At 58.6% G+C, this 57,114-nt stretch carries 49 protein-coding genes, 4 tRNA genes and 1 pseudogene (1 of these 54 cut by a window edge); 33 read left to right on the forward strand and 21 right to left on the reverse strand.

What is annotated here, in order from left to right; genetic code table 11:
* Positions 1-103: 103 nt before the first annotated feature.
* Complete coding sequence (locus E3W21_RS08725) at positions 104-1,768, reverse strand: electron transfer flavoprotein-ubiquinone oxidoreductase (RefSeq protein ID WP_134419105.1); 1,665 nt, start codon at positions 1,766-1,768, stop codon at positions 104-106.
* 549 nt (positions 1,769-2,317) lie between these two features.
* Here E3W21_RS08725 and E3W21_RS08730 point away from each other — a divergent pair.
* The 10 genes from E3W21_RS08730 (at position 2,318) to E3W21_RS08775 (ending at position 11,807) form a co-directional block, all read left to right on the forward strand.
* Positions 2,318-3,067: an electron transfer flavoprotein subunit beta/FixA family protein gene (locus E3W21_RS08730; RefSeq protein ID WP_056745417.1), complete on the forward strand. Its 750-nt coding sequence runs from the start codon at positions 2,318-2,320 to the stop codon at positions 3,065-3,067.
* Positions 3,068-3,069: 2 nt separating this feature from the next.
* On the forward strand, positions 3,070-3,999 hold the full coding sequence (locus E3W21_RS08735; protein WP_123364825.1) for an electron transfer flavoprotein subunit alpha/FixB family protein: 930 nt from the start codon (positions 3,070-3,072) through the stop codon (positions 3,997-3,999).
* 81 nt (positions 4,000-4,080) lie between these two features.
* Positions 4,081-4,917: an ABC transporter substrate-binding protein gene (locus E3W21_RS08740; protein WP_129437392.1), complete on the forward strand. Its 837-nt coding sequence runs from the start codon at positions 4,081-4,083 to the stop codon at positions 4,915-4,917.
* A gap of 9 nt (positions 4,918-4,926) precedes the next feature.
* Positions 4,927-5,283: a DUF4398 domain-containing protein gene (locus E3W21_RS08745; RefSeq protein ID WP_134419106.1), complete on the forward strand. Its 357-nt coding sequence runs from the start codon at positions 4,927-4,929 to the stop codon at positions 5,281-5,283.
* Positions 5,280-6,092 (forward strand): OmpA family protein, encoded by an 813-nt coding sequence (locus tag E3W21_RS08750; protein ID WP_123364827.1) that lies wholly within the window; start codon positions 5,280-5,282, stop codon positions 6,090-6,092. Before E3W21_RS08745 ends, E3W21_RS08750 begins: the two co-directional genes overlap by 4 nt.
* Before the next feature lie 275 nt (positions 6,093-6,367).
* Entirely contained in the window at positions 6,368-7,807 is a 1,440-nt protein-coding gene (locus E3W21_RS08755) for a PLP-dependent aminotransferase family protein (protein WP_008146981.1), read from the forward strand.
* Positions 7,808-7,895: 88 nt separating this feature from the next.
* Positions 7,896-8,363 carry a translation initiation factor 2 gene (locus E3W21_RS08760; protein WP_134419204.1) on the forward strand — a complete coding sequence of 156 codons (468 nt, stop codon included), beginning with the start codon at positions 7,896-7,898 and terminating at the stop codon, positions 8,361-8,363.
* Positions 8,364-8,526: 163 nt separating this feature from the next.
* On the forward strand, positions 8,527-8,781 hold the full coding sequence (locus E3W21_RS08765; protein WP_129437386.1) for a YkgJ family cysteine cluster protein: 255 nt from the start codon (positions 8,527-8,529) through the stop codon (positions 8,779-8,781).
* Between the two features lie 41 nt (positions 8,782-8,822).
* Positions 8,823-9,428: an START domain-containing protein gene (locus tag E3W21_RS08770; protein ID WP_129437384.1), complete on the forward strand. Its 606-nt coding sequence runs from the start codon at positions 8,823-8,825 to the stop codon at positions 9,426-9,428.
* Between the two features lie 285 nt (positions 9,429-9,713).
* Complete coding sequence (locus tag E3W21_RS08775) at positions 9,714-11,807, forward strand: LTA synthase family protein (protein ID WP_134419107.1); 2,094 nt, start codon at positions 9,714-9,716, stop codon at positions 11,805-11,807.
* 62 nt (positions 11,808-11,869) lie between these two features.
* On the opposite strand, the gene E3W21_RS08780 is transcribed toward E3W21_RS08775, so the two are convergent.
* Entirely contained in the window at positions 11,870-12,028 is a 159-nt protein-coding gene (locus E3W21_RS08780) for a DUF3309 family protein (RefSeq protein ID WP_172901242.1), read from the reverse strand.
* 280 nt (positions 12,029-12,308) lie between these two features.
* Between E3W21_RS08780 and E3W21_RS08785 the strand changes: the two genes are divergently transcribed.
* The 3 genes from E3W21_RS08785 (at position 12,309) to csrA (ending at position 13,861) form a co-directional block, all read left to right on the forward strand.
* Complete coding sequence (locus E3W21_RS08785) at positions 12,309-13,124, forward strand: SDR family oxidoreductase (RefSeq protein ID WP_134419108.1); 816 nt, start codon at positions 12,309-12,311, stop codon at positions 13,122-13,124.
* A gap of 65 nt (positions 13,125-13,189) precedes the next feature.
* On the forward strand, positions 13,190-13,522 hold the full coding sequence (locus E3W21_RS08790; RefSeq protein WP_134419109.1) for a YnfA family protein: 333 nt from the start codon (positions 13,190-13,192) through the stop codon (positions 13,520-13,522).
* A gap of 153 nt (positions 13,523-13,675) precedes the next feature.
* Positions 13,676-13,861, forward strand: a complete 186-nt coding sequence (csrA, locus tag E3W21_RS08795; protein WP_129437377.1) for a carbon storage regulator CsrA — start codon at positions 13,676-13,678, stop codon at positions 13,859-13,861.
* A gap of 4 nt (positions 13,862-13,865) precedes the next feature.
* On the opposite strand, the gene E3W21_RS08800 is transcribed toward csrA, so the two are convergent.
* From E3W21_RS08800 to mnmC, 5 genes are all read right to left on the reverse strand, one after another.
* Positions 13,866-14,093, reverse strand: a complete 228-nt coding sequence (locus E3W21_RS08800; RefSeq protein WP_003199186.1) for a YheU family protein — start codon at positions 14,091-14,093, stop codon at positions 13,866-13,868.
* A 159-nt stretch (positions 14,094-14,252) separates the two neighbouring features.
* Positions 14,253-15,443, reverse strand: coding sequence for an osmoprotectant NAGGN system M42 family peptidase (locus tag E3W21_RS08810; RefSeq protein ID WP_129437376.1), 1,191 nt, complete (start codon positions 15,441-15,443; stop codon positions 14,253-14,255).
* Positions 15,444-15,619: 176 nt separating this feature from the next.
* Positions 15,620-17,368, reverse strand: a complete 1,749-nt coding sequence (gene ngg / locus E3W21_RS08815; protein ID WP_134419111.1) for an N-acetylglutaminylglutamine synthetase — start codon at positions 17,366-17,368, stop codon at positions 15,620-15,622.
* A 3-nt stretch (positions 17,369-17,371) separates the two neighbouring features.
* On the reverse strand, positions 17,372-19,144 hold the full coding sequence (locus E3W21_RS08820) for an N-acetylglutaminylglutamine amidotransferase (protein ID WP_134419112.1): 1,773 nt from the start codon (positions 19,142-19,144) through the stop codon (positions 17,372-17,374).
* 124 nt (positions 19,145-19,268) lie between these two features.
* Entirely contained in the window at positions 19,269-21,251 is a 1,983-nt protein-coding gene (mnmC, locus tag E3W21_RS08825) for a bifunctional tRNA (5-methylaminomethyl-2-thiouridine)(34)-methyltransferase MnmD/FAD-dependent 5-carboxymethylaminomethyl-2-thiouridine(34) oxidoreductase MnmC (RefSeq protein ID WP_134419113.1), read from the reverse strand.
* A gap of 253 nt (positions 21,252-21,504) precedes the next feature.
* Here mnmC and pap point away from each other — a divergent pair, with 253 nt between their 5' ends.
* Both pap and E3W21_RS08835 read left to right on the forward strand, forming a co-directional pair.
* Positions 21,505-23,028, forward strand: a complete 1,524-nt coding sequence (gene pap / locus E3W21_RS08830) for a polyphosphate:AMP phosphotransferase (protein WP_134419114.1) — start codon at positions 21,505-21,507, stop codon at positions 23,026-23,028.
* Between the two features lie 101 nt (positions 23,029-23,129).
* The gene (locus tag E3W21_RS08835) at positions 23,130-24,314 is read left to right on the forward strand and encodes a thiolase family protein (RefSeq protein WP_129437371.1); all 1,185 of its coding nucleotides are present in this window, start codon (positions 23,130-23,132) and stop codon (positions 24,312-24,314) included.
* 122 nt (positions 24,315-24,436) lie between these two features.
* On the opposite strand, the gene E3W21_RS08840 is transcribed toward E3W21_RS08835, so the two are convergent.
* The gene (locus tag E3W21_RS08840) at positions 24,437-24,631 is read right to left on the reverse strand and encodes a DUF6316 family protein (protein ID WP_033055288.1); all 195 of its coding nucleotides are present in this window, start codon (positions 24,629-24,631) and stop codon (positions 24,437-24,439) included.
* Between the two features lie 211 nt (positions 24,632-24,842).
* Here E3W21_RS08840 and E3W21_RS08845 point away from each other — a divergent pair, with 211 nt between their 5' ends.
* Complete coding sequence (locus tag E3W21_RS08845; protein ID WP_129437370.1) at positions 24,843-25,802, forward strand: DMT family transporter; 960 nt, start codon at positions 24,843-24,845, stop codon at positions 25,800-25,802.
* Positions 25,803-25,922: 120 nt separating this feature from the next.
* Here the strand turns inward: E3W21_RS08845 and E3W21_RS08850 are convergent, their stop codons facing one another.
* The gene (locus E3W21_RS08850; protein ID WP_129445056.1) at positions 25,923-27,317 is read right to left on the reverse strand and encodes a class II fumarate hydratase; all 1,395 of its coding nucleotides are present in this window, start codon (positions 27,315-27,317) and stop codon (positions 25,923-25,925) included.
* A 192-nt stretch (positions 27,318-27,509) separates the two neighbouring features.
* Here E3W21_RS08850 and E3W21_RS08855 point away from each other — a divergent pair, with 192 nt between their 5' ends.
* The 5 genes from E3W21_RS08855 to E3W21_RS08875 all read left to right on the forward strand — a co-directional run bounded on the left by E3W21_RS08855 (position 27,510) and on the right by E3W21_RS08875 (position 31,842).
* Positions 27,510-28,034 carry a DUF2059 domain-containing protein gene (locus E3W21_RS08855; RefSeq protein WP_134419115.1) on the forward strand — a complete coding sequence of 175 codons (525 nt, stop codon included), beginning with the start codon at positions 27,510-27,512 and terminating at the stop codon, positions 28,032-28,034.
* Between the two features lie 12 nt (positions 28,035-28,046).
* Positions 28,047-28,346 (forward strand): BolA family transcriptional regulator, encoded by a 300-nt coding sequence (locus E3W21_RS08860; protein WP_008151216.1) that lies wholly within the window; start codon positions 28,047-28,049, stop codon positions 28,344-28,346.
* Positions 28,347-28,448: 102 nt separating this feature from the next.
* Positions 28,449-29,390, forward strand: coding sequence for a rhodanese-related sulfurtransferase (locus E3W21_RS08865; RefSeq protein ID WP_129437369.1), 942 nt, complete (start codon positions 28,449-28,451; stop codon positions 29,388-29,390).
* 3 nt (positions 29,391-29,393) lie between these two features.
* The gene (locus tag E3W21_RS08870) at positions 29,394-30,032 is read left to right on the forward strand and encodes a DsbA family protein (RefSeq protein WP_134419116.1); all 639 of its coding nucleotides are present in this window, start codon (positions 29,394-29,396) and stop codon (positions 30,030-30,032) included.
* Positions 30,025-31,842: an ABC transporter ATP-binding protein gene (locus tag E3W21_RS08875; protein WP_134419117.1), complete on the forward strand. Its 1,818-nt coding sequence runs from the start codon at positions 30,025-30,027 to the stop codon at positions 31,840-31,842. The genes E3W21_RS08870 and E3W21_RS08875 overlap by 8 nt, the downstream gene beginning before the upstream one ends.
* Before the next feature lies 1 nt (position 31,843).
* On the opposite strand, the gene E3W21_RS08880 is transcribed toward E3W21_RS08875, so the two are convergent.
* Positions 31,844-35,983, reverse strand: a complete 4,140-nt coding sequence (locus tag E3W21_RS08880; RefSeq protein ID WP_134419118.1) for a hypothetical protein — start codon at positions 35,981-35,983, stop codon at positions 31,844-31,846.
* 217 nt (positions 35,984-36,200) lie between these two features.
* On the opposite strand from E3W21_RS08880, the gene E3W21_RS08885 reads away from it, so the two are divergent.
* Both E3W21_RS08885 and E3W21_RS08890 read left to right on the forward strand, forming a co-directional pair.
* Positions 36,201-38,660 (forward strand): EAL domain-containing protein, encoded by a 2,460-nt coding sequence (locus E3W21_RS08885; protein ID WP_129437365.1) that lies wholly within the window; start codon positions 36,201-36,203, stop codon positions 38,658-38,660.
* Positions 38,661-38,738: 78 nt separating this feature from the next.
* Positions 38,739-39,500 carry a TenA family transcriptional regulator gene (locus tag E3W21_RS08890; RefSeq protein WP_371927051.1) on the forward strand — a complete coding sequence of 254 codons (762 nt, stop codon included), beginning with the start codon at positions 38,739-38,741 and terminating at the stop codon, positions 39,498-39,500.
* 85 nt (positions 39,501-39,585) lie between these two features.
* On the opposite strand, the gene sugE is transcribed toward E3W21_RS08890, so the two are convergent.
* From sugE to rdgC, 3 genes are all read right to left on the reverse strand, one after another.
* Positions 39,586-39,900, reverse strand: coding sequence for a quaternary ammonium compound efflux SMR transporter SugE (gene sugE / locus E3W21_RS08895; protein WP_008151200.1), 315 nt, complete (start codon positions 39,898-39,900; stop codon positions 39,586-39,588).
* A gap of 119 nt (positions 39,901-40,019) precedes the next feature.
* Positions 40,020-40,985 carry a bile acid:sodium symporter family protein gene (locus E3W21_RS08900; RefSeq protein ID WP_129437363.1) on the reverse strand — a complete coding sequence of 322 codons (966 nt, stop codon included), beginning with the start codon at positions 40,983-40,985 and terminating at the stop codon, positions 40,020-40,022.
* Positions 40,986-41,136: 151 nt separating this feature from the next.
* A complete protein-coding gene (rdgC, locus tag E3W21_RS08905) occupies positions 41,137-42,057 on the reverse strand; it encodes a recombination-associated protein RdgC (RefSeq protein WP_046049133.1) in 921 nt (306 codons plus the stop codon).
* A gap of 160 nt (positions 42,058-42,217) precedes the next feature.
* Between rdgC and E3W21_RS08910 the strand changes: the two genes are divergently transcribed.
* From E3W21_RS08910 to E3W21_RS08925, 4 genes are all read left to right on the forward strand, one after another.
* Positions 42,218-42,293, forward strand: a tRNA-Val gene (locus tag E3W21_RS08910).
* A 19-nt stretch (positions 42,294-42,312) separates the two neighbouring features.
* Positions 42,313-42,389 (forward strand) — tRNA-Asp (locus E3W21_RS08915).
* 200 nt (positions 42,390-42,589) lie between these two features.
* A tRNA-Val gene (locus E3W21_RS08920) sits at positions 42,590-42,665 on the forward strand.
* 19 nt (positions 42,666-42,684) lie between these two features.
* Positions 42,685-42,761, forward strand: a tRNA-Asp gene (locus E3W21_RS08925).
* A gap of 146 nt (positions 42,762-42,907) precedes the next feature.
* Here E3W21_RS08925 and E3W21_RS08930 read toward each other — a convergent pair.
* Together E3W21_RS08930 and E3W21_RS08935 are read right to left on the reverse strand one after the other, a co-directional pair.
* Positions 42,908-44,038, reverse strand: a complete 1,131-nt coding sequence (locus E3W21_RS08930) for a catalase family protein (protein ID WP_134419120.1) — start codon at positions 44,036-44,038, stop codon at positions 42,908-42,910.
* Positions 44,035-45,843: a di-heme-cytochrome C peroxidase gene (locus E3W21_RS08935; RefSeq protein WP_134419121.1), complete on the reverse strand. Its 1,809-nt coding sequence runs from the start codon at positions 45,841-45,843 to the stop codon at positions 44,035-44,037. The genes E3W21_RS08930 and E3W21_RS08935 overlap by 4 nt, the downstream gene beginning before the upstream one ends.
* Positions 45,844-46,112: 269 nt before the next feature.
* On the opposite strand from E3W21_RS08935, the gene E3W21_RS08940 reads away from it, so the two are divergent.
* The 5 genes from E3W21_RS08940 to E3W21_RS08960 all read left to right on the forward strand — a co-directional run bounded on the left by E3W21_RS08940 (position 46,113) and on the right by E3W21_RS08960 (position 48,822).
* A complete protein-coding gene (locus E3W21_RS08940) occupies positions 46,113-46,829 on the forward strand; it encodes an FKBP-type peptidyl-prolyl cis-trans isomerase (protein ID WP_129437360.1) in 717 nt (238 codons plus the stop codon).
* Between the two features lie 294 nt (positions 46,830-47,123).
* Positions 47,124-47,579, forward strand: coding sequence for a YkvA family protein (locus E3W21_RS08945; RefSeq protein ID WP_129437359.1), 456 nt, complete (start codon positions 47,124-47,126; stop codon positions 47,577-47,579).
* A gap of 113 nt (positions 47,580-47,692) precedes the next feature.
* Positions 47,693-48,034, forward strand: a complete 342-nt coding sequence (locus E3W21_RS08950; RefSeq protein WP_129437358.1) for a helix-turn-helix transcriptional regulator — start codon at positions 47,693-47,695, stop codon at positions 48,032-48,034.
* On the forward strand, positions 48,031-48,402 hold the full coding sequence (locus E3W21_RS08955; protein WP_003223109.1) for a hypothetical protein: 372 nt from the start codon (positions 48,031-48,033) through the stop codon (positions 48,400-48,402). Before E3W21_RS08950 ends, E3W21_RS08955 begins: the two co-directional genes overlap by 4 nt.
* A complete protein-coding gene (locus E3W21_RS08960) occupies positions 48,403-48,822 on the forward strand; it encodes a sel1 repeat family protein (protein ID WP_129437357.1) in 420 nt (139 codons plus the stop codon).
* A gap of 34 nt (positions 48,823-48,856) precedes the next feature.
* On the opposite strand, the pseudogene E3W21_RS08965 reads toward E3W21_RS08960, so the two are convergent.
* Positions 48,857-50,646, reverse strand: a pseudogene (locus E3W21_RS08965) (bifunctional diguanylate cyclase/phosphodiesterase).
* A gap of 148 nt (positions 50,647-50,794) precedes the next feature.
* Positions 50,795-52,876 carry a carboxy terminal-processing peptidase gene (locus tag E3W21_RS08970; RefSeq protein WP_165353228.1) on the reverse strand — a complete coding sequence of 694 codons (2,082 nt, stop codon included), beginning with the start codon at positions 52,874-52,876 and terminating at the stop codon, positions 50,795-50,797.
* A gap of 140 nt (positions 52,877-53,016) precedes the next feature.
* On the opposite strand from E3W21_RS08970, the gene E3W21_RS08975 reads away from it, so the two are divergent.
* A complete protein-coding gene (locus E3W21_RS08975) occupies positions 53,017-53,979 on the forward strand; it encodes a zinc-binding dehydrogenase (RefSeq protein ID WP_134419122.1) in 963 nt (320 codons plus the stop codon).
* A gap of 135 nt (positions 53,980-54,114) precedes the next feature.
* On the opposite strand, the gene E3W21_RS08980 is transcribed toward E3W21_RS08975, so the two are convergent.
* The 4 genes in view from E3W21_RS08980 to E3W21_RS08995 are tightly spaced (at most 34 nt apart) and all read right to left on the reverse strand, a layout consistent with a single transcriptional unit that may run on beyond the window.
* Positions 54,115-54,768, reverse strand: coding sequence for an HAD family phosphatase (locus E3W21_RS08980; protein ID WP_046056551.1), 654 nt, complete (start codon positions 54,766-54,768; stop codon positions 54,115-54,117).
* A 34-nt stretch (positions 54,769-54,802) separates the two neighbouring features.
* Positions 54,803-55,792: an ABC transporter ATP-binding protein gene (locus E3W21_RS08985; protein WP_134419123.1), complete on the reverse strand. Its 990-nt coding sequence runs from the start codon at positions 55,790-55,792 to the stop codon at positions 54,803-54,805.
* Positions 55,789-56,589 (reverse strand): ABC transporter permease, encoded by an 801-nt coding sequence (locus E3W21_RS08990; protein ID WP_134419124.1) that lies wholly within the window; start codon positions 56,587-56,589, stop codon positions 55,789-55,791. The genes E3W21_RS08985 and E3W21_RS08990 overlap by 4 nt, the downstream gene beginning before the upstream one ends.
* Positions 56,576-57,114, reverse strand: the 3' portion of a protein-coding gene (locus tag E3W21_RS08995) for an ABC transporter permease subunit (protein WP_166793815.1). 298 nt of this gene lie beyond the right edge of the window; 539 of the gene's 837 nt are visible here — the last part of the coding sequence; its start codon lies beyond the right edge, outside the window; the stop codon is at positions 56,576-56,578. Before E3W21_RS08995 ends, E3W21_RS08990 begins: the two co-directional genes overlap by 14 nt.

Genomic DNA, 57,114 nt, shown 5'->3' on the forward strand with positions numbered 1-57,114 from the left:
GCCGCCCGGACCAAGCTCGCTCCCACATTGGTTTGTGGTGTGGCTTGAATCGCAGGCAACAAAAAGGCCCCCGTTCGGGAGCCTTGATGTTCAGCCATTCGACTTACATGTTCGGGTAAGTCGGGCCACCAGAGCCTTCCGGCGCCACCCAGGTAATGTTCTGTGCAGGGTCCTTGATGTCGCAGGTCTTGCAGTGAACGCAGTTCTGGGCGTTGATCTGGAAGCGCTTCTCACCGTCTTCCATGGTCACCACTTCGTACACGCCGGCCGGGCAGTAACGCTGGGCAGGCTCATCGTAGAGCGGCAGGTTCTTGGCGATCGGGATGCTCGGGTCGGTCAGCTTCAGGTGGCACGGCTGCTCTTCTTCATGGTTGGTACCCGAGATGAACACCGAGCTGAGTTTGTCGAAGCTGATCTTGCCGTCCGGTTTCGGGTAGTCGATCTTCTTGCAGTCGGCCGCAAGCTTGAGGCAAGCGTAATCCGGCTTGGTGTCGTGCAAGGTGAACGGCAGTTTGCCGCCGAAGATGTTCTGGTCGAGCCAGTTGAAACCGCCGCCGACGATGGCGCCGAACTTGTGGATCGCCGGGCCGAAGTTGCGGCTGGCGAACAGTTCGTCGTAGAGCCAGCTCTTCTTGAACGCGTCGACGTAAGTGGTCAGCTCTTCGGTGCCGTCTTTTTCAGCGAACAGCGCTTCGGCCACGGATTCAGCGGCGAGCATGCCGGACTTCATCGCGGTGTGGCTGCCTTTGATCTTGGCGAAGTTCAGGGTGCCGAGGTCGCAACCGATCAGCGCGCCGCCCTTGAAGACCATTTTCGGCAGTGAGTTCAGGCCGCCTTTGCTGATGGCGCGAGCGCCGTAGCTGATGCGCTTGCCGCCTTCCAGGTACTGCTTGAGCACCGGGTGATGCTTGAGGCGCTGGAACTCGTCGAACGGCGACAGGTAAGTGTTGCTGTAAGACAGGTCGACGATCAGACCGACTACGACCTGGTTGTTTTCCAGGTGATAGAGGAACGAGCCACCGGTGTTCTCGGTGCCCATGATGTCCAGCGGCCAACCGGCGGTGTGGACCACCAGGCCTGGTTGATGCTTGGCCGGGTCGATTTCCCAGATTTCTTTCAGGCCGATGCCGTAGTGCTGTGCGTCGGTATCGCTGTCGAGGTTGAAGCGCTTGATCAGTTGCTTGCCGATGTGGCCGCGGCAACCTTCGGCGAAGAGCGTGTACTTGCCACGCAGTTCCATGCCCGGGGTGTACAGGCCTTCTTTCGGATGGCCTTCGCGGTCAACGCCCAGATCGCCGGTGATAATCCCGCGGACCACGCCGTTCTCGTCGAACAGCGCTTCCTGAGCGGCGAAGCCTGGGTAGATTTCCACGCCCAGGTTCTCGGCCTGCTGAGCCAGCCAGCGGCACAGGTTGCCCAGGGAAATGATGTAGTTGCCTTCGTTGTGCATGGTCTTGGGCACAAAGAGGTCAGGAATCTTCTGCGCACTGTCGGCGTTCTTGAGAACGAAGATGTCATCGCGAGTGACCGGCGTGTTCAGCGGCGCGCCGAGTTCTTTCCAGTCCGGGAACAATTCGTTCAGGGCGCGTGGTTCGAACACGGCGCCGGACAGGATGTGAGCACCGACTTCGGAGCCTTTTTCGACCACGCAGACGCTGATTTCCTTACCGGCTTCAGCGGCCTTCTGCTTCAAGCGGCAGGCGGCGGAAAGACCAGCGGGGCCGGCACCGACGATGACCACGTCGAATTCCATGTATTCGCGTTCCACAGGTTATCTCCTACTCAAGGCTCAACAGTTTTTTTTCTAATTGGAGGTTTGGTGTCGCATCCATGAATCCCTGCGCAATGCAGGAAGAGGACAATCGATGAGCCACCTTTCTCTCTAAGGTGGCGCATTATATCTACACCACTCCTAGCGTCCAATACAAACGTTTGTTTGAATCGGCTCAAAGCCAGAGAAATCAAAGTCACGCGGCTTATGACTGGCCATTTTGCCGTATTGACCGGAATAGGTGTTCCGGTCAATATACGGTCGGTTTTGCGCTCGCCGTAGGCTGACTGTTGGTATCAAGAGCACCTCTAAAGACAGGGCGATGGCAGTACAAGGTGATGCGCAGCGCAGGTTCTGGCGCGCAGTTTACACGCCGCGATAATGAATGACTCGTCAGTCACCACTGACGAACGGTCATCTTCATCGTGAGCGCTTGTCACTTGACACCTTTACCAGCGTTTTTAGAGGTGCCCTTGCGCCGATGAGCATCAAACCGCCAGGTTCGCCTAGGCGACTTTCTTTTCACCGGAGAGTAACGAGGAATCCATGAAGGTTCTTGTAGCTGTCAAACGCGTTGTGGATTACAACGTCAAGGTTCGCGTCAAGGCGGACAATTCCGGCGTCGACCTCGCCAACGTCAAGATGTCGATGAACCCGTTCTGCGAAATCGCAGTGGAAGAAGCCGTACGCCTGAAAGAGAAAGGTGTTGCGACTGAAATCGTCGTCGTCTCCATCGGCCCGTCCACCGCTCAAGAGCAACTGCGCACCGCGCTGGCTCTGGGTGCCGACCGCGCCATCCTCGTCGAATCCGCTGAAGACCTGACTTCGCTGGCCGTTGCCAAGCTGCTCAAGGCTGTTGTCGACAAGGAACAGCCTCAGCTGGTGATCCTTGGCAAACAAGCCATCGACAGCGACAACAACCAGACGGGCCAGATGCTCGCGGCATTGAGCGGCTACGGTCAGGGCACGTTCGCGTCCAAAGTCGAAATCAGCGGCGACACGGTTGCCGTGACTCGCGAAGTCGACGGCGGCGCGCAGACGGTTTCCCTGAAACTGCCGGCCATCGTCACCACCGACCTGCGTTTGAACGAGCCGCGCTACGCGTCCCTGCCAAACATCATGAAAGCCAAGAAGAAGCCTCTCGAAGTGCTGACTCCGGACGCTTTGGGCGTTTCCACCGCCTCCACCAACAAGACCGTGAAAGTCGAAGCGCCAGCTGCACGCAGCGCGGGTATCAAGGTCAAGTCGGTGGCTGAACTGGTCGAGAAACTGAAAAACGAAGCGAAGGTAATCTAATCATGACTATCTTGGTAATCGCAGAACACGACAACAAAGTGCTGGCCCCGGCCACGCTGAACACCGTGGCTGCCGCCGTTAAAATCGGTGGTGACATCCACGTTCTGGTTGCAGGTCAGGGCGCTGGCGCCGTGGCTGAAGCCGCTGCGAAAATCGCTGGCGTGGCTAAAGTGCTGGTGGCCGATAACGCCGCCTACACTCACCAACTGCCGGAAAACGTTGCTCCTCTGGTTGCCGAGTTGGGCAAGGGCTACAGCCACATCCTGGCTGCTGCCACGTCCAACGGCAAAAACATCCTGCCGCGCGTTGCCGCTCAGTTGGACGTTGACCAGATATCCGAGATCATCTCGGTCGAAAGCGCTGATACTTTCAAGCGCCCGATCTACGCCGGTAACGCCATTGCAACCGTTCAATCGAACGCTGCGGTCAAAGTGATCACCGTGCGTGCTACCGGTTTCGATCCGGTGGCGGCTGAAGGTGGTTCGGCGGCTGTTGAAGCCGTTGCAGCTGCTCACGATGCGGGTATTTCCAGCTTCGTCGGCGAAGAACTGGCCAAGTCCGATCGTCCGGAACTGACCGCTGCCAAGATCGTCGTTTCCGGCGGCCGCGGCATGCAGAACGGCGACAACTTCAAACACCTGTACGCCCTGGCTGACAAGCTGGGCGCTGCCGTCGGTGCTTCCCGCGCCGCGGTCGACGCCGGTTTCGTACCCAACGACATGCAGGTCGGTCAGACCGGCAAGATCGTTGCTCCACAGCTGTACATCGCCGTCGGTATCTCCGGCGCGATCCAGCACTTGGCCGGCATGAAAGACTCCAAAGTGATCGTCGCGATCAACAAGGACGAAGAAGCGCCGATCTTCCAGGTGGCCGATTACGGCCTGGTGGCAGACCTGTTCGAAGCCATCCCTGAGTTCGAGAAGCTGGTCTAATCCAGCGGCCTGACTTATAAAGAGCCCGACCTTTTGGTCGGGCTTTTTTTTTGTTCCGGATTTGAGTGGGAGAGTGTCGCCATGGATCTGCGCCGCGTTTACGGCTGGTCTTTGCTAATGGGGCTGACGGTGTTGCCGGCGCTGTCCGTCGCCGCGGGCAAGTGCGAACGCCTGGTGGTGACCGGCAGCCCGGACGCGCCACCGTACCTGTGGCAAGACCCGCAAAACCCCAAGCACCTGATCGGTGCCAGTGCTGACCTGTTGCAGCAAGTGGCGGGGGAGCTGGGGATCAAGGTCGAACTGCTTTACGCCGGCAAACGCTCTCAGGCTCTGGACGAAGTGCGCAGTGGGCGCATGGACATGCTGGCGGATGCGTCATTGACGGTCAGTGAGCTGGACACTCTGGATTACATTCATCCTCCGTTACTGGAAAACGATTACCTGGTCTGGACCCGCAAAGACTCGACGCTGGTCTACAACGAAGCGCAGGACCTTCACGGTCATCCCGGCGCATTGTCGGAAAAGTCTCGTATGACCCCGGCATTTGGCGTATTCGCCGAGCAGCAATTGACCCTCGCCCGTACGCCTAACCTGACCCAGGCCTTTCAGAAATTGCTGCTGGGAGAGGTGGAATTTGTCCTTGCCGGACGCTACTCGGGCATGGCGGCTGCGCAGACACTTAACCTGGCCAACGACCTGATCGCCCGTCCACAACCGATCGACAAACCCGGCCTGTTCCTCGCGGTTTCCCACAACTCCGCCTGCAACGATCCGTGGTTGCGCGGACAGCTGGCCAAAAAGATGACAGAATTGCCCGCGTCCGGACTGACGGAAGCCGTGCTGCAACGCAATATCGAGCGCTGGAAGGCGCAGCTCTCACAACCGCAGCAACAACCTGTCAGTACCCCAAAACAGTAGGGATTTTTAGTGAGTATTCGACCTCTTTTCGCTGCCCTGGCCGTTCTGGCTCTGGCGGGTTGTGCAGCCGATCCGGCGCCGAATGAACAAATGCGCCTGACCGAACAGGCACTCGAACAGGCCAAGGCCGTGGGCGCCACCGCCGCCGACGTGCCGGAAATGAAACTGGCCGAAGACAAGTTCAACCGCGCCAAGGGCAGCATGAACGACCAATCCTTCAAGAACGCGCGCATGCGGGCCGAGCAGGCCGAGCTGGACGCACGTCTGGCCGAAGCCCAGGTTCTGACCCTCAAGAGCGAGGAGCAGTTGAACGTGCTCAATACCCGCATCACTCGCCTGCGCAAGCAACTGGGAGATGCCCAATGAGCCTCAAGACCAAAGCCCTGGGCGGTTTGATCCTGGCAGGCTGCGCCAGCCTCTATGGTTGTGCCGGTCAGCACAGCGAGGCCGCGTTGCAGCAGGCCAGTACTGACTTCCAGAAGGTCAAGGAAGATTCCAACGTGCTGCGAATCGCGCCCAAGGACGTGATTCGCGCCGGTGAGTCGCTGGCCCGTGCCGATCGTCTGTCCAGCTATTGGGGCAGTGGATCGGACGTGCTGCATTACGCTTACCTGAGTGAGCGCTACAGCGAAATCGCGCGCGAACACACCAATCAGGTGCTCAACGAAGAACGTGCGGCGAAGCTCGAACTGGAGCGTCAGCGCCTGCAACTGGCCCTGCGCGAATCCAAACTGCTCAGCGTGCAGCAGCAGGGCAAGTGGCTCGAAGAACAGATTGTCGCGCTGGCGACCACCCAGACCGACCGTGGCCTGGTGATGACCTTGGGCGACGTGTTGTTCGACACGGGCGAAGCGGAGTTGAAAAACTCGGCGAACCGCGTGGTGTTGAAGATCGTGCAGTTCCTGCAGCTCAACCCCAAGCGCGTGGTGCGCATCGAAGGCTACGCCGACAGTACCGGCGGCAAGCAGGAAAACCTCAAGCTGTCCCGTGACCGTGCGCAATCGGTGGCGGACGTGCTGATGGATTTGGGCATCGACGATAAACGTATTCAGGTTGAAGGCTACGGTGATGAGTATCCGGTCGACGTGAACGCCTCCGAGCGGGGACGTGCACAGAACCGTCGGGTAGAAATTGTGTTCTCTGACGAAAAAGGCCAGCTCGGCGCTGCCCGGTAGGAGCTGGCGGAGCCTGCGATCTTTTGATCTTGCTCTTGATATTCAAGTGGGCCTGGAAAGATCGCAGCCTCGTTTCACTCGACAGCACCTACAACCCGGCCTGCCAGTCAGCGCCGGTTTTTTTTTGGCTGCCAATTGGTTCGCAAAGCAGTACAGTTTTTGCTGACACTGCACTGTACGGTCGACTATTGTGGCAACTGTCCCCGTACACTTCTAAACTGTTCCGGTATTGTTTCACACAAGAATAAAATGCCCGTGAAATCGAGTGCTGCGTCATGACCAATCTCTTGCTCTACCAACGTATTGCTCAACAACTGGCCGAAGACATCCGCCGTGGCGTCTATCAACCGGGGGAGCGCGTGCCTTCGGTGCGCAAGATGAGCTCGCAGCTCAACGTCAGCCATGCGACGGTGTTGCAGGCGTACGCCAACCTCGAGGATCAGGGGCTGATCCGCGCCCGGCCGCAGTCCGGTTACTACGTGCACCAGACTCCGGCCCTGACCGCACCGACACCGGACATCGCCCGGGTCGAGCGTCCAGGTCTGGTCACTCGCAGCAGCATCATCCAACAAGTCCTGGTCGAATCCCGCCGCGAGGGTGTGTTTCCCTTGGGCGCGGCGGTACCGAGCGTTGATTATCTGCCGGTGCGGGCGCTGCATCAGCAACTGGCCAAAGTCACCCGTTTCCATAGCCCGCGGGCGTTCAGCTACATGTTCAGCCCGGGTTTCGAACCATTGCGCCGACAAGTGGCGATCCGCATGCGCGATGCCGGCGTGGTGGTCGATCCGTCGGAAGTGGTAATTACCCACGGCTGCGTCGATGCGTTGCAAATGTCCCTGCGAGTGCTGACCCGCCCGGGCGACCTGATCGCCGCCGAATCGCCGACCTACTACGGTTTGCTGCAACTGGCCGACCTGCTGGGCCTCAAGGTCATCGAGATCCCGAGCGATCCTGCCACCGGTATGAGCCTTGAAGCCCTGCAACTGGCGGCCAACCAGTGGTCGATCAAGGCGCTGGTGCTGACCACTCGTCTGAGCAATCCATTGGGCGGCACCATGCCCGAAGAGCGGCAGAAGCAACTGCTGCGCCTGGCCTCGGATTTCGATATCCAGATTGTCGAAGACGATATCTACGGCGAACTGATGTTCGAGCAGGGTCGCACCAAATCACTTAAAGCCTACGATCGGCTGGATCGGGTGATCTATTGCTCAAGCTTCTCCAAAACCCTGTCGCCGGGCGTGCGGATCGGCTGGATGATTGCCGGCAAGTACCAGCAGGAAATCCAGCGTTTGCAGACCTTCAGCACCCATTCGGCCTGCAGCGTCACGCAGATGGGCATCGCGGCGTACCTGGAGAACGGCGGCTACGACCGGCATTTGCGCTACATCCGTCAGGAGTACCGCAAGAACCTCAGCGCGTTCCAGCTGGCGGTGCAGCAATACTTCCCGGAAGGCACGCAAATGACCCGGCCGACCGGCGGCTTCATTCTGTGGGTCAGCCTGCCGGGGCGGGTTAACACGCAGGAGCTGCACGTTCGTGCGTTGCAGCAGGGCATCAGTATCGCGCCGGGGCTGATTTTCAGTAACACCGAGCAGTTCAATCACTGCATTCGGTTGAACTGCGGCACACCCTGGAATCGTGAAGCCGAGCGTGCGTTGATGACCCTGGGCATGCTCGCCACCCAGCTCTGCCAGGAGATGGTCGGCGGCTTTTGATGGGGCGGGCAGGTTATTCCTGCCCGAGCTTGTCATGTCGCGTGCAACAGGCGAGCATATGGCTCCTGCCGTTTGTACCGTTGGGTCCATGAAGCCGATTTTTCCCGCCGTCTGGCTATCTTTCTGCCTGCTGATGACCTTCCCGGCCGAAGGCATCTTGGCAGCTTCCATTACAGAAAAACCGGCAGCCAGCGCTACTTCGAAAAAACCTGCACCCACCAAGAAAGCCGCGCCGGTCAAAAAGAAAGCGGCCAAGGTGAAAAAGCGACCGCCGATTGCCTCCAAGTCCAAATCCGCCAGTGAGATCGTGAAAACCAAGCTTCCTTCGGCCGACCTGGATTTGAGCCTGCCCCAAGATATGGCCGAGGAGCTGAAACCGATCGGTACGGTACCGTTGCCCCGGCATGATGCAGTATTGCCGCAAATGTTTGGTGAGAAGGCTGGTCCGTTTCAGCTCAACGGAAGGCTGATCAGCAACGAAATGCAGTTGCAACTGCGCAACGAAGAGCGCCGTGAAGTTGAAGGCGCAGCCCTGGAATTCGAGTTCAAACGATAATTTCTTCCCGTCCGTGACCCTCTGGCCAGACGCTTTGTCGGAGACTGGTCAGTCACGCTCGTTTAAGCGAAAAAACCCGGGTCCAGACAATTTTAAACAAGCGTTTTAGCGGTTACTCTGTGCCACGTCCTTTAACACATCGCCCATCGAGGAGCTCGTCGTCATGAAATGCCGTGAAGGCTGTGGCGCCTGTTGCATTGCCCCTTCCATCAGTTCACCGATTCCCGGCATGCCCAATGGCAAACCCGCCGGAGAACGTTGCGTACAACTCTCTGTCGATAACCTGTGCGGCATTTTCGGCAAACCGGAACGTCCTGTAGTGTGTTCGGCGTTCGAAGCCGACATCGAAGTCTGCGGAAGCAGCAGTGACGAAGCGATCAAATTGCTGGGTTGGTGGGAGCAAATGACGGCGGCGTGATGTGTTCAACGAACGGATCTTCAACAATAAGGAATAAGACTATGGGTTCGCTGCAACGTATGGCTGTGCTGTGTGGTTTGACGGTAATGTTCGCCACCACGGCTGCTCAGGCCGAAGACTGGAAAGTCGCCAAGGAACAGGACGGCATCAAGATCTCCCTGAGCGAGGTGGCCGGCTCCGATTACAAGGCCTACCGTGGTGTCACGCTGATGAAGACCACCGTGGCCAAACTGCGCGCATTGCAGGAAGACGTGCCGGGGGCCTGTGCCTGGATTCACGAATGCAAGACCCAGAAATTGCTCAAACACGAAGGTGATCAGAGCTGGACCTACACCCAGTTCAATACCCCTTGGCCGGTCACCGAGCGTGATTCGGTGCTGCATGTGACCACCGTCGAGGGTGCCGATGGCAGCCTGACCCGTAAGCTTGAAGGTGTGCCGAAGTACATTCCTGAGGAAAAAGGCTTTGTGCGGGTGACCAAAGTCGACGGTTTCTGGAAGTTCGTGCCCAAGGGTGACCAGATTGAAGTGACCTATCAGGTGCACACCGAGCCGGGCGGTAGCATACCGTCGATGGTCGCCAACAAGTTCGTGGTCGATGCGCCCTTCAATACCTTGAAAGCCCTGAAAGAGCGCGCCGAGAAGTAACAGCGCTGCTCTTTTGATAAAACGCCCCGACTGGTTCGGGGCGTTTGCATTTTGTAGTAAAGACGCTGCTTTATTTTGTTTCCGAATATGCGTTGCACGAAATTTTCACAAAGCCTCCAAGACAATTCGCCCGCGCCAACATGCAGACAGTAATCAATGGCAATGCCGCGGGTGATCGTGCAACATTTGCGCACCGCGCAAGCCCCGGGGCCGAGAACTGGCCAACAGAGGGCAAGGCGCCGCTGTATTTTTGAAACTTCAACTTCCAATGGGTCCTAAAACGACATGGCAAACCCGGACGCCCTGAGTCAGCAGCGAGCTTCTAGTCGCCTGCTGCAACCGACCGTCAAATCGCATCTGGCCTACACGCTGCTGTGTGCCCTGGTCATGATGGTCATGTTCAGCCTGCTGCGCGTTGCGCTGCTGGTTTACAACCGCGAGATGATCCTCGACACCCCGGCCTCGACCTTTCTCGAAGCGTTCGCCAACGGTCTGCGTTTCGACCTGCGTCTGGTGGTCTACCTCAGCATTCCGTTGCTGCTGGCGCTGTTCAGCGCCCGGGCGATGGCCGCACGCGGATTCTTCCGGTTCTGGCTGACCATTGCCTCGAGCATCGCGCTGTTCCTCGGCCTGATGGAGATGGACTTTTACCGTGAGTTCCACCAGCGCCTCAACGGCCTGGTCTTCCAATATGTAAAGGAAGACCCGAAAACCGTGATGAGCATGCTCTGGTACGGTTTTCCGGTGGTTCGCTACCTGCTGGCCTGGGCCGTGGGCACGTTGATCCTGACCCTGGCGTTCAAGGGCGCCGACCGCGCCACCCGGCCTCGTGGCCCCTTCAGCGGCGGCAGCATCGGCACGCGCCAGATCGCCCCGTGGTATGCGCGCATCACGGTGTTCGTCGTCTGCCTGCTGGTTTGCGTGGTGGCCGCTCGTGGCACCCTGCGTCAGGGCCCGCCACTGCGTTGGGGTGACGTTTACACCACCAACTCGAACTTCGCCAACCAGTTGGGCCTCAACGGCACCTTGTCGCTGGTCGCCGCGGCCAAGAGCCGCATGTCCGAAGATCGCGACAACGTCTGGAAGGCCACATTGCCACAGCCTGAAGCGCAGAAAATCGTGCGTGACATGCTGGTGATGCCGGACGACAAACTGGTGGATGCCGAGACCGCCGCCGTGCGTCGCGATTACACGCCACCGGCCGACAAGACCCTGCCGATCAAGAACGTTGTCGTGATCCTGATGGAAAGCATGGCCGGTCACTCGGTGGGCGCCTTGGGTGCACCGGGCAACATCACGCCGTACCTGGACAAACTGTCGAAGGAAGGCCTGTTGTTCGACCGTTTCTTCTCCAACGGAACCCATACCCACCAGGGTATGTTCGCCACCATGGCCTGCTTCCCGAACCTGCCGGGTTTCGAATACCTGATGCAGACACCGGAAGGCAGCCACAAGTTGTCCGGCCTGCCGCAATTGCTCAGTGCCCGTGACTATGGAGACGTGTACGTCTACAACGGCGACTTCGCCTGGGATAACCAGTCGGGTTTCTTCAGCAACCAGGGCATGACCAACTTCATTGGTCGTAACGACTTCGTGAACCCGGTGTTCTCCGATCCGACCTGGGGCGTGTCCGACCAGGACATGTTCGACCGTGGTCTGGTCGAGCTCAAGGCGCGAGAAAACGGCAAGCCGTTCTATGCGTTGCTGCAAACCCTGTCCAACCACACGCCATACGCCTTGCCGACACCATTGCCGGTTGAGCGCGTGACCGATCGCGGTAGCCTGAACGAGCATTTGACTGCCATGCGCTACGCGGACTGGGCGCTGGGCCAGTTCTTTGAAAAGGCCCGCAAGGAGCCGTACTTCAAGGAAACCCTGTTTGTGATCGTCGGCGACCACGGTTTTGGCAACGAGCGCCAGATCACCGAAATGGACCTGGGCCGCTTCAACGTGCCGATGCTGATGATCGCACCGGGCATCCAGGAAAAGTTCGGCCAGCGTGACCATACCGTGGGCACGCAGATCGACATCGTGCCGACCATCATGGGCCGCATTGGTGGTGAAGTGCGTCATCAGTGCTGGGGGCGCGACCTGCTCAACCTGCCTGAAGGCGACACCGGTTTCGGCGTGATCAAGCCGTCGGGTAGCGAGCAGACCACCGCCATCATCACGGCAGATCAAATCCTGGTGCTGCCGAAAGAAAAGGAAATGGCGCCGAAGATGTACCAGTACGAACTGGGCGCGACACCTCACGCCGAGATCGTTCCGGATGCACCGCGTACCGCTGAGCTGAAGCTCAAGCTCGAAGCGTTCCTGCAAACGGCGACCAAGAGCCTGATCGACAACACCGCCGGTGTGGTTGACGGCAAGCCGGACTAAGTCTTGATGCAATAAAAAAAGAGGCCCTTGAAAAGGGCCTCTTTTTTTTGCCGGTTAAACCTTTATATCTTGCCGAGCAACAGCAGGATCAACAGCACCACCAACACGACGCCGATGATACCCGACGGGCCATAACCCCAACTTCTGGAGTGCGGGAACACTGGTAAACCACCAATCAGCAAGAGGATCAGGATTACGATAAGAATTGTGCCCATGTCTATTTCCTTGTTGGAAGTGTTCTGGAATTACCTGGCGTTTAATTGTCAGCCGGGAGGCTATAAAACCGGGCTGCTTACAAAATCCGACTGTCGCGCATGAAAGAAAATTCCAAGTTTTTTTAATGTTTTTCGAAGAAAGGCTTATTTCGTTTTTAATGAGTCTAGTTGGTTCAGGCCCTGCCACGGTTTGCTCGGGCCATTCAGCAATCTGATGGAGCGTGGGTCGGGCATTGTCCTTCGCTACACTCGATGCATCTTCCCCGGAACAACAAGGCTGTTTGCTATGCAAAATCGCATGATGATCACTGGCGCGGGCTCAGGCTTAGGTCGCGAAATCGCGCTGCGCTGGGCGCGTGAAGGCTGGCAGCTGGCCTTGTCGGATGTTAGCGAACCCGGTCTGCAAGAAACCCTGAAGCTGGTTCGCGAAGTCGGTGGCGACGGTTTTATCCAGCGTTGCGACGTGCGCGATTACAGCCAACTGACCGCCTTCGCCCAAGCCTGCGGAGAGAAACTCGGTGGCATCGATGTCATCGTCAACAACGCTGGCGTTGCCTCGGGCGGGTTCTTCAGTGAACTGTCCCTGGAAGACTGGGACTGGCAGATCGCGATCAACCTGATGGGCGTGGTCAAGGGCTGCAAGGCCTTCCTGCCGCTGCTGGAAAAAAGCAAAGGCAAGATCATCAACATCGCATCGATGGCCGCCCTGATGCAAGGCCCGGCCATGAGCAACTACAACGTGGCCAAGGCTGGCGTGGTGGCGTTGTCCGAAAGCCTGCTGGTCGAGCTGGCGCAGCAGGAAATCGGCGTGCATGTGGTGTGCCCGTCGTTCTTCCAGACCAACCTGCTGGACTCCTTCCGTGGCCCGACGCCGGCCATGAAAGCCCAGGTCGGCAAGTTGCTGGAAAGTTCGCCGATCACCGCAGCCGACATTGCCGATTACATCTATCAGCACGTCGCCGCCGGCGAATTCATGATCCTGCCTCACGAGCAGGGCCGCATGGCCTGGGCGCTCAAGCAGAAGAACCCGCAACTGCTCTACGACGAAATGACCGTCATGGCCGATAAAATGCGCGCCAAGGCCAAACAAACTGCAGGTTGAGCTTGCCCCCTACACAAAACCGTCGTTAGGGTGGCCGCCATCGGCCATCCTCACGAGACGTATGCATGCTCAATTACCTGTGGTTTTTTCTCGCCGCGCTGTTTGAAATCGCCGGCTGCTTTGCCTTCTGGATGTGGCTGCGCCAGGGCAAAAGCGCTTGGTGGGTCGTGCCCGCTCTGTTCAGTCTGACCTTGTTTGCGCTGCTGCTGACCCGCATCGAAGCGACCTACGCCGGTCGCGCTTATGCCGCTTACGGTGGCATCTACATCATCGCGTCGATCGGCTGGCTGGCGGTGGTCGAGCGGATTCGTCCGTTGGGCTCGGACTGGCTCGGCGTGGCGCTGTGTGTGATCGGGGCCACCGTCATCCTTTTCGGCCCGCGCTTCTCCGCTTCCTGAAGGATCGGTCCTTCATTCAATGGGTTTGTAGGACGTTTCCATAGGAGCTGTTCAGCGCGCGCTGTAGGGCGGGACTGATTTGCTGCTGTCGCATTGTAGGTCCGCTGAGTGCAGGGCATCTTCAGGGTTCGATAACCCTGAAGGACGAATGCCATGCTTGTACTCAGTCGCGTTGTGGGCGAGTTGATTTCCATCGGTGACAACATTTCCGTGCGCATTCTTGCCGTCAACGGCGGCAGTGTGCGCTTCGGTGTCGAAGCACCGCAAAACGTCAACGTGCACCGGGCCGAGGTCTACGACCGCATCCAGGTCAAACTGGCGAAAAATAAAGGACGCTGAGGCCTCAGTCGAACAGGTGCTTGGGCACATCGTGCTTGAGCATCAACTGGCATTGCTCGCTTTCCGGGTCGAAGACAATCAGTGCCTGGCCCTTGGTCAATGCCTGGCGAACACGCAGAACACGGGTTTCCAGCGGCGTATCATCGCCGTTGTCCGTACCGTCACGGGTCACGAAATCCTCGATCAGGCGGGTGAGGGTGTCGACTTCAAGTTGGTCGTGGGGGATCAGCATAGGCACCTCGGCTAAACAATGGCGCGATGCTACGGCGGTTGAACGCACAGGACCAGTAGGAGCTGCCGCAGGCTGCGATCTTTTGATCTTTGGTGTCAGTTGCATCGCTGAAAATCAAAAGATCGCAGCCTGCGGCAGCTCCTACAGTTTTGCGTTCGCTTAGCTATCGTTACGCTGCCCTACGAGACTATCCACCGACGGCACCCGCGTATCGCTTTCCATCTGCGTCTCATGTTCGATCTGATGACTGAAGCGGTCCAGTGAGCCCTTGGCCGGTTGAGCATCGCTGGCAAACACCGGCGGACTCAGAATGTAGGCGCCGAGCAGGCGGCTGAGGGCGGCGAGGCTGTCGATGTGGGTGCGTTCGTAGCCGTGAGTGGCGTCGCAGCCGAAGGCGAGCAGGGCGGTGCGAATGTCATGCCCGGCAGTGACCGCCGAATGGGCATCGCTGAAGTAATAGCGGAACAGGTCACGGCGCACTGGCAATTCGTTGTCACTGGCCAGGCGCAGCAGATGCCGCGACAGGTGATAGTCGTAAGGTCCACCGGAATCCTGCATTGCCACGCTCACCGCGTGTTCGCTGGAATGCTGACCCGGCGCGACCGGGGCAATGTCGATGCCGACGAATTCGCTGACGTCCCAAGGTAATGCCGCCGCGGCGCCGCTGCCGGTTTCCTCGGTGATGGTGAACAGCGGATGGCAGTCGATCATCAGCTCTTCGCCACTGTCGACGATCGCTTTCAATGCCGCCAGCAATGCGGCAACACCGGCTTTGTCATCGAGATGTCGGGCGCTGATGTGGCCGCTTTCGGTGAACTCCGGTAAAGGGTCGAAGGCGACAAAATCACCAACGCTGATCCCAAGAGAGTCGCAATCGGCACGCGTGGCGCAATAGGCGTCCAGGCGCAATTCGATGTGATCCCAACTGATCGGCATTTCATCCACGGCGGTATTGAACGCATGCCCGGAAGCCATCAGCGGCAGCACGCTGCCACGGATCACGCCGTTGTCGGTAAACAGGCTGACCCGGCTGCCCTCGGCAAAACGGCTGGACCAGCAGCCGACAGGCGCCAGGGTCAGACGACCGTTGTCCTTGATCGCGCGAACCGCCGCGCCGATGGTGTCGAGGTGAGCGGAGACTGCGCGGTCGGGGCTGTTCTTCTTGCCCTTGAGGGTGGCGCGGATGGTGCCGCGACGGGTCATCTCAAAGGGAATGCCCAGTTCTTCAAGCCGTTCGGCGACGTACCGCACGATGGTGTCGGTGAACCCGGTCGGGCTGGGAATGGCGAGCATTTCCAGCAGGACTTTTTGCAGGTAGTTCAGATCCGGTTCGGGAATTTTGCTGGTCATGGAAACTCCTGATGAGTTGAGGCCATCGATGGTTTCGATGAAGGGAAAGAATCTGTGTGCCTGTCAGGCCGCCTTCGCGAGCAAGTCGGATCGCCGCACCGCCGCTCCCACAGGGGAATGCGGTCAAATGTGGGAGCGGGCTTGCTCGCGAAGGCGCCAGTCCAGGCACTACATCATTAAGAAACCGCCGGCTGACTATGCGGAAACAACAAGTCCACAAACCGCTCAGCCGTCGGCTGCGGCTCATGGTTAGCCAACCCGGCACGTTCATTGGCTTCGATAAACACATACTCCGGCTGATCGGCGGCAGGCACCATCAGGTCGAGCCCGACCATCGGAATGTCCAATGCCCGTGCTGCACGCACCGCCGCATCCACCAAGGTCGGATGCAGAATCGCCGTGACGTCCTCAAGAATCCCGCCGGTGTGAAGATTCGCCGTACGCCGTACGAACAGATGCTCGCCCGCCGGCAGAATACTGCTGTAGTCATAACCCGCCGCTGCCAAGGTGCGCTCGGTCTCATGGTCCAGCGGGATTTTGCTTTCACCGCTGGTAGCCGCCTGACGACGCCGGCTCTGGGCTTCGATCAGCGCACCGATGGAATGCTGACCATCGCCCACCACTTCAGCCGGTCGGCGAATAGCCGCGGCGACCACCTCAAAACCGATCACCACAATTCGCAAATCGAGTCCTTCGTGGAAGCTCTCCAGCAGCACTCGACTGTCGAACTGGCGAGCGGATTCGATGGCTTGCTGGACCTCTTCGATGGTCCGTAAATCCACCGCGACGCCTTGGCCCTGTTCGCCATCCAGCGGTTTGACCACCACCCGTTCGTGCTCGTCGAGAAACGCCAGATTGTCATCGGCGTTGCCGGCCAGTTGCTGCGACGGCAAGTTCAAACCGGCGGCCTTGAGCACTTTGTGCGTCAGGCTTTTGTCCTGGCACAGGCTCATGCTGATGGCGCTGGTCAAGTCGCTGAGGGATTCTCGGCAACGCACTCTGCGCCCGCCATGGCTGAGGGTGAACATCCCGGCGTCGGCGTCATCGACTTGTACATCGATGCCGCGACGGTGAGCTTCCTCAACGATGATCCGTGCATAAGGATTGAACTCGGCTTCGGGACCCGGGCCCAGAAACAACGGCTGATTGATGCCGTTTTTGCACTTGATGGCGAAGGTCGACAGGTTGCGAAACCCCAGCTTGGCGTAAAGACTTTTCGCCTGCCGGTTGTCGTGCAGCACCGACAGGTCCAGGTAACTCAGCCCACGGCTCATGAAGTGCTCGATCAAATGCCGCACCAGCACTTCACCGACACCCGGTCGTGAACATTGCGGATCGACCGCCAGGCACCACATGCTGCTGCCATTTTCCGGATCGTTGAACGCCTTGTGATGGTTGAGGCCCATGACGCTGCCGATGATCGCGCCACTGTCCTCATCTTCGGCCAGCCAATAGACGGGCCCACCCTGATGACGCGGGGTCAGCAAGTTGGCGTCGATCGGCAACATGCCGCGCAACTGATACAGCTGATTGATCGCCTGCCAGTCCGCATCACTCTGGGCCCTGCGGATGCGAAAACCGCGAAACACCCGAGTGGACTGGCGGTAGTCACTGAACCACAGGCGCAAGGTGTCGGACGGGTCGAGAAACAGCTGGGTCGGCTCCAACCCCAACACTTGCTGAGGCGCAGCCACGTACAGGGCGATGTCGCGTTCACCGGCGTGCTCGTTGAGCAACTCTTGGGCCAGGCTCGCCGCATCCGGGAAGGTATGGCCGATCAGCAACCGGCCCCAACCGCAATGCACGGCGATCGGTGCGGCGCCCAATTCACTGCCGTCTTCGGCCAGGCGGGCCTGCAAGCGTTCGTAAGAGGGCGCCTGACCGCGTAACAAGCGTTGGCTGTAGGCCGTGGCGTGGGGTTTCATCGATCAGATTCCTTGTTCACTGAGCCACAGATTCAGGGCCGCCAATTGCCACAGCTTGGAACCGCGCAACGGAGTCAGCTGGCCTTGCGGATCGGTCAGCAGGCGGTCGAGCATCTCTGGCTTGAACAGGCCGCGATCCTGACTCGGATCAAGCAGCAGTTCGCGCACCCAGTTCAGCGTGTCGCCCTGCAAATGCTTCAGTCCAGGGACCGGGAAGTAACCTTTTTTGCGATCGATCACTTCACTCGGAATCACCAACCGTGCGGCTTCTTTCAAGACTTGCTTGCCGCCATCCGGCAGTTTGAACTTGCCCGGCACGCGCGCCGACAATTCCACCAGGCGATAGTCGAGAAACGGCGTACGCGCTTCCAGACCCCAGGCCATGGTCATGTTGTCGACGCGTTTGACCGGGTCGTCCACCAGCATGATCGTGCTGTCCAGACGCAGGGCTTTGTCCACCGCTGCATCGGCACCGGGCTGTGCGAAATGTTCTTTGACGAAGTCACCGGCGGCGTCATTGGCCGTCAGCCATTTCGGCTGCACGGTAGCGGCGTAGTCGTCGTAGCTGCGGTCGAAAAACGCATCGCGATAGGCGGCGTACGCATCATCGGCACCGTCGACTTGTGGATACCAGTGATAACCGGCGAACAACTCGTCTGCACCCTGGCCGCTCTGCACCACTTTGCAATGCTTGGCCACTTCGCGGGACAGCAGATAGAAAGCAATGCAGTCATGGCTGACCATCGGCTCGCTCATGGCGCGGAACGCCGCAGGCAGTTGCTCAATGATCTCTTTTTCGTCGATGCGCAATTGGTGATGCTGCGTGCCGTAGTGCTTGGCGATCAGGTCCGAATACTGGAACTCGTCGCCGCGCTCGCCGCCGGCATCCTGGAAACCGATGGAGAAGGTCGACAGGTTTTCAACACCAACTTCACGCAACAGACCGACCAGCAGGCTCGAATCGACCCCGCCCGAAAGCAGGACACCCACATCGACCGCCGCACGTTGACGGATCGCCACCGCGTCACGGGTGCTGTCGAGTACACGGTCGCGCCAGTCTTCGAGTGTCAGATTCATCTCGTCGGCGTGTGGGCCGTAGGGCAGGGTCCACCAGGTTTTCTGCTCGGTGGTGCCGTCCGCTTCGATGCGCATCCAGGTCGCCGGTGGCAGTTTTTCGATGCCGGCCAGCAAGGTGCGCGGGGCCGGGACCACAGCGTGGAAATTCAGATAATGATTGAGCGCCACCGGATCGAGGATCGGGTTGATGTCGCCGCCCTTGAGCAGCGCCGGCAACGCCGAGGCAAAGCGCAGGCGCTGGCCGGTGCGCGATAGGTACAGCGGCTTCACGCCCAGACGATCGCGGGCGATGAACAGGCGTTTAGCGTCGCGCTCCCAGATGGCGAAGGCAAACATGCCGTTGAGCTTGGGCAGCAAGGCTTCGCCCCAGGCGTGATAACCCTTGAGCAGCACTTCCGTGTCACCACCGGAATAGAACGCGTAACCAAGGCTTTCAAGCTCGGCGCGCAGTTCGGGGAAGTTGTAGATCGCGCCGTTGAAGGCCAGGGACAAGCCCAGTTGGTTGTCGACCATCGGCTGCGCCGAGCCGTCCGACAGGTCCATGATTTTCAGGCGACGATGGCCCAGGGCAATCGGCCCTTGGGCATGAAAGCCCCATGCGTCAGGGCCACGAGGGGCCAGGTGATGGGTGATTCGTTCAACGGCCGCGAGGTCCGCAGGTTGATGATCAAAGCGTAACTCGCCAGCTAATCCGCACATAAATTCCTTACCGGTTTTTCCGTTGGGGAGGGTCAATCGATACCGCGCCAAAAACGACGGGTACTCAGAAACTGACCCGGCTGAATCCCCGGAGTTTTAGACCGATAAGTTATAAGGCACGCCGTCAGACTTTTCCGCGGATCAACTGGCGCACGGCAAAACGGTTGGGATGGCAGGCCTCAGCGACCGCTCTGGGCAGCGGTAAAGGCTCGTTTTCGATCCATGCCGCCAGCAATTCACCTGACAGTGGCGCGGTGATCAAGCCGCGAGAACCGTGGCCGCTGTTGACGTAAAAACCCTCAAGCCAGGGGCAGGGAATGTCCGGTACTTGCCGGGCGTCCTTGCTCAGTACGGCGTAGGCCTCGGCGAACGCTGCTTGCTCGGCCAACGGGCCAACGATCGGCAGGTAGTCCGGACTGGTGCAGCGGAACGCGGCGCGTCCTTCAAGCTGTTGCGGGTCCAGTGCCTGAGCATGCAGTCGCGTGGCCAGGTCGGGGGAGATTTCCTTGAGCAAGGCCAGGTTGTCGAGGTGTTCGGCGAGGGTTGGGGTCAGGTCATCGCTCTTGAAGTCGAAGCTGGCGCCGAGGGTGTGTTCGCCCAATCGAGCCGGCGCCACATAGCCTTCGGCACAGACGACGGTGGCCAGGCTCTGGCTTTCGGGTGTTTGCGCCAGTCGGGTGATCTGGCCGCGAATGCGCTTGAGGGGCAGCTCGGCGCTGTGTGGAAAACGCTTGATCTCGGCGGCGCCGGCCAGGATCACCACGGGGGCACTGGCCAGCAAATCATCACCGTCCCAGGCCTGCCAATGATCATCAATCTTGCGCAGTTCCAGGACATCGCGATGGGGCAGCCACTGGATGTTCGCCGAAGACGCCTGCCAATGGCACAACGCCGGCGGATGAATCCAGCCGCCCTCCGGGAAGAATAATCCGCCGTGCTCCAGGGCGATGCCGGCCTGAGTCTGGGCTTGCGGTTGATCGAGCAAGTGCACCAGGTCTGGCGAAAAGGCGGCGGCCAATTGCGCCTGACGCTCCGCTTCCTTGGCGTTGAAGGCCAGTTGCAAGACCCCGCAATCGTCCCAGTCGACGCCCCGTTGCAGATGTTCGAGCAAGCGCCGGGTGTGACCGAAACCACTGACAATCAACTGCGACAACGCGGTGCCATGGGCCGAAAGCTTGAGGTACAAAACGCCCTGAGGATTGCCCGAGGCTTCTTGCGCCAGCGCATCGTGACGCTCCAGAAGGCTCACTTGCCAGCCGCGCGCAGCGAGGCTGGCGGCGCTGGCGCAACCGGCCAGGCCGGCGCCGATCACTAAGGCACGACGTTCGCCGTTCAGCGGCGCTGGACGCGCAAACCACGGTTTAGCCAGGACTGGCACCGGGACGTTCTCAGGCCAGCCGAGGAATACGCCTCGCAGGATTTCCCATTTGTGGCCAATGCCGGGCGTGCGCTTCATCTTGAAGCCCGCCGCATTCAGCAGACGGCGCACCCAACCGGTGCTGGTGAAGGTGCTGATGGTCGAGCCGGGGGCCGCCAGACGCGCCAGTTCGGCGAACAGTTCGGCGGTCCACATGTTGGGGTTTTTCGCCGGGGCAAAACCGTCGAGAAACCAGGCGTCGATCTGCGCGTCCAGTTGCGGCAATTGTTCCAGGGCATCGCCGATCAGCAGGGTCAGGGTCACGCGGCCATTGTCCAGCACCAGGCGCTGGAAGCCTGGGTGGATTGCGATGTATTGCGTCAGCAGTTGATCGGCAAACGGTTTGAGTTCCGGCCACAAGGCCAAGGCACGCTGCAGATCGGGCAGGCTCAGCGGGTATTTTTCGACACTGACAAAATGCAGCCGCGCCCCGGCCACCGCGTGCTGTTCGAACAGCTGCCAGGCGCAAAGGAAATTCAGCCCGGTGCCGAAACCGGTCTCGCCAATCACCAGTCGACCGCCGGCCGGCAACGCGGCAAAACGTTCACGCAAAGCGTTCTGTTCGAGGAACACGTAACGGGTTTCGTCCAGCCCCGACAGATCGGAAAAATACACATCATCGAACACCCGCGAACGCGGGAGCCCTTGGTCGTCCCAGTCGAGCTGGGCGTGGGGTAATACAGGTTTCATGGCAGGCTCGGCAACGGCAAGGCGGCCATTCTAGCCGATCGCCGGGGCGGTGCTTGATCCATGGCAAGCCTCAGGATGGCGTGCTTGTACAAAATAGTGGTGACCGCAAAAGATCGCAGCCTGCGGCAGCTCCTACGGGTGTACGCCAATCCCGCGTAGGAGCTGCCGCAGGCTGCGATCTTTTGGCCATTTTTGCATCACCGCAATCCTTGAACTTCCGTTAGTCTTGCTTAATCTGGAAAGGGAGCCATCCATGTTCGAATCCGCCGAAATCGGTCACGCCATCGACAAAGAAACCTACGACGCCGAAGAACCGGCCCTGCGTGAAGCCTTGCTCGAAGCGCAGTTCGAACTTCACCAGCAGCGCCGCTTTCCGGTGATCATTCTGATCAATGGCATCGAAGGCGCCGGCAAGGGCGAGACGGTCAAGTTGCTTAACGAATGGATGGATCCACGCTTGATTGAGGTCCGCACGTTCGATCAGCAGACCGACGAAGAGCTGGCTCGGCCACCGGCCTGGCGCTACTGGCGGATGCTCCCGGCCAAGGGCCGCATGGGGATTTTCTTCGGCAACTGGTACAGCCAGATGCTGCAAGGCCGGGTTCATGGCTTGTTCAAGGACCCGGTGCTGGATCAGGCGATAAACCAGTCCGAGCGCTTTGAAAAAATGCTCTGCGACGAAGGCGCGCTGATCTTCAAGTTCTGGTTCCACCTCTCCAAGAAGCAAATGAAGGCGCGGCTCAAGGCCCTGGCGGATGACCCGCTGCACAGTTGGCGCATCAGTCCACTGGACTGGCAACAATCGAAAACCTACGACAAATTCGTGAAGTACGGCGAACGCGTGTTGCGCCGTACCAGTCGCGACTACGCGCCTTGGCATGTGATCGAAGGGGTGGACCCTCATTACCGCAGCCTGGCGGTGGGCAAGATCCTGCTCGAAGGCCTGCAAAATGCTCTGAAGCGTCCCGAGATCCATCCCGGCAAGGTCAATGCCGCGCCGTTGCCCATCAGTGTCGATCAGATGAACCTGCTCGACAGCCTGGATTTGACTCAGAGTCTGGACAAGGACGATTACGAAGAACAATTGATTACCGAGCAGGCGCGATTTTCCGGCCTGATGCGCGACAAACGCATGCGTCGGCACGCCCTGGTGGCGGTGTTCGAGGGCAATGATGCGGCTGGCAAGGGCGGGGCGATCCGCCGGGTTGCGGCGGCCCTCGATCCGCGTCAGTACAGCATCGTGCCGATTGCCGCGCCCACCGAAGAGGAACGTGCGCAACCTTATCTATGGCGGTTCTGGCGGCACATCCCGGCCAAGGGCAAGTTCACGGTGTTCGATCGTTCGTGGTACGGGCGGGTGCTGGTGGAGCGCATCGAAGGCTTCTGTCCACCGGCGGACTGGTTACGGGCCTACAGTGAAATCAATGATTTCGAAGAGCAGATCGCTGAGGCCGGAGTGATCGTGGTCAAGTTCTGGCTGGCCATCGACAAGCAGACGCAACTGGAGCGTTTCCAGGCCCGGGAAGAAATCCCCTTCAAGCGTTTCAAGATTACCGAAGATGACTGGCGCAATCGTGACAAATGGGACGATTACCGCGCGGCGGTCGGCGACATGGTTGATCGCACCAGCACCGAGATTTCGCTCTGGACACTGGTGGAAGCCAATGACAAGCGCTGGGCGCGGGTCAAAGTCCTGCGCACCATCAATCTGGCGCTGGAAGAGGCGTTTGAAAAATCCGACAAACACGACAGGAAAGCGAAACAGCACAACAAGTGAGCGATGGTTGCGCATACGCGGGGTGAATGATTGTCGCGGTCGGTAATGCAGTGGACTTATGCTCGGTCCACTCTCAACCGACAACAACAATGAGGTATGCCATGCGTGAAGTGGTGATCGTCGACAGCGTGCGGACCGGCCTGGCCAAATCCTTTCGCGGCAAGTTCAACCTGACCCGTCCGGACGACATGGCGGCCCATTGCGTCAATGCGCTGCTGGCGCGCTCGGGCATCGATCCGGCCAGCGTCGAGGATTGCATCGTCGGTGCCGGTTCCAATGAAGGTGGCCAGGGTTTCAACATCGGTCGCAACATCGCGGTGCTGTCGCGCCTGGGCACCGGCACTGCCGGCATGACCCTCAACCGTTTTTGCTCGTCGGGCTTGCAGGCGATCGCCATCGCCGCCAACCAGATTGCTTCGGGTTGCAGCGACATCATCGTCGCCGGTGGCGTCGAGTCCATCAGCCTGACCATGAAAAGCATCAACACCGACAACCTAATCAACCCGCTGCTCAAAGAGCAAGTGCCAGGCATCTATTTCCCGATGGGCCAGACGGCCGAAATCGTCGCTCGTCGTTACGACGTCCGCCGCGAAGAACAGGATCTGTACGCGCTGCAAAGTCAGCAACGTACCGCTCAGGCTCAGGCCGCTGGATTGTTTGACGACGAAATCGTGCCGATGGCGGTGAAGTATCGGGTTGAAGACAAGGCCACAGGGCAAGTGCAGATCCTTGACGGCATCGTCGATCACGATGACTGCAATCGCCCGGGCACCACTCTGGAAAGCCTGGCGGGATTGAAACCGGTGTTTGCCGAAGACGGTTCGGTGACGGCGGGCAATTCTTCGCAGCTGTCCGATGGCGCGTCGATGACGCTGGTGATGAGCCTGGAAAAAGCACTGGAACTGGGGTTGAAGCCTAAGGCGTTCTTCCGTGGTTTCACCGTGGCCGGTTGCGAGCCGGATGAAATGGGCATCGGTCCGGTGTTTTCGGTGCCGAAATTGCTCAAGGCCAAGGGTTTGCGGGTTGCCGACATTGATCTGTGGGAACTCAACGAAGCGTTCGCCTCGCAATGCCTGTACAGCCGCATTCGGTTGGAGATCGATAACGACAAGTACAACGTCAACGGCGGTTCGATTTCCATCGGCCATCCGTTCGGCATGACCGGTTCGCGTCAGGTCGGGCATCTCGTGCGTGAATTGCAGCGCCGCAACGTGCGTTACGGCATCGTCACCATGTGTGTGGGTGGCGGGATGGGGGCGACCGGGTTGTTTGAAGCGGTGCGTTAAGTCTGGGCGATTTGTGTTGGCTGATTAACCGCTTTCGCGAGCAAGCCCGCTCCCACAGGGATCTAGTGTGCGGCATAGATCCAATGTGGGAGCGGGCTTGCTCGCGAAGGCAGCGCCGCGGTCTATAGGCTCATCCGCAAAAGCAGCATCCGCTCGATGTAAGCCTGTACCTCCCGCGCCAACTTCTCCGGATTTTCAAACGGCCCCTCCAGGGTGTTTTCCCGGGTGCTGAAATACAAATCCCCATTCACACGACACACTCGGTCACAGCGAAAGTGCGTGGCGGGGGCATTGTCCTGGGCGCGTTTGCCGTACATGGCGATCTCCTGAGGAATGTTCCTGTTGGCGAATCCCATGAGCTTATGCATGAACCACTTGCAACGCCTGGCCAACCGATCGACGGCATAGCGCCAATTTAATGGTGCGACCAGCACAGTTTCATTCGCGGCCAACGCCCAACTGTCCCTGTGTGCCGAACGGCGCTAAGCCTAGAATGACCTTTCTCGCCACTTGGCTTCGGGGTTCGCAATGCACATTTCATCAGGTCGCTGGGTTTACGGTCTTTTCCTGGCCTTGGTGACCGCGCTGCTGTGGGGAATCCTGCCGATCAAACTCAAGCAAGTGCTGCTGGTGATGGACCCGGTGACGGTGACCTGGTTTCGACTGATCGTATCCGGCGGGTGCCTGTTCATTTATCTGGCGGCGACCAAACGCCTGCCGAGCCGCAAGGTGCTCGGGCCGCGTGGTGGCTGGTTGGTGTTGATGGCAGTGCTCGGCCTGGTGGGCAACTACGTGCTGTACCTGATGGGCCTGAACCTGCTTAGCCCCGGCACCGCGCAACTGGTGGTGCAGATGGGCCCGATCATGTTGCTGATCGCCAGTCTGTTTGTGTTCAAGGAACGGTTCAGCGTGGGGCAGGGGATTGGCCTGCTGGTGCTGTTGATCGGCTTTGCCCTGTTTTTCAATCAGCGCCTGGCCGAGTTACTGACCTCGCTGACCGATTACACCGCCGGCGTGTTGTTGGTGCTGTTGGCATCCACGGTCTGGACGTTTTACGCCTTGGGCCAGAAGCAATTGCTCACGGTGTGGAATTCGTTTCAGGTCATGATGGTGATCTATCTGTTCTGCGCACTGTTGTTGACGCCGTGGGTGCACCCGCTGGAAGCGCTGCAACTGAGTCCGCTGCAAGGCTGGCTACTGCTGGCGTGCTGCATGAATACGCTGATTGCTTATGGCGCGTTTGCCGAGGCTTTGGCCCATTGGGAGGCATCGCGGGTCAGTGCGACGCTGGCGATTACGCCGTTGGTGACGTTTGCTGCGGTGGCCGTGGCGGCGTGGTTGTGGCCGGACTATGTGCATGCCGAGACGATCAATGGTCTGGGGTATGGCGGGGCGGTGCTGGTGGTGCTGGGGTCGGCGCTGGTGGCGTTAGGGCCGTCGTTGATTGCGGGGCTCAGAGCGCGGCGAATGAAGATGGCCGCCAGTTAAACTGCGTTATCGTTCTTCGCGAGCAAGCCCGCACACATTTAACCGCGTTCTATCAGAAGAATGCGGTCCCTTGTGGGAGCGGGCTTGCTCGCGAAAGCTGACTGTCAGGCACTACACAACTCAGCCCTTGGCACCGGCCTCAATCATATTCTCCGGCCGCACCCACGCATCAAACTCTTCATCCGTCAGATACCCCAACTGCAACGCCGCCTCACGCAGGGTCAGCCCTTCCGCGTAAGCCTTTTTGGCGATCTCTGCCGATTTGTCATAGCCAATGTGCGGATTCAGCGCCGTCACCAGCATCAACCCACGCTCCAGATGTTCAGCCATTTTCTCTGCATCCGGTTCCAGGCCGGCGATGCAATGCTGCTGGAAGTTGCTGCAGCCATCGCCGAGCAGGCGGATCGATTGCAGCAGGTTGTGGATGATCACCGGTTTGAACACGTTCAATTGCAAATGGCCCTGACTCGCTGCAAACCCGATGGCGACGTCGTTGCCCAAGACCTGACAAGCCAGCATCGACAGGGCTTCGCACTGAGTCGGGTTGACCTTGCCCGGCATGATCGAGCTGCCCGGTTCGTTGGCCGGCAGTTTCACTTCGGCGAAGCCTGCTCGCGGCCCGGAGCCCAGCAGGCGCAGGTCGTTGGCGATTTTCATCAGGGTCACGGCGAGGGTTTTCAGCGCGCCGGACAGCGTGGTCAGCGGCTCATGGCCAGCCAGGGCGGCGAATTTGTTGGGTGCGGTGACGAACGGCAGGCCGGAGAGGGCGGCCAGTTCGGCAGCGATGGCTTCGCCAAAACCGTGGGGCGAGTTCAGCCCGGTGCCGACCGCGGTGCCGCCCTGGGCCAGTTCACAGACGGCCGGCAGCGCGCTGCGGATCGCCCGTTCGGCGTAATCCAGCTGCGCGATGAACGCCGACAGTTCCTGACCGAAGGTAATCGGCGTCGCGTCCATCATGTGGGTGCGACCGGTCTTGACCAGTTTCATGTGCCGCGCCGCCAGCTCGGCCAATCCGCCGGACAGTTCGCTGATCGCCGGCAGCAATTGCTGTTGCACGGCCTGGGCTGCCGCGATGTGCATGGCGGTCGGGAAACAGTCGTTGGAACTCTGGGAGCGGTTAACGTGATCGTTAGGGTGAACCGGCGACTTGCCGCCGCGAGCTTTACCGGCCAGTTCGTTGGCGCGACCGGCGATCACTTCATTGACGTTCATGTTGCTCTGGGTGCCGCTGCCGGTCTGCCAGACCACCAGCGGGAACTGGTCGTCGTGGCTGCCGTCGAGCACTTCGTCGGCGGCCTGTTCAATCAGTCGGGCGATGTCGGCGGGCAGGTCGCCGTTGCGGTCATTGACCCGCGCCGCGGCTTTCTTGATCAGCGCCAGGGCATGCAGCACTGCCAGCGGCATGCGTTCGTTGCCGATCGCGAAGTTAATCAGCGAGCGTTGCGTCTGAGCGCCCCAGTAGGCTTCATCCGGGACTTCCACCTGGCCAAGGCTGTCGGTTTCGATTCGGCTCATCATGCACACTCCTGTAGGTCTGATAGCGCAGTTTAGGCCGTGATCGCCGGTCGTGGTTCCATCAGTCTGGAATTTGACCGTTCAACCCCTATAAATCAGGCCCGACAAGGCTTGGGGTTGAGCCACACAGTTTTTTAGGCGCAGAATGGACGCCCTTGGGGTTTTACCTCGCCTGCTAGAAAAGGAAACTCGATGACTCGTCTTCGTGCCATCTGTACCGCGGTTGCACTGGTTTGCGCCAGCGGCCCTGTTTTTGCCGATACCGCCAGCCACAACGCCAGTGCCGAAGCGTTCCTGACCCTGGCGCACGCTGACAAATTGGGCACTCCGGTGTACATGCAAGTGCAGCAAATGTTCGCTCAGCGCTTTGCTCAGACCAAAGCCCCTGAATCGAAAAAGGCCTTGCTGGAGACCTACCAGGCCAAAGCCAACGCCGCGCTGGACCAAGCCATTGGCTGGAACAAGCTGAAGCCGGACATGGTCAAGCTCTACACCACCAACTTCAGCGAATCGGAGCTGAAAGACCTGGTCGCGTTCTACCAGTCGCCACTGGGCAAGAAAGTCCTGGAAAAAATGCCGCAGCTGACTCAGCAATCGGCCCAGATGACTCAAGCCAAGCTGGAAAGCGCCGTGCCTGTGGTCAACAAACTGCTGGCTGACATGACGGCCGAGCTGGAGCCTAAAGGCGCCGCTGCTCCAGCCAAGAAAAAGCCTTAAGCGGAGTTCGGTATGACCATGCAACAACGCATCGAATCGACGCTGGGCCTGTTGCAGCCGCAGCATCTGCAAGTGCTGGATGAAAGCCACATGCACAGCCGTGGGTTGCAGACCCACTTCAAGGCCGTGGTGGTCAGCCAGCAGTTCGAAGGGCTCAACCGTGTCAAGCGTCACCAGAAAGTCTACGGCACGCTCGGCGAGCTGATGGGCGAGTTCCATGCGTTGGCGCTGCATACCTATACGCCAGAGGAATGGGCACAGATCGACGCGGCTCCGGCCTCGCCGACCTGTGCTGGCGGCAGTAAGCATTAAGCATCGGTTTTTTGCTAGAATCCGCAACGCGCCGCTCACCCGGCGCGTTTTTTTTCGCATCCGGTTCACCCCTTACGAGGGTAGCCACCTGGAGAATCACCCATGACACAACAGATTGTCGTGGCGGCACTGTATAAGTTCGTCACCCTGGAAGATTACGTCGCCTTGCGCGAGCCGCTGCTGCAAGCGATGGTCGACAACGGCATCAAAGGCACGCTGCTGATCGCCGAAGAAGGGATCAACGGCACCGTGTCCGGCAGCCGCGAAGGCATTGACGGGCTGATGGCCTGGCTCAAGAACGACCCACGCATGGACGACATCGACCACAAAGAGTCGTACTGCGACGACCAGCCGTTCTATCGCACCAAAGTCAAACTCAAGAAAGAAATCGTCACCCTCGGCGTCGAAGGCGTGGATCCGAACAAGAAGGTCGGCACCTACGTCGATCCAGAGAACTGGAACGCGCTGATCAGCGATCCGCAAGTGCTGTTGATCGACACCCGCAACGACTACGAAGTCTCGATCGGCACCTTCGAAGGCGCCATCGACCCGAAGACCACCAGTTTTCGCGAATTCCCCGACTACATCAAAGCCAATTTCGACCCGGCCGTGCACAAGAAAGTCGCGATGTTCTGTACCGGCGGCATTCGTTGTGAAAAGGCGTCCAGCTATATGCTCAGCCAGGGTTTCGACGAGGTCTATCACCTCAAGGGCGGCATTCTGAAGTACCTCGAAGAGGTGCCACAGGAAGAAACCAAATGGCAGGGCGACTGCTTCGTGTTCGATAACCGCGTGACCGTTCGTCACGACCTCAGCGAAGGCGACTACGATCAATGTCATGCCTGTCGTACACCGATCAGCGCCTCCGACCGCACATCCGAGCACTACGTGGCCGGCATCAGTTGCCCGCATTGCTGGGATAAGCTGAGCGAGAAGACCCGTCGCAGTGCCATCGACCGGCAAAAGCAGATCGAACTGGCCAAGGCTCGCAACCTGCCTCACCCGATCGGCTACAACTACAAGCAAACTCCTTCCGAGGCTTGAACCATGTCTGCACAACGCCTGCTCTATGTGATGGATCCGATGTGTTCCTGGTGCTGGGGCTTCGCGCCGGTGGCCAACGCGCTGGTCGAGCAGGCGCAAGCAGCGGGGGTGGACGTGCACCTGGTGGTGGGCGGTTTGCGCACCGGCAGCGGCTCCGCGCTGGAGCCGACCACCCGGCGCTATATCCTTGAGCATTGGCAGGCGGTCACCGAGGCCACGGGCCAACCGTTCAAGCTGGAAGGTGCGTTGCCCGACGGGTTTGTCTACGACACCGAACCTGCCTGTCGGGCGCTGGCGACCGCGCGCAGCCTGGCGCCGGATTGCGCGTGGAAACTGCTCGGGCTGATTCAGCACGCGTTTTACGCCGAAGGTCGCGACGTCACACACGCCAGCGTTCTGGTGGAGCTGGCGGAGCAGGCCGGTCTGCCGCGTATCGAGTTCGCCGCCGCGTTCGACCGTGCCGATCAGCACGCCGCGACGGCGGCTGATTTCACCTGGGTCCAGGACCTGGGCATTGCCGGTTTCCCTACCTTACTGGCTGAGCGTGATGGTCAATTGGCGCTGTTGACCAATGGCTATCAGCCCCTCAGCGTATTGTCTCCGTTGCTCGGCCGCTGGCTGGAGCGCGCTGCCTGTGCATGATCTGCCCGACGAAGCGCCAGCTCCTTCACGTGTCGACCGTCTGAGCTGGGCAGAAATCCGTCGCCTGGCGCTGCATCACAAGAAATCCCTTTGGATCGCCAACGGCGTGGCGGTGTTGGCAACCCTGTGTAGCGTACCAATTCCCTTGCTCCTGCCGTTGCTGGTGGACGAAGTGCTACTGGGCCACGGTGACGCCGCACTGAAAGTCATGAACCACGCGCTGCCCGACGACTGGCAAAAAGCGGCGGGCTACATCGGCCTGATGCTGCTGGTGACTTTGTTGCTACGCTGTGGCGCCTTGTTCTTCAACGTGGTTCAGGCAAAGTTGTTTGCGGCACTGGCCAAAGACATCGTGTATCGCATTCGCACACGGCTGATCGAACGGCTCAAGCGCATTTCCCTGGGCGAATACGAAAGCCTGGGCAGCGGCACGGTCACCACGCACCTGGTCACCGACCTGGACACCGTGGACAAATTCGTCGGCGAAACCCTCAGTCGCTTCCTCGTGGCCATGCTGACGCTGGTCGGCACCGCGAGCATTCTTATCTGGATGCACTGGAAGCTGGCGCTGCTGATCATGCTGTTCAACCCACTGGTGATCTACGCCACGGTACTGCTGGGCAAACGGGTCAAACACCTGAAGAAACTCGAGAACGACAGCACCTCGCGCTTCACCCAGGCGCTGACCGAAACCCTCGACTCCATTCAGGAAGTACGCGCCGGCAACCGTCAGGGATTTTTCCTTGGACGCCTGGGTCAACGCGCCCGGGAAGTGCGCGATTACGCGGTGAACTCGCAGTGGAAAACCGATGCCTCGAACCGTGCCAGCGGCTTGCTGTTCCAGTTCGGCATCGATATTTTCCGTGCGGCGGCGATGCTCACCGTGCTGTTTTCCGACCTGTCCATCGGCCAGATGCTGGCGGTGTTCAGCTACCTGTGGTTCATGATCGGTCCGGTGGAACAGCTGCTGAATCTGCAGTACGCCTATTACGCGGCCGGCGGCGCGCTGTCGCGGATCAACGAGTTGCTGGCCCGGGCCGATGAGCCTGAATACCCGGGCGGTGTCGACCCGTTCAACGGTCGCGAAACCGTTGGCATCGAAGTCCAGGGATTGAGTTTCGGTTACGGCGACGAGCTGGTGTTGAACCAGATGAACCTGTCGATCGCCCCCGGCGAAAAAGTCGCGATTGTCGGCGCCAGCGGTGGTGGCAAAAGTACCTTGGTGCAGTTGCTGCTGGGCCTGTACACGCCGCTCGCCGGGACGATCCGCTTCGGCGGCTCGACCCAGCAAGAGATCGGCCTGGAAACCGTGCGGGAAAATGTCGCCGTGGTCCTGCAACATCCGGCGCTGTTCAACGACACTATCCGCGCCAACCTGACCATGGGCCGCGAACGCAGCGACGAAGCCTGCTGGCAGGCTTTGGAGATTGCTCAGTTGCACCACACGGTTCGTGAGTTGCCCAACGGCCTGGACAGCATCGTTGGACGTTCCGGCGTGCGGTTATCCGGCGGGCAACGCCAACGCCTGGCGATTGCGCGGATGGTGCTGGCCGAGCCCAAGGTGGTGATCCTCGACGAAGCCACCTCAGCGCTGGATGCCGCCACCGAGTACAACCTGCACCAGGCGTTGGCGCGGTTCTTGAGCAACCGCACCACGCTGATCATTGCGCACCGGTTATCGGCAGTGAAACAGGCTGATCGGGTGCTGGTGTTTGATGGCGGGCAAATTGCCGAAGATGGTGACCATCAGCAGTTGATTGCTGATGGTGGTTTGTACGCCAAGCTGTATGGGCATTTGCAGCAACATTAGATCAGTGCCACAGGACGTTCAGCGCATTTTCACCGCCGTCGTAACCGAATTCCTTCATCACCACCGAGCACGATTCACAAGGTGGCATCGTGGTGGCAATGCTGACCGACTGTATCTGCGTGCGATCAGGATATTTCTTGCGGATCACGCTGATCAACTTGCTCTCACTGTCCAGTGATGTAGGCGCGCTCGTCAGTGTCGGTTTATAGGTGTCGATATCTTTTATGGTGTGCGGCACGGCCAGCAGTTTGCCCTCGGGTGTCACATTGAGGGCAATGCCAGGGAATGTGTCATTGAGATCGATATTGAAATAGGTCGTTTCGCCAACCTTCACCTCATCCGCCCCCAAATTGTTCTTGAATAACGGCAACTGCCCGGTGGTCCCCTGCGCCCCCGAAACGCTGACGTACACCTCCCGTTTTCCGGCGGCGGTATTTACTTCTGCATAGGCGATGTTTCTGGGATTGCGCGAACGCTGGTGACGAGGGATCAGGCCATGAAGCTTTTTCATTGCGTCGTCGATTCTCAAGGCGTTGCCTGCAGTCGTCCGCCTGGTGGCCGGTTCACGGAACAATGTATCGAAAATCTCCACTGTCCTTTGACGCAAGGCTTCTGGTGCCTCTTTGCTGCGTGACCAGCTTGTCGCACCGTCCGGCAGTCGGGTGACAATCATTCGGGTCGAGTGATCAAACAGGACCGCTTCCCCTGGGCTGGTATCAACCTTGAGCCATTTGAGCGTGTCGGGCGGGTTGGCATGGCCTCCGATCGGAATGGCGATTTCTTCCATTGTTTTCAACGCAAGTTCCACCGCTTCCGTACCGTGAATCCTTGCCACATTGTTGGCATTCAACGATCCGGTGTAGACAGTCAGCAATTCTGCTTTGAGATCTTCCTGCAATGTGGAAGCTTTCTTGAAATTCAGCGTGTCTCTTATGCTTTGACCTTGTGCCAGTTCGGCGACGTAAAAATGTCCAGCATCCAGTCGGGTGAACACATAGTGCTTTGAATCGTCCCTCGCCGGGATGATGGTGGCACCGGCCTCGAAGGTGTCAAATTGATTCTGGGTCCCGTAGAGAATACTCACCTTGATCCTCCCATAAATCCCTTTTTGGAACTCCATCGTAGCCGGGAGCCGGCTTTTTTTCTTCAGGGTTTTAAGCAACATCGCCCGATCCGCAGTGGCCGGCGTATAGATACTGTCTCCGAACCACGGCGCCCAGCCTTTGTTTTCGTCGAAACTGCCGATGGCCGGCGTCGGCGCCGGATCACGGGTGACGAATGAAGTCTTGCATACATCGGCACCCGGGTTACGTCGTACCCGGCAAGGCAAGGATTTGAACATCGCCTGATCATCAATCAAGTCGGCACGGCGCAGTTGGTTGCCGTCCAGACGATAGGGAATGTCATCAACGAACAGTGTGGTTCGACCATCGATCTCAAGTACTTCACGGATATGGACATATTCCGGGAGTTCTACCAGGACGTGGGATTCGGTAGGAGGTAACGTTTTGAAGGTTGACCGGCCCTGCATGAAGTTTCTGTGGTTATTGCTCAGGCGCGGGCCATAGGGCAAGGACGTCACCGGGTCGACGGGGTGGAATCGGGTCAGGTCCGACGGGCTGGTATTGCGCACAAGTACATCATCGACACCGTTGACCGTTGCCAGTCGATCGCTGTTTGTCAGCGGTTTCCAGCGCCCCGGATCGGTTGTCTGGGGCAGGTTGTGGACCAGTCGGTAGCTGTCGGCGTGTCCTGTCAGTTTTTTGATTCCGTCAAGGCCCATGCTGCCGGCTATGTACAGCCCTTTCCTGGCGCCGCTTACCGTTGCCTTCAGCAGTGTCGGAACCCCGTCCAGCGGGTTCAGGTTTCTCAGCGAAGCGGTCAGCAGTTTTCGGGTCAACGTTGAAAAGGAGGGCAGACTTGCTTTGACGGTCATGCGCGAGGCTGTGACCCCGGCCCTGATCAAACGCACCGAACCCGACATGAATTTCCCGACAGGACTGATGAATGAAGCCAGGTCCAATACGAGTCCGATCACGCCTGTGAGTATCTGGCCCGACAAAAGGTCCTCAATACTGCCCCAGAAGGGCACAAACCCTTTGACCACCTCAACGAACGTATTCCGCCGTTGTTCGTTTCTAGCCCTGATGGTGTCGAATGCCGTCATGCCGCGGGCTTGGGTATGCAACTGCCGTTCATCTACGTACAGAAAATTCGTTGCAATGTAGTGGGCCACTGCATTCAAACGGGGGGATACCCGCGCCGTTCCTTCGCTATGGCTAACGGCAGCTGCGGGCACGTCACCTACCACGCCGAGGATCGCTATGCAGTACGCCCTGTCAGCAGGCTGCGTGCCATCTAAGTGCGCTGACCAATCGAGAAGTAGAGAAGTGCTGATTTCAGCAGTATATGTTTGTCCGGGGATTGAGGCGTGCAAGGGAAACGTGGTGCGAACCCCTTTGACTGTTGAAAACCTCAAGTGGGGTCGGCAACGAATGACGCCAGCACTCGGGATCAGTTCGTAATAGGTGATTTCATGATTGTGGGTCACCTGTAGAACGAAACCTCTTCTTGGTCGGATGTCTCCCCTTAATTGGATGTGTGTTTTTTCCAGGTGCAGGCTCAGCAAGCGGATGTCACCCCGCTCAAGGGCCTGGCGGTCGGCCAGTGGCAGCGAGGTCAGTAGACTGGCGATCAGGGTCTGATAGGCCGTCCTGATTTTCGAGAGGTAGTTTGTGAAGTCTGTTTCAAACTGCCTGTTGATATCAGGCAGCGTCTTGCCCCCGCTTCTGCTAGGCACAAGCCTTTCGATCCCCCTATGATCCTTGCGGAATTCCTCATCATGCAGGGTTCGCTTGTCGTCGATCTTGATCCAGTGACTGGTTCGTGTTTTTCCATCGGACTGGGTTACAAACCATTTGCTTGCGTCATCGAATTGGCCATCGGCATAGACATCGAGGAATGCATCGCCCGGCAGCTTCAATGAGGGCATATCTCTGAACCCCAAGCTGCTCGGTGGCACATGACGCAGCAACTTGCGCCCGTCCGATTCGAACATTGCATCGCCAAACAGATCATCCTTTACCCGTTTGGCCATCTTCAGTCTTTCAGGGGGCGGCAAATCGAGTGTCATGACGGCGTTGTTCAGGCTCTCGCTGTGGCTTTCCAGAGCTGCCATCGCCCGCGTCATATCGTCCTCGTCGTAATCGGATTCCGTTCGCGATTGAACGATGCCACTGCACACCGCCCATTCCAGCGCTGGACCCATCCTCAGTCGCGCAATCTTCTCAAGTTGTTCGGACGAGGCGTCGGCGCTCCGGGTCAGGGGCAGGTCAACGAGTTGTTGAAAGGACAGCGGTTTCAATCGATCAAGGTCGAGTTCATCTGCCAGCAGCACGCCGTGCATGAAGTTCACCCACACCACCGAACTTTTGTAAGGAAGGTCGGACGGGATATCGCGCACAGCGAAGTCCTTTGAGAGGCGGGTCTCGAACACCCGCGCCAGTAATATCGCATCCTTGGTATTGGCGAGCCGCCGGTTGCGCAGCAAGTGCTGTTCGAAATCGCTGCGCAGGCTCTGGTAGCTTTTGCCCCAGTGTGCCGGGTCTTGCCAGCGGAAGCCGGCGAGCTCTTGCGAATCGTCAGCCGACGACTCATGAAAGTAGAGGCATATGGCTTTGCAAATCAGTTGATTGCGTACGGACGTCGGCGTCTGTTCGCCGGGGTGTGCGCCATACCACTCGAGTTTCTTGAGAAGCCGGTCTGCCAGATCCTGTGCTTGGGTCGCGTTCAATATCCGCTCGAGAAATACCGAGGGCTTAGCACGCAATTCCTCTTCGGACGCGAGACGCAGTACATCGCCGCCCAGATGACGGATCAACGAGGACTTGCCGGTCATGAAGCTTTTTACGGTGTCGACGATTTGAACATTGATGAGTTTTGCCTTGTACATGTTGATGGTCAGGGATTGCACGAGGGTGGGTGTCGCACGTTGCAAAGCCTTGAACCGTTGTCGATCCTGAGCGGTGGGTTGAGTAATAAAAGATTCGATATCCGGGCCGTCATCAAGTCCCAGCGCTTGTCTGGCGCGAATTTCTTCGGCGGCCGATGTGTCGGGTGCAGCTAAAGGTGTCGATGTCATGTCGCACTCCTCATGAAAGTAATTCCCGCAACAAGTAGGGGAATCTTGGAGTGCCCAGTTAATCGATCTCGAAATCTGCTGTGGCTGTACATATATATGGTTGTGTTTAGAGTGTACCGAGGCTGATCCTCCGCTTGCCGGAACCGAGAACGCACCCTAGTCTAGCTGTAGCGATCACGGTGGATGATGATCTGGCAGTGCTAAAACAAGGGACCTCATGAATCAAGCGCGGACTCTCGGAACGCCACGGTTGTTGGGCATCGTCTGGCCATTTATTGCCGTCGTGTTATTTCAAGCCTTGCTGGGCGGTGTCAGCCTGTATGTTCTGTCGGCGGTTCGCGGCTACGTTGCCGGTGAAAGCCTGTGGTCCAAAGGCCAAAAAGACGCCATCTATTACCTCAATCTCTACGCCGACAACCGCGACGAGACGATTTTCCTCAAATACCAGAACGCCATTGCCGTACCGCAGGGGGGCCACGAGTTGCGTGTGGCGCTGGATCATCGGCCACCTAATATCGAAGCGGCACGGGTGGCGATCCTCAAGGGAGGTAACCACCCGGATGACGTCTCCAGTTTGATCTGGCTTTACCTCAATTTCCGGCACTTCAGTTACCTCGAAAAAGCTATCGACCTTTGGACGGTGGGCGACGCGTATCTGGTGCAACTCGATGAGGTTGCGAAGGAAATGCATCAGCACATACCTGTCAATCAGGCCGCCGAGGCTGACATCAAGCGCTGGAAAGACCAGATATTCGCCATCAACGAGGGTGTGACACCGGCGGCGAAAGCCTTCAGCGATGCCTTGGGCGAAGGTTCACGGGTGATCCTGCGGCTGCTGCTGGTGACCAACCTCGCCACCGCTCTGGGCTTGATTGCGCTGGCCTTGATGCGCACCCACAAACTGCTCAAGCACCGCAATGCGTTCGCCGAGGCCCTGCAGTTGGAGAAGGACCGGGCGCAGATCACCCTGCAATCGATTGGCGATGGCGTGATCACCACGAATGTCGACGGCGCGATCGCCTACATGAACCCGGCCGCCGAGGTGCTGACCCACTGGAAGGCCGAGCAGGCGACGGGTTTGCCGCTGGCGGCGCTGTTCAATCTGCTGGACGAGAACGCTCAGGCCGATGGCTTCACGTTGATCGAGCACATTTTGAGCGGACAACTCAGTGGAGGCAGCGAACACTCAAAACTGATCCAGCGCCTGGATGGCAGCACGGTTTCGGTCACCCTGGTCGGTGCGCCGATCCGCAACGCCGGCAAGGTCAGCGGTACCGTGCTGGTATTGCACGACATGACCCAGGAGCGGCAATACATTGCCAATCTGTCCTGGCAGGCGACCCATGACGCCTTGACCGGGCTCGCTAACCGCCGCGAGTTCGAATATCGCCTGGAACAGGCGCTGCACAACCTGACACGGCAGTCGGGGCGCCATGCCCTGATGTTCCTCGATCTGGATCAGTTCAAACTGGTCAACGATACCTGCGGCCATGCGGCGGGTGACGAGTTACTGCGGCATATCTGTGCTCTGTTGCAATCCGGTTTGCGCGAAGGCGATACCCTGGCCCGCCTGGGTGGCGACGAGTTTGGCATCCTGCTGGAGAACTGCGCTCCGGAAGCCGCCGAAAAAATCGCCGAAGGCCTGCGTCAGACCGTGCAGAACCTGCACTTCGTCTGGAAAGGCCGACCGTTCGTGACCACTGTGAGCATCGGGCTGGTTCACGTCACTCAGAATCCGACCACTCTCGAAGCCTCGCTGCGTGCTGCTGATATGGCTTGCTACATGGCAAAGGAGAAAGGCCGTAATCGGGTTCAGGTCTATCACGCCGATGATTCGGAACTGTCCCTGCGCTTCGGCGAGATGGCTTGGGTGCAGCGCTTGCACATGGCGCTGGAAGAAGACCGCTTCTGCCTGTACGCCCAGGAAATCGCGCCCCTTGGTCATATCGAGAAGGGCGGTGGACATATCGAAATTCTGTTGCGTCTGCATGACGAAGCCGGACGGATGATTCTGCCCGACAGCTTTATTCCGGCTGCCGAACGTTATGGTCTGATGACGTCCCTTGACCGCTGGGTTGTGCAGAACGTTTTCAAAGTCATTGCCCAATGTATAGCCGAACAGCGCAAAGGGCCGTTGGCCATGTGTGCGATTAATCTGTCAGGCACAACTATCGGAGATGAGGCGTTTCTGCACTTCCTGCGTGAACAGTTTGTTACTTACTCCATACCGCCTGAAATGATTTGTTTTGAAATCACTGAAACCAGTGCTATTTCCAATCTCGGAAGTGCAATCAGATTTATTAATGAACTCAAAGGTTTAGGTTGCCACTTTTCACTGGATGACTTTTGCGCCGGAATGTCCTCATTCGCCTACTTGAAACATTTGCCTGTAGACTTCCTGAAGATCGACGGGAGTTTCGTAAAGGATATGCTGGACGACCCGATTAACCGCGCCATGGTCGAAGTGATCAATCACATCGGTCATGTTATGGGTAAGCGTACGATTGCCGAGTTTGTTGAAACACCCCAGATCGAGCAGGCATTGCTGGAGATCGGGGTGGATTACGCTCAAGGGTATGTTATTGAACGCCCGCATTTGTTTACCTGCGACAGTTTACAAAGTCGTCCAGCCAGGCCTCAGCCTTTGTTATTCAAGGCGCCTGGCACGTTCCGTTGAAATCTCTTGCTGATCCTTATAATCACAATCAAAAGGAGCTCGACAGTGATCGACACATTCAACCGAACCGGACCACTCATGGAAGCTGCAAGTTATCCCGCCTGGGCTCAAAGCCTGATCCAGGATTGCAGCGAGAGCAAACACCGGGTTGTCGAACACGAACTGTATAAGCGTCTGCGTGATAACAAACTCAGTGCAAAGACCATGCGTCAGTACCTGATCGGTGGCTGGCCGGTAGTCGAACAGTTCGCGTTATATATGGCACAAAACCTGACCAAGACTCGCTTTGCCCGCCATCCAGGTGAAGACATGGCGCGTCGCTGGCTGATGCGTAACATACGCGTCGAATTGAACCATGCCGATTACTGGGTGCACTGGAGCCGTGCTCACGGTGTCAGCCTGGAAGATCTGCAAGCGCAAAAGGTTGCCCCTGAACTTCACGCCTTGAGCCACTGGTGCTGGCACACCAGTTCGTCGGATTCGCTGATCGTTGCCATTGCCGCCACCAACTACGCCATTGAAGGTGCGACCGGGGAGTGGTCGGCGCTGGTCTGTTCCAGTGGCGTCTACTCGGCATCATTCCCCGAGGAAGATCGCAAGCGGGCCATGAAGTGGTTAAAAATGCATGCCCAGTACGACGATGCCCATCCGTGGGAAGCCCTGGAAATTATCTGCACGCTGGCGGGCATGAACCCAAGCAAATCCCTGCAAGTGGAATTGCGTCAGGCCGTCTGCAAGAGCTACGACTACATGTTCCTGTTCCTGGAGCGCTGCATGCAGCTTGAGCATGCGGAAAAGGCTCCTGTCGCGCGTGGACGCATGGAGCTGGCCGAGAGCTGATCGTTTAATACACGCCATTGAAAAAGCCCGTTCCCCCTGTCTGTATCGTAAGGGGGGCGGGCTTTTTCGTAATGGCAGCAATCGGTCAGGCGCTGATCTTCAGCCCGACCAGCCCGGAAATGATCAGCGCGACACTGGCGAGCCTGAACAGCGCCATGGATTCACCGAACAGAATGATCCCGGCAATTACCGTCCCGACCGCACCGACACCCGTCCAGATCGCGTAGGCCGTGCCCAGCGGCAATTCCTTCATGGCAAGGCCCAGCAAGCCAAGGCTGATGGCCATGGCGGCAACGGTCAATGCGGTGGGGAGAGGGCGACTGAAGCCATCGGTGTATTTCAGGCCGACGGCCCAGCCAACTTCGAACAGGCCGGCGAAAAACAGAATGATCCAGGACATGAGAGACCTCCATCGATTGACGGGGTCGTCCCCAGATTAATGACTCGATCGAGCCGCGAGGTCGTCCTCGCGTTGCACAATAGAGTGCCCATCATTAACCCGGGGATCAAGTTTTCGGATCAGTCGATAGCCTGCTGAGCCGCTGTTTCCCGATCTTCTTTCTCACTCATCCGGCGGAAATACGTCGAGAGCAGCGCCCCGGAGATGTTGTGCCAGACGCTGAACAACGCACTCGGCACCGCCGCCAGCGGCGAGAAGTGCGCACTGGCCAGGGCCGCACCCAGCCCGGAGTTCTGCATGCCGACTTCCAGCGCCAGGGATTTACGCTGGGCCAGTGGCAACTTGAACAGCCTCCCGGTGAAGTAACCCAGCAGATAGCCGAAGCTGTTGTGCAGCATCACCACGGCCATGATCAACAGGCCGGATTCGGCGATCTTCGCCTGGCTGGCGGCCACCACCGCGGTGACGATGATCACGATGCTCACCACCGAGATCAGCGGCAGCACGTCCACCGCGTGGCGAACCCGATCACCCAGCAGGCGCTGGGCAACCACGCCAAGCACGATCGGCAACAGCACCACTTGCAGGATCGACCAGAACAGCTCCATGAACGACACCGGCAACCAGGCTGAGGCCAACAACCAGATCAGCGCCGGGGTCAGCAGCGGGGCAAGGAGGGTGGTGACAGCGGCGATGGCTACCGACAGCGCCAGATCGCCGCGGGCCAGCCAGGTCATCACGTTCGACGAGGTGCCGCTAGGGCAGCAGCCGACCAGGATGACGCCGACAGCGATCTCCGGCGGCAAGTGGAAAGCCTGGCAAAGCAACCACGCCACACCGGGCATGATCACGAAATGCGCAACCACGCCCAGGGCCACGCGCCATGGATGGCGAGCGACTTCGGCGAAGTCTTCGAGTTTGAGGGTCAGGCCCATGCCGAACATCACCAGGCCCAACAGCGGCACGATCGCGCCCTTCAGGCCGATGAACCAGGTCGGTTGCAGGAACGCCACGACGGCGAAAATCAGTACCCAATAAGCGAAGGTGTTGCCGACAAAACGACTCAATGCAGCCAGTGCGCGCATGGCCTGATCCTTGTTATTCGTATTCGAAAATTACGCAGGCCCAATGTGGGAGCGGGCTTGCTCGCGAAGGCGTCCTGACAGTCAACATCATCGCTGAATGTCAGTCCCTATTCGCGAGCAAGCCCGCTCCCACATTAGCAATCACCAGCCTTTAGATCCCCTGCGGAGTCTCTTCACCGCCCAACGCTTCAACTAGCGCCGGCAGGAAGTCGCCGAAGGTCAGCATCATCAGGGTGAAGCTGGCGTCCAGTTGGCCGAGGGCTTCTTCGCCACCGTCCTGTTCCGCCTGGTCTTGCAGCAGGTCTTCGAACTTCAGGCGCTTGACCACCATCTTGTCGTCAAGCACGAAAGACAGCTTGTCTTGCCAGGCCAACGACAGCTGAGTGACCACTTTGCCGGTGCTCAGGTGCAGCTGGATTTCTTCGCTGGTCAGGTCCTGGCGCTTGCAACGCACGATGCCGCCGTCTTCGTGGGTATCACGCAGCTCGCACTCGTCCAGCACGAAGAAATCGTCCGCAGCTTTCTGGGTGGTGACCCATTCAGTCATGGTCGCGGTAGGGGACATCTTCACGGTCAGCGGACGTACCGGCAGCGTGCCGATGACTTCACGCAGGGTGGACAACAGGTCTTCGGCACGTTTCGGGCTGGCCGAGTTGACCAGGATCAGGCCCTGTTTCGGCGCGATGGCAGCGAAAGTCGATGAACGACGAATAAAGGCGCGCGGTAGGAAGGCCTGGATGATTTCATCCTTGATCTGATCGCGTTCCTTTTTGTAGACCTTGCGCATTTGTTCGGCTTCGATCTCTTCGACCTTTTCCTTCACCGCGTCACGCACAACGCTGCCCGGCAGAATGCGCTCTTCTTTACGCGCGGCGATCAGCAGGAAGTCGCCGCTGATGTGCACCAGCGGAGCATCTTCGCCCTTGCCGAATGGCGCGACGAAACCGTAGGTGGTCAACTCCTGGCTTGCACATGAACGCGCCAGTTTGGTGGCCAGTGCAGTTTCCAACGCCTCGGCATCAAAAGGCAGATCTTGGGTCAGGCGATAGATAAGCAGGTTTTTGAACCACATGGGGCGAGTCTCTCCTTTATACAAAGGGGGGCATTATTCTCTTCGCGGCGCCATAGGCCAACCCTTCTCTAAGCCTTTGGAAGGCCTGAAAAAATTAATTAAAAAAGTGCTTGCCAGAGATGTGGTCGCTCCGTAGAATGCGCGCCACACCGAAAGTGAAGGGTGATTAGCTCAGCTGGGAGAGCGTCTGCCTTACAAGCAGAATGTCGGCGGTTCGATCCCGTCATCACCCACCATTCGCTTCCAGTGTTACGCGCAGCGGTAGTTCAGTCGGTTAGAATACCGGCCTGTCACGCCGGGGGTCGCGGGTTCGAGTCCCGTCCGCTGCGCCATATTCGGTNTATCTGGAACGCTGAACGCCAGGTCACCACGGAAAAGCCCGCTTAACGCGGGTTTTTTTCTGTCCAACGTTTGTAAGTTGTTCCTGCAGGTCGCGTCGTTTTATGGGTTTTCAGATTTTTTTGAAAATTATTCAATTAAATCAACACTTTATGAAAATCTGTGGCACAATGCGCCCCGCAACGAAGGTAAAGGGTGATTAGCTCAGCTGGGAGAGCGTCTGCCTTACAAGCAGAATGTCGGCGGTTCGATCCCGTCATCACCCACCACTTACTTTCAACGCTACGCGCAGCGGTAGTTCAGTCGGTTAGAATACCGGCCTGTCACGCCGGGGGTCGCGGGTTCGAGTCCCGTCCGCTGCGCCATATTCGGTCACCTGGAACGCTGAACGCCAGGTCACCACANNGAAAGCCCGCTTAATGCGGGCTTTTTGCTGTCTGGGGTTTGGCTTCTGCCGAGGTTCCACCGAGAAAGCGACCTTTGGGTCGCTTTCTTTCGTTCTGCCTTCTTATCATTCGGCGTTGCGGCTGTGTCGGTAGTCGCTCACGGCTTCATACACGGCTTTACGCAACCGGTTTATACCGCCAATAGGGCGATGAGCCTCAAGGCCAAACCATGGGTTGAACGACTGGTTATCGCATTGCACGTTCAGCGCAGGCGTATCGAAGTCCTGGGCGGGTACGTTGATCCGCGCTACGGTCTCGAACAGGGCATCGTTTTCCTGCCACTCAATGCTCGTGTCTTCGATCGGCATGTACTTGGCCGGGTCCTGGCGCTGTATCTGCAGGACGAAACAGGCCGGCATCCGGTCGGTCGACAGTTGCTGGTTCAGCGCATTGCGCAAAAAGTTCGGCAACTTCTGGTTTTGCGCAGGCAGGGTGTAAGTCGGGCAGTTTGCCGGATCGGGCATGACGCGGAACTTGGCATTGGCTTCGCCGAATTTGTAGGGCGAAACCGAAAAGTAAGTCGTCTGGGTCGGGCTTTCCGGGGCGGGTGAAAGTGTCGCCAGCGCGATAAACAGATGGCGAACCTGCCAGGTCCGTGGGTCCCAACCCGGAAAGAACGCCATCAGCTTCTTGCCGTCAGCCTGTGCGGCTACATTCTGACGGTACTCGGCGACATCGCTGACGAAGAAATTCGGATGGCTGAACATCACGAAGTCCTGTTCACCACGACTCTGTTGATCACGTAGCAGCTGTTTACCGGGCACATCGAGCAATTTGATCGCTATGCCCCGTGCATCGCGGATGCTGTCGAACTGCGGGTAGGCATTACCGTTGGACAGCCGCATCGTTGCTTGCCAGGTTTTGCCGGGTTCGCTGAACACACCCTGACGCAGTTCAACCGCCAGATCCGGCAGCACCTGAACCTCGGCCTTCACGCAGCCATGGGCCTTGGCATGGGCGTCGCGCAGGTAGCGGGTGCTTTCACGGTGCTGATCGACGATGCGCACGGCGGTCTGGATGATGTCTTGAGTCATCGCTGATTCGCCATCCGGAATCAGTTCTTCAGCCGAAACCGGGCCGCTGTGCTGCCAGGCGAACCACGCCGTGGCCAGTGCCCAGCCGAGCAATCCAAGGCCTAGCGACCACAGCAGGGTTTTGCCGAGAAAGGCGCTAAAACGCATCCAGAGTCTGCTCATGGCAATTGCGCCTCCAGCGGGCCGCCCAACACTTTCAGATACTCCAGCAGCGCCCAGCGCTCTTCTGGTTGGAGCAGGCGACCGATGACGCCGTTGCCACGCTTGCCTGCGCGGAATTCGTGGCCGCTGTTGTGATTGCCGGTGATGCGTGTGTCGAACATGAAGCCATTGGTGAAGGCCTCGGTGCGATAGCCGAGGTGCCTCGGGTCGTACTCGAAAGTGCCTTTATAGAAGGTGGTTGCGCGTTCATCCTGGGGCGAGAGCAACTGATAAATGCTCGGCACCGAACCGTTATGCAGAAATGGCGCGGTGGCCCAGACTCCCGCCAATGGTCGCGCCTTGTAGGCGCGCAATTCACGCACGCCAATCGGCAGGCCGAAACCATCCATGTCCCGTCGTTCGGCCGCAGGAATGTTTGCTTCACGGAAGGCCCGGTTTCCGACGAAAGCGGTGACGTAGGCCAACCCTTTAGCCGACGAGAGCTTGCTCAAATCCAGCGATTCAACGGGCGTCGGCTGCAATTGAACATCCAGCTGCGCCAGCTCTGCCGGGTCCCATTGCAAGGCTGTGAGGTCGAAGCGATGGTCGGCGATGTTATTGGCCGCGCCCGGGTCTGTGCCGATGAACTCCACGGGCAGCATTTTCAGATGTTGCACCCAGCGCCCGTCGCTTTGGACCGATCGAGGTACATGGCAGCCGGCGCAGTTCTCGATGAATAATTCGCGACCTTTTGCGGCCTGGGTTTTATCGATGGCGCCCAGCAGTTCTTCTGGCCAGGCTGGCGGTTTGAGCCGTTGCAGGGTTTGTTCGATCAGGTGCAGATCGCGTAAGCGGACACTGGACGGATAACGGGCGTCTCCTTTAAGCGGTTGGCCATTAGCGTCGAAGAAATTCAGCGTGGCACCCACACCCAAGGCCTCACCGATGTTGCGGGCCATTGGTTGCTGCGCCGAACCGTTCCACTGCACCCAGTCGAAGGTCCACATGTCCCACAGTTGCGGATAGTCGACCGGAGCGTTGGCCACACGGTAGTTGGCGGGGGAAATCGCATCGCCGAAACTGGCGTTGGCAATGCGCCCGAAAGCGTCGGTGCGGCCGGGGCCTTCTTCGGTGGGATAGAGCCCGCGATGGGTGTCGTTCCAGGCCACCTTCAAGAAGGTGTCGAGCGAGACTTTGACGTCTTTGCGCAGTTGTTGATGCCGGGCATCGTAGTCCTGGCCCAATACGTTGCGTGCGAAACGTTCGAATTTCCACGGGTTGTAGTAAGTCGACGTCAGGCTCGCTACCAACGCTTGCCCGAAACTGCCGCCGCGCAACGTAGGAACGCTGGATGGCAGAACGTGTTGCGCCGAACCGCCATCGATGCGCACGGCCTGGCCGTTAAAGCGCAATTCACCGGTGTGACAGGCGGCGCAGGTAATGTCGAGAAACTCGTCCTGGCTTCCAGGGTTCTGATGACGGGCAAAGCCCACTGGCAGATTGCCGGGGTTGTTTGGTGTGGGTCTCTGGCTGGGGGCGATCAGAAAACCGAAGCGGGCGAGGTATTCGGGAGCGGCGAATCGCTGTTGCGAGAACGGTAATTCGAGGGCCTTGAACCAGTCATAGCGCAAGCCTTTGACCTGAGTACCCTGGGGCGTGAAGTAGTAAGTCTCGCGGTCGTGGGCGCTCCATTGCTCCAGGTAATGCACCTGCTGCACGGGTGACCAGGCCGGCAGTTTCGGGTTGGCGACGTAGTACAGAGCCACGGCGAGGCCCAGCCCCAACAGGACTGCGAACAGAACCAGCAAGCGAAAGAAGAGGCGCAAGATAAACATCCGTGTCGATTTGAAGCTCCCTTATGCCTCAGCGCCTGAGGTGCGGCAAGTGGCCATTACGCCAGATGCTGGGGTTCTGCTATCGGTCTCTGTGAGCACAAGATGACAGAAGCTTCATCAGCCCAATCCCGAAATGCGTTAAAACACCTGAACTTATCAGATGTTTCCTGCTCTCATGCCGGTAGCCATTGGTCGTGGCCGCCTGATAAGCTCGCGGCTTTAATTCGATTGCCCTTTAGGCGCATGAACAAGGAAATAGCATGAAACAGCATCGGTTGGCGGCGGCGGTGGCCCTGGTTAGCCTGGTACTTGCGGGTTGTGATTCGCAGACCAGCGTAGAGCTGAAAACCCCGGCGCAAAAAGCTTCCTACGGGATTGGCCTGAACATGGGCAAGAGCCTGGCTCAGGAAGGCATGGATGATCTGGACTCCAAAGCCGTAGCCCAAGGCATCGAAGATGCCGTCGGCAAGAAAGAACAGAAGCTGAAGGATGACGAACTGGTCGAAGCCTTCGCAGCACTGCAAAAGCGTGCTGAAGAGCGTATGGCCAAAATGAGCGAAGAGTCGGCAGCTGGCGGCAAGAAATTCCTCGAAGACAACGCCAAGAAAGCCGGTGTAACCACCACCGCTTCGGGCCTGCAGTATGAAGTGGTCAAGAAAGCCGATGGCGCACAGCCTAAGCCGACCGACGTAGTGACCGTTCACTACACCGGCACCCTGACCAACGGCACCGTTTTCGACAGTTCCGTCGAGCGTGGCAGCCCGATCGATCTGCCGGTCAGCGGTGTGATTCCGGGTTGGGTCGAAGGCCTGCAACTGATGCACGTTGGCGAGAAGTACAAACTGTACATCCCTAGCGAACTGGCTTACGGCGCCCAAAGCCCAAGCCCGGCGATTCCAGCCAACTCGGTGCTGGTATTCGACCTGGAACTGCTGGCAATCAAGGATCCAGCAAAACAAGACGCCGCTACCAAGTAATCAGCGTCTGCTCTAAAAACAACGCCCCGCTTATGCGGGGCGTTGTTGCATCTGGCGTTCGGCGAAGGTAAACAAAGCGAACGGATGCTGTAGGCTGGAGTCATAGCCATTGAGGGCGCCCGCACTAGCCGCGCCAGAGCGCCAAGTCAATGATATCTTGGGTTTTTTTATGTGAGTAAAAAACGCCCGATCTGAGTTAAGCCCTTATGAAACGGGGCTTTCAGCCGTGAAAAGCAGCTCTGTTCACAAGGTTATCCACAATTTGTGTGGATAACATTTCAGTGGGAGGAAATGATGAAAACACCCTGGAGTTTCGCTCGTTTCCTGCCTCTGGCCGGACGCCTGCTGGCGCGTGGACGTTTGCCGACCTTACTCTTCGCGGTGGCCAGCAAAGGAGCCAGCCAGGGTAACCGGCTAGGCAAGCTCAAGGATGATCTACGCCTGTTGCAGGCACTCTGCCTGGCTTACTGGCGCGGTGAGTATCGGGCCATCAGCCCCAAAGCCCTGATATCGGTCGTGGCAGGCCTGATGTACTTCCTCAGTCCGGTGGATGCCATTCCTGATTTCATCCCAGTGTTCGGCATGCTCGATGACATCGCGGTGCTGGCCTGGCTGATGAAAGTTCTCGACGATGAACTCAACGCCTTCCGCGTCTGGCGCAAGCGTCAGTTGCCGGAAAAGCTTGCGGTGGTCGAACGCCTTCCCGATACCCCGGAACAACTTCAGCTTCAGGGGCCGAAAAAAAACTGAACTGATTCAATCTCATCCACAGATTGATACCCCCGCGACCTTGGCCGCTGTTAGGATTACACTTCTAGGGAAAAGTGCCGACTCGCTAAGTGTTGTTGTCCTACGGGGTAGTCATGGATATTCAGATAATTACACGCGAAGGAGAGCCCGAGTATGCGGTTCTGCCATGGGCTCAGTATCAGGCTCTACTAAAAGCAGCAGGCATCAGTGAACAACCGTCGCGGGTCGCCCCAGAGCGTCACGCGGCAACACCAGACCAGATTCTTCCGGGTCTGGATCAACTACGCAGTTTGCGCGAAGGGAAGGGCATCGCCATTGAGGCGTTGGCCCGCACGGTAGGCATCAGCCCGTCCTATCTGGCCTTGATCGAAAGTGGCGAGCGTCTACCCGACGCTGCGATTCGCCGCAGCCTGGCCTGGGAATTGACGGTGCCAGGGTGGAGGGATGAATCGTGAGCGTACGCATCAGTCGTCAACATTGGGACGGGTTGCTGGGCGAACTGGATCAGGCGCGTCGCCAGCGTCATCTTCTGACATACCGGGCGTTGCTCGAACGTTTGCAACTTCCCACACCGGCCATGCAAACCTTGACCGCCGCGCTTGAACATCTGGCCGCGCTGGACGCCAAGGCCGAGCAGCCATTGCGCAGTTCGCTGGTGATCAGCCAGGGCGCCAGCCGCCTGCCGCGCACCGGATTCTTTGAATGTGTCGAACGTCTGGGGCGTTTCTCCGGCCCGTCCGATGGGGTGGCCGCAGCATCCTGGCATGCCTCGGAAGTGGTGCGGGTGTTCGAATACGAGTACCCGGAATCGGCGGAGGCCTGAGTGTTTTTAAAACTCAAGGCGCGGGCCAGCTACTGGCTGGCTCGCCGCTTGTTTCACTGGTCATGGTTTGTGCGCCAACCGCGTGGCTGGAGCTGGCTCGAAGGCCAGTTCGCGCGCATGGCGAACCTGGGTGATGTTGGCGCCCAGAGCTTCTACGGCCACATCCTGACCTTTCGTGGCGTCGGCCTTGGCGCTCGCGAAGAGGGAGTGCGGTTGCTGCGTCTGGCGGCGTTGGCGGGGGATGGCAAGGCGGCGTATCAAGTTGGCGTGATCAGTATCGCCGGAACACCGAGCAAGGCGCCGGATGCGGTTGAAGCTGCGCGGTTTTGGGAGATTGCTGCGAAGGCTGGGCATCCGCTGGCCGAGCTTAAACTGAAAGAGTTGGCGTCTCGCGGTTCCGAGGCACCGCCCTCAATCTGAGTTGGCAGAACCGGCGTCATCGCGAGCAGTTCTATCAACGATGCCCTATGAACAACTCCTCGTGCTGCCCCGGCACCGCCAGACTATCGATCACATGCACGCTATACCCCGGCACATTCTTCGCGTGATGCTTGGCCTGCGATGCCATCTCCGCCAACTGGCTTGCATCGAGTTGTCCACAGGCCTGTGGATGTAAATGCACCACGCCGATCGACAGTGACAGCAATGCAAACTCCTGGCGCACACCCTGACGGTTTGGGGCGATGAAGCAGCCGGCTTCCAGATGTTCGCTGCGATAAAAGCGGCGGCATTGGCTCTGGAAGTCGTCCAGCAACTGATTCAAGCGTTTGCGCCAGTCTTCCGGGCCAGCACCAGCAGGAAGTCATCGCCGCCGATATGGCCGACAAAGTCGCGGGAAGGGTCGACGCGGTCATTCAGGCATTGCGCCAGGCTTAGCAGGACTTCGTCCCCACGGCCGTAGCCGTAGATATCGTTGAAGGGTTTGAAACTGTCGATGTCGACGTAGCAGATCACCGACTCCCGTTGCTGTTGCAGCAGTCGCGTCAGGCATTGCTGGATCGGCACGTTGCCCGGCAGCAGGGTCAGCGGGTTGGCGTAACGGGCTTGCTGGATCTTCAGTTCGGTAATCAGTTTGAGTACGTCGATCACTCGGCCCAATCCCAGGTAACCGCCGTTGAGGGTGATGATGAAGTCTTCTTCGATGCGTTGCCGCGCGCGGCTGGTGATCAGTCGGCTCACTTGTTGCAACGACTGGCTCATCTCAACGGCGAGGAAGTCATCACTCATTAAACGGCTGATCGGCTTGCGGGCGAACAAGTCGGTGGCAAAAGGGTTGAGCAGTGCATCGGAGAGCGAATGCCGATGGACGATGCCGCAGGGCTGACCTTGCTCGTCGAGCACCGCCAGAGAGTTCAGGTTGGCCTGGCGGCGAAAGGCTTCCAGCACCGTGGCGGTCGGTGTATCGCGACCCACTGCCGGTTGGTCTTTGAGCAAAGCGCTAAGGTCGCTGACTTCATCATTCAACGCCACCGCTGTGCTTTCCCGTTTGGGCATCAGGGTTCGGGCATCACGAGGTGGATGTTCCTGGGGGCGGCAGAGCAGATAACCCTGAACCAGATCGACGCCCATCTCGGTCAGTACCGCGAGTTCTTCCGGCAGCTCGATACCTTCTGCGATCACTTGTGCCCGCGAGGCCTTGGCGATTTGAAGGATCGAGCCGACGAATTCGCGCTTGAGGGCGTCCTGGTGAATGCCGTCGATGAAGTGTCGATCAATTTTCACGTAGTCCGGACGCAATTCAGACCACAGCCGCAAACTCGAATAGCCTGCGCCCAGATCATCCAGAGCAATGGAAAATCCCATCGCTCGATAGTGATGCAACGCGGTTTGCAGCAGCTCGAAATCGTCGGTCGGGGTTTGTTCAGTCAGTTCTATCACCACCTGACTCGGCGATATGCCGAAATCCTGCAGCAGTTGCAGGGTGCGCCCGGGTTGGTGGGCGGCTTCGAGCAGGGATTCAGGGGAAACGTTGAGGAACAGTTTGCCGGGCAGTTGCTGCTCGTTGAAACGTCGGCAGGCGCTTTGACGGCAAGCGATTTCCAGCTCGCTCAGGCGCCCAGCCTGACGGGCGACGGCGAACAGTGCGAGGGGGGAGTGCAGTGGACTGTTGGAGGGGCCGCGACTAAGTGCTTCGTAACCGAGAATGCGTCGCTCAGAGAGGGAAATGATCGGCTGGAACAAGCTGTGCAAACCGCTTTGAGCCAGTATGGAACTCAAGGCACTCAGCTGTTCTGTGGTGGTCATGGCTTTCTCTGGCGATAAAAAAGGACTGGGAGCACTCTCTTGGATAAAGAGGGGCTCCCAGTCCTTTATTTCACGACAGAGTGATGACTGTATGATGACGCTCCGGGGAGCGTCAGCATTAAATTGCCATCATCTTGCTTGTAACAACTTAGTGCTTGGCTACCGTGGTATTGAGTTTCAGGTAGTCCAACAGAATCCGCCCGGTTTCGCTCAGGTAGGCATCGTCTTCCGGTTTGGTCTTGTCCGGCTCGGCCGCAATAGCATCCTCGTCTTCTTTCTTCAGCTCTTTGAGCGGTTCTTCTCCCTTGGCCTTGCGACGAATGTTTTCCATGACCAGTTGCTTGGCTTCTATGTCGGCGTGTTGCTTACGACGATCGACTTCGTTGAGGCTGACGGTTTTTTCTTCCATCAGCTTCTGGGCCAGGGCCAACTTGTCGCGGATAAACACAAACTCGGCGTCTTTGGCCGAGCGTGCGTCATGCTCGGATTTAAGCTGCGAGATGTAAGGCTTGAACGGGTCGACCGCAGGCTTGATGGCCGCACGGATGGTGTCCCACGGCATGGCTTCTGGTAGTGCGCTTTCGCCGATTTCCTTGGTGTCGATGATCGACGGGTAATCGATGTCCGGCAGTACGCCCTGATGCTGGGTGCTCTGGCCGGAAACCCGGTAGAACTTGGCCAAGGTCAGTTTCAGTTCGCCATGGTTCAGCGGCTGAATGGTCTGCACGGTGCCTTTACCGAAGGTCTGGCCGCCGATGATCAACGCGCGGTGATAGTCCTGCATGGCGCCGGCAAAAATTTCCGAAGCCGAGGCAGACAAGCGGTTGACCAGTAACGCCATCGGCCCTTTGTAGAAGGCACCCGGGTTTTCATCTTCCAGTACATCGACCCGGCCATCGGCGTTACGCACTAGTACGGTCGGACCTTTGTCGATGAACAGGCTGGTCAGCTCGGTGGCTTCCTGCAAGGAACCGCCGCCGTTGTTGCGCAGGTCGATGACTACGCCGTCGACCTTGTCTTTCTGCAACTCGGTCAGCAGTTTCTTGACGTCGCGAGTGGTGCTCTTGTAGTCCGGATCGCCAGCACGGAAAGCCTTGAAGTCCAGGTAGAAGGCCGGGATCTCGATGACGCCAAGCTTGTAGTCCTTGCCGTCCTGTTTCAGGTTGAGGACCGATTTCTTCACCGCCTGGTCTTCAAGCTTCACCGCTTCGCGGGTGATCGGGACGATCTTGCTGGACTGGTCGTTCGGCGCATTGCTGGCCGGGATCACTTCCAGGCGCACCACGGTGCCTTTCGGCCCACGGATCAGCTTGACCACTTCGTCCAGGCGCCAGCCGACCACGTCGACCATCTCTTTGTTGCCCTGGGCAACGCCGATGATCTTGTCGGCCGGTGCGACTTGCTTGGTCTTGTCGGCCGGGCCTGCAGGCACCAGACGCACGACTTTCACCTGGTCGTTGTCGCTCTGCAACACGGCGCCAATGCCCTCGAGGGACAGGCTCATGTTGATGTCGAAGTTTTCCGCGTTATCCGGCGACAGATAGTTGGTGTGCGGGTCGTAGGACATGGCGAAGGTATTGATGTACGCCTGGAAGATGTCTTCCGGGCGGGTCTGGTCCAGGCGCGCCATTTGATTCTTGTAACGCTTGGTCAGGGTTTCCTGAATCTGCTTGGAGTCCTTGCCCGCGATCTTCTGACGCAGCACTTCGTCCTTGACGCGTTTGCGCCACAAGTCGTCGAGTTCTGCGGTGGACTTGAGCCAAGGGGCGTCCTTGCGATCGATCAGCAAGGTTTCCTTGGCGGTGAAGTCGATCTTGTCGACGCCTTTGTTCAACTCGGCAAGGGCGAAGTCCAGACGCGCTTTGACGCGGTCCAGGTAGCGCTTGTAGATGGTGAACCCGGCATTCAGGTCGCCGCTTTTGAGGAAGTCGTCAAACTGGGTTTTCCACTTGTCGAATTCGGCAATGTCGCTGGCCATGAAGTAGCTGCGCGACGGGTCCAGCAGCTTGAGATAGCTGTCATAGATGATCACGGAGCGCGCGTCATCGAGCGGCGGCTTGCTGTAGTGATGGCGCTTTAGCAACTCGACGACGTTCAGGCTGGCGATCACTTCGTCACGATCAGGCTGAAGCTTGTCCCAGCTATTGGCTGCAAACGAATTGGTCGACATCGGCAACAGACCGATACCAATGAATAGGGCTAGGGCGGTGCTGGGGAAAAAATGCTTCATGCTGATTCGACGCGGGGACAATTGATCACGCATATTAGGCCGTCTTTGAAGTCGCCGGTTCCACAAAGGGCCGGTCAAAAAATGCAAGAAAGCCCGGCGCTACAGCAACGGGCTCAGTCCAGACTCACTATGGAGGCACTGTGAAAGCATTGCAAGGCGTTGAAGGTCAAGTGGAGTGGGTGGAAGAGCCCAGTCCTACATGTGATGTAGGACAAGTTCGGATTCGAGTGGCGGCTGCGGGTCTCAATCGCGCCGATTTGTTACAGAAGGCGGGTCTTTATCCGCCACCGCCGGGAGCCAGTCAGGTACTGGGTCTTGAGTGTTCGGGGGTCATCAGCGAGGTGGGGCCGGGCTCGTCCTGGCAAGTCGGGGATCGGGTTTGCGCCTTGCTGGCCGGGGGCGGGATGGCCGAGGAGGTAGTTGTCGACGGACGGCATGTGTTGCCGGTACCCGAAGGTTTGTCCCTGGCTGAGGCGGCAGCGCTGCCAGAAGTGTATGCGACCGTTTGGCTGAATTTGTTTCAACTGGCTGCGCTCAAGCCGGGTGAGAAAGTTCTGCTGCACGCCGGAGCAAGTGGAATCGGTTCAGCTGCCATTCAGCTGTGCAAGGCGTTTGGTAACCCGTGCTGGGTCAGCGTCGGTTCCGCCGAACGTTTGGCTTACTGCGAAGCGCTGGGGGCGCAAGGTGGGGTCGTGCGCAACGGGGATCTGGACAGCTTGAGCGACCTGGGGCCGTTCGATGTGATTCTCGACCCGGTGGGCGGCAACTACGCTGCGCTGAATCTGAGACTGATGGCGCGCGATGGTCGTTGGGTGCTGATCGGCCTGATGGGCGGTCGTGAGGCGCAGCTGGATCTGGCGCAGGTACTGGCCAAGCGCGTGCAATTGCTGGGTTCGACCTTGCGCAGTCGCGACGAGCAGTTCAAGGCGGATCTGTTCAGCGATCTCAGCCAGCATGTCTGGCCGTTGTTTGCTGAAGGGCGTTTAAGCCCGCAATTGTCCAAGACCTTTCCGATCAAGGACGCCGAAGCGGCGTTTGCGGAGTTGGCGACTAATAAGGTGTCGGGAAAGTTGGTGTTGGTAATCGACGAAAGCCTGGTTTGATCCCTGTGGGAGCGGCGGTGCGACGATTCGACTTGCTCGCGAAGGCGGTGTGTCATTCAACAAATGTGTTGAATGTAAGTTCGCTTTCGCGAGCAAGTCGAATCGTCGCACCGCCGCTCCCACATTGATTTTCGGTTATTTCCAGAGGTGGATTGGCCAGCCGGCTTTTTCTGCGTGTTCAAGCAGCACCGGATCCGGGTTTACCACGTGTGGGAAATCCACCTTCAGTAGCAATGGCAAGTCATTGCGTGAGTCGGAATAGAAACTGGCGCCCTCAAGGTTTTCCTCTTCCGCATCCAGCCATTCCAGCAAACGCGTGATCTTGCCTTCGCGGTAGGTCAGCGTGCCAACGGTGTTGCCGCTATAAACCCCATGCGTCACTTCCAGCTCGATGCCGAGAATCTCGTCAATACCCAAACGATCGGCGATTGGCCTCACCAGATGCGTGCCCGACGCCGAAATCACCAAAATCCGGTCGCCAGCCTTGCGATGGGCCGCAATGGCTTTGGTGGCGTCACTGAAAATGATCGGCTCGATGAAGTCTTCCACCCAAGGCCCTACCAAATGGTCGACCTCTTCGGGTGTGCGCCCGATCATCGGCTCCAGACTGAAGGTCATGTACTCCTCCATCCGTAGTTTGCCGTGGCTGTAGGCGTCCATCAGTTCATTGTTCTGACGCATGAACGACTCGGGATCGACCCAACCCAGGCGGCCCATTTGCTCGCTCCAGAGGGTGGCGCAGTCGCCGTGGATCAGGGTTTCGTCCAGATCAAAAATTGCCAGGGCCATCAGTGCGGTTCTCTCTTCAACATCAGCAAAGTCATCAGGCTACCTCACACAGGGCGGTTGGATCGATGGAAAGCGCCAGACGCTGACCATCGGGATGCAAATCGGCCGCCGAGCGGTTCAGCACATCCACCACCAATTCCACGCCCCGGGCTTCGACCCGGTAGCGAATCACGTTGCCCAACAGGCTGTGGCTGCGGATTTGTGCGTCGAGTTCGCCGTTCAGGCTCAGTTCGATGGCTTCCGGGCGAATCGCGATGCGATGGGTAATCGGTCGCTGCAGCAGTTTTGTGGCGCTGTCGGCGTCCAGCAGGTTGTAGTTGCCGATGAAGCCAGCGGCAAAAAAATCGATGGGTGCGGTGTAAAGGGTCTGGGCATCGCCGCTCTGTACGATCTTTCCCTGATTCATCAAGAAAATCCGGTCGGACATGGTCAGGGCTTCTTCCTGATCGTGAGTGACGAAGATCGTGGTCAAGCCGAGTTCACGCTGGATCTGACGGATCTGTTCGCGCAAGTGCTTGCGAATCCGCGCATCCAGGGCCGACAGCGGTTCATCCAGCAACAACAGACGAGGCCGGGTCACCAACGAGCGGGCGAGGGCGACTCGCTGGCATTGGCCGCCGGACAGTTGATGCGGATAACGCGCGGCGAAGTCGTTGAGTTCCACCAGTTTCAGTACTTCGGCAACACGCCTATGGCTGTCGTCGGCATTGACCTTCTGCATGCGCAAACCAAAGGCGACGTTCTGCTCCACGGTCATGTTCGGAAACAGCGCGTAGCTCTGGAACACCATGCCGATCCCGCGTTTCTGCGGGCTCAACGGGACGAGGTCCTGGCCATCGAGCAGGATTTTGCCGCCATCCACCGAGGTCAGCCCGGCGATGCAACGTAGCAGTGTGGACTTGCCGCAACCGGACGGGCCGAGGAGGGTGACGAACTCACCCTTCTGGATTTCACAGTTGATGTCGCTGAACACCGTGGTGCCCGCGTAGCTTTTCAGTAGGTGTTGGACGCTGACGAAGCTCATTGGCTTTTGTCCTTGTTCAAGATATTGGCAGCCCAGGTCAGAACCAGCACAAAGAAGAAGTAGGAAATCACCAGAGCACTGGTGAAGTGGCCGCTGCTGTTGCGCATGTTGTTGAGGTAGACCTGCAGGGTTTCGTAGCGGGTCCCGACGAGGATGTTGGCGAACACGAACTCACCGAACAGGAACGAGAACGACAGCAACAACGCCACCATCAAACCTTTGCGCAAGTTTGGCAGCACCACCAGGAACGCCGCTTGCCAGGTGCTGGCACCGAGCAGTTGGGCGGAGTCCATCAGGTCGCGCAGGTTGATCGCCTGCAGGTTGTTGGTGATTGCCCGGTACATGAACGGCAGCGCCACGGTGAAATAACAACCGATCAGAATCCACGGCGTCCCGACCATCGCGAACGGCCCGGAGCCGTAGAGCTGCAACAGACCCACCGACGACACTACCGGCGGCACCGCGAAGGGCAGCAGGATCAGGATGTTCATCAGCGCATCGAGTTTCGGGAAGTGGTAATGCACCACAAACAGCAACGGCAGAATCAGCACCACGGACAGAATCAGCGAGCCGACGCAGACCAGCAGCGATTGGCCGAACGCATGGAGAAACCTCGGGTCGCTCCACAGCTCCACGTACCATTTAACGGTGAAGCCGCTGGGCAGAATGGTCGCCGACCAACTGCTGGCGATCGAGTAGATCAGCGTCCCGAGCAACGGCAGCAACAGTATGGCGAACAGCAAATACACCACTACCCGGTGATAGACACCGACGGGGCCCAGTTCAGCGCGAGACATGGTAGCTCCTCTTCAACAGGAGCTGATGCACGATGGTCACCAGGGTCATCAACGCCACCAGCACTACAGCCAAGGCACTGGCCAGGTTCGGGTCCAGGGAAATGTCCCCGGAAACCATCGCCGCGATGCGGATTGTCAGCACGTTGAAGTTGCCAGTGGTCAGGGCGTACACCGTGGCGTAGGCGCCGAGGGCGTTGGCCAGCAGGATCACAAACGTACCGAGCAGCGCCGGAGTCAGCACCGGCAAACCGATGTGCCGCCAGAACTGCCAGCCATTGGCGCCGAGCAGCGCGGCGGATTCACGCCAGTCTTCGCGCAGGGCATCAAAGGCCGGGTAGAGCAGCAACACGCCGAGCGGGATCTGGAAGTAGGTGTAGAGAAGGATCAGCCCGGTTTTCGAATACAGGTTGAAGTCCTGAATGATCCCGGCCTGCTTGAGCATGATGGTGAAGCTGCCGTTGAAACCCAGCAGAATGATGAACGCGAAGGCCAAAGGCACGCCGGCAAAGTTGCTGGTCATGTTGG

It is taken from the genome of Pseudomonas sp. F01002 (assembly GCF_004402115.1).
Taxonomy (GTDB): Bacteria; Pseudomonadota; Gammaproteobacteria; order Pseudomonadales; family Pseudomonadaceae; genus Aquipseudomonas; species Aquipseudomonas frigoris.

Excerpts from the sequence above, each read along its gene's own strand:
- E3W21_RS08730 (WP_056745417.1), top strand. The coding sequence starts at position 2,318 with ATGAAGGTTCTTGTAGCTGTCAAACGCGTTGTGGATTACAACGTCAAG.
- E3W21_RS08735 (WP_123364825.1), top strand. The coding sequence starts at position 3,070 with ATGACTATCTTGGTAATCGCAGAACACGACAACAAAGTGCTGGCCCCG.
- E3W21_RS08740 (WP_129437392.1), top strand. The coding sequence starts at position 4,081 with ATGGATCTGCGCCGCGTTTACGGCTGGTCTTTGCTAATGGGGCTGACG.
- E3W21_RS08750 (WP_123364827.1), top strand. The coding sequence starts at position 5,280 with ATGAGCCTCAAGACCAAAGCCCTGGGCGGTTTGATCCTGGCAGGCTGC.
- E3W21_RS08755 (WP_008146981.1), top strand. The coding sequence starts at position 6,368 with ATGACCAATCTCTTGCTCTACCAACGTATTGCTCAACAACTGGCCGAA.
- E3W21_RS08760 (WP_134419204.1), top strand. The coding sequence starts at position 7,896 with ATGAAGCCGATTTTTCCCGCCGTCTGGCTATCTTTCTGCCTGCTGATG.
- E3W21_RS08765 (WP_129437386.1), top strand. The coding sequence starts at position 8,527 with ATGAAATGCCGTGAAGGCTGTGGCGCCTGTTGCATTGCCCCTTCCATC.
- E3W21_RS08770 (WP_129437384.1), top strand. The coding sequence starts at position 8,823 with ATGGGTTCGCTGCAACGTATGGCTGTGCTGTGTGGTTTGACGGTAATG.
- E3W21_RS08775 (WP_134419107.1), top strand. The coding sequence starts at position 9,714 with ATGGCAAACCCGGACGCCCTGAGTCAGCAGCGAGCTTCTAGTCGCCTG.
- E3W21_RS08785 (WP_134419108.1), top strand. The coding sequence starts at position 12,309 with ATGCAAAATCGCATGATGATCACTGGCGCGGGCTCAGGCTTAGGTCGC.
- E3W21_RS08790 (WP_134419109.1), top strand. The coding sequence starts at position 13,190 with ATGCTCAATTACCTGTGGTTTTTTCTCGCCGCGCTGTTTGAAATCGCC.
- csrA (WP_129437377.1), top strand. The coding sequence starts at position 13,676 with ATGCTTGTACTCAGTCGCGTTGTGGGCGAGTTGATTTCCATCGGTGAC.
- E3W21_RS08800 (WP_003199186.1), bottom strand. The coding sequence starts at position 14,093 with ATGCTGATCCCCCACGACCAACTTGAAGTCGACACCCTCACCCGCCTG.
- E3W21_RS08810 (WP_129437376.1), bottom strand. The coding sequence starts at position 15,443 with ATGACCAGCAAAATTCCCGAACCGGATCTGAACTACCTGCAAAAAGTC.
- ngg (WP_134419111.1), bottom strand. The coding sequence starts at position 17,368 with ATGAAACCCCACGCCACGGCCTACAGCCAACGCTTGTTACGCGGTCAG.
- E3W21_RS08820 (WP_134419112.1), bottom strand. The coding sequence starts at position 19,144 with ATGTGCGGATTAGCTGGCGAGTTACGCTTTGATCATCAACCTGCGGAC.
- mnmC (WP_134419113.1), bottom strand. The coding sequence starts at position 21,251 with ATGAAACCTGTATTACCCCACGCCCAGCTCGACTGGGACGACCAAGGG.
- pap (WP_134419114.1), top strand. The coding sequence starts at position 21,505 with ATGTTCGAATCCGCCGAAATCGGTCACGCCATCGACAAAGAAACCTAC.
- E3W21_RS08835 (WP_129437371.1), top strand. The coding sequence starts at position 23,130 with ATGCGTGAAGTGGTGATCGTCGACAGCGTGCGGACCGGCCTGGCCAAA.
- E3W21_RS08840 (WP_033055288.1), bottom strand. The coding sequence starts at position 24,631 with ATGTACGGCAAACGCGCCCAGGACAATGCCCCCGCCACGCACTTTCGC.
- E3W21_RS08845 (WP_129437370.1), top strand. The coding sequence starts at position 24,843 with ATGCACATTTCATCAGGTCGCTGGGTTTACGGTCTTTTCCTGGCCTTG.
- E3W21_RS08850 (WP_129445056.1), bottom strand. The coding sequence starts at position 27,317 with ATGAGCCGAATCGAAACCGACAGCCTTGGCCAGGTGGAAGTCCCGGAT.
- E3W21_RS08855 (WP_134419115.1), top strand. The coding sequence starts at position 27,510 with ATGACTCGTCTTCGTGCCATCTGTACCGCGGTTGCACTGGTTTGCGCC.
- E3W21_RS08860 (WP_008151216.1), top strand. The coding sequence starts at position 28,047 with ATGACCATGCAACAACGCATCGAATCGACGCTGGGCCTGTTGCAGCCG.
- E3W21_RS08865 (WP_129437369.1), top strand. The coding sequence starts at position 28,449 with ATGACACAACAGATTGTCGTGGCGGCACTGTATAAGTTCGTCACCCTG.
- E3W21_RS08870 (WP_134419116.1), top strand. The coding sequence starts at position 29,394 with ATGTCTGCACAACGCCTGCTCTATGTGATGGATCCGATGTGTTCCTGG.
- E3W21_RS08880 (WP_134419118.1), bottom strand. The coding sequence starts at position 35,983 with ATGACATCGACACCTTTAGCTGCACCCGACACATCGGCCGCCGAAGAA.
- E3W21_RS08885 (WP_129437365.1), top strand. The coding sequence starts at position 36,201 with ATGAATCAAGCGCGGACTCTCGGAACGCCACGGTTGTTGGGCATCGTC.
- E3W21_RS08890 (WP_371927051.1), top strand. The coding sequence starts at position 38,739 with ATGGAAGCTGCAAGTTATCCCGCCTGGGCTCAAAGCCTGATCCAGGAT.
- sugE (WP_008151200.1), bottom strand. The coding sequence starts at position 39,900 with ATGTCCTGGATCATTCTGTTTTTCGCCGGCCTGTTCGAAGTTGGCTGG.
- E3W21_RS08900 (WP_129437363.1), bottom strand. The coding sequence starts at position 40,985 with ATGCGCGCACTGGCTGCATTGAGTCGTTTTGTCGGCAACACCTTCGCT.
- rdgC (WP_046049133.1), bottom strand. The coding sequence starts at position 42,057 with ATGTGGTTCAAAAACCTGCTTATCTATCGCCTGACCCAAGATCTGCCT.
- E3W21_RS08930 (WP_134419120.1), bottom strand. The coding sequence starts at position 44,038 with ATGAGCAGACTCTGGATGCGTTTTAGCGCCTTTCTCGGCAAAACCCTG.
- E3W21_RS08940 (WP_129437360.1), top strand. The coding sequence starts at position 46,113 with ATGAAACAGCATCGGTTGGCGGCGGCGGTGGCCCTGGTTAGCCTGGTA.
- E3W21_RS08945 (WP_129437359.1), top strand. The coding sequence starts at position 47,124 with ATGAAAACACCCTGGAGTTTCGCTCGTTTCCTGCCTCTGGCCGGACGC.
- E3W21_RS08950 (WP_129437358.1), top strand. The coding sequence starts at position 47,693 with ATGGATATTCAGATAATTACACGCGAAGGAGAGCCCGAGTATGCGGTT.
- E3W21_RS08970 (WP_165353228.1), bottom strand. The coding sequence starts at position 52,876 with ATGAAGCATTTTTTCCCCAGCACCGCCCTAGCCCTATTCATTGGTATC.
- E3W21_RS08980 (WP_046056551.1), bottom strand. The coding sequence starts at position 54,768 with ATGGCCCTGGCAATTTTTGATCTGGACGAAACCCTGATCCACGGCGAC.
- E3W21_RS08985 (WP_134419123.1), bottom strand. The coding sequence starts at position 55,792 with ATGAGCTTCGTCAGCGTCCAACACCTACTGAAAAGCTACGCGGGCACC.
- E3W21_RS08990 (WP_134419124.1), bottom strand. The coding sequence starts at position 56,589 with ATGTCTCGCGCTGAACTGGGCCCCGTCGGTGTCTATCACCGGGTAGTG.